The organism is Pedobacter sp. A2324, assembly GCF_059693705.1.
Genome location: NZ_JCASSK010000001.1, coordinates 1,028,666 through 1,086,336, shown reverse-complemented (window position 1 = coordinate 1,086,336; position 57,671 = coordinate 1,028,666). Strand labels below are relative to the sequence as shown.

The 57,671-nt window shown below is 39.9% G+C and carries 46 protein-coding genes (2 of these 46 running past the window's edge); 21 read left to right on the top strand and 25 right to left on the bottom strand.

Annotation, left to right across the window (positions count from 1 at the left end; all coding sequences use genetic code 11):
• Together AC570I_RS04465 and AC570I_RS04460 are read left to right on the top strand one after the other, a co-directional pair.
• Nucleotides 1-304, top strand: partial view of a hypothetical protein gene (locus AC570I_RS04465; RefSeq protein WP_497404532.1) — the 3' portion only. It extends 50 nt beyond the left edge of the window; 304 of the gene's 354 nt are visible here — the last part of the coding sequence; its start codon lies off the left edge, out of view; it ends in the stop codon at nucleotides 302-304.
• A 99-nt stretch (nucleotides 305-403) separates the two neighbouring features.
• Complete coding sequence (locus tag AC570I_RS04460) at nucleotides 404-1,543, top strand: M48 family metalloprotease (RefSeq protein ID WP_497404531.1); 1,140 nt, start codon at nucleotides 404-406, stop codon at nucleotides 1,541-1,543.
• Nucleotides 1,544-1,551: 8 nt separating this feature from the next.
• Here AC570I_RS04460 and AC570I_RS04455 read toward each other — a convergent pair whose 3' ends face one another.
• On the bottom strand, nucleotides 1,552-1,998 hold the full coding sequence (locus tag AC570I_RS04455) for a hypothetical protein (protein ID WP_497404530.1): 447 nt from the start codon (nucleotides 1,996-1,998) through the stop codon (nucleotides 1,552-1,554).
• Nucleotides 1,999-2,008: 10 nt separating this feature from the next.
• Nucleotides 2,009-2,788: a hypothetical protein gene (locus AC570I_RS04450; protein WP_497404529.1), complete on the bottom strand. Its 780-nt coding sequence runs from the start codon at nucleotides 2,786-2,788 to the stop codon at nucleotides 2,009-2,011.
• On the opposite strand from AC570I_RS04450, the gene AC570I_RS04445 reads away from it, so the two are divergent.
• Nucleotides 2,760-3,770, top strand: a complete 1,011-nt coding sequence (locus tag AC570I_RS04445; protein WP_497404528.1) for a phage exclusion protein Lit family protein — start codon at nucleotides 2,760-2,762, stop codon at nucleotides 3,768-3,770. The two genes, AC570I_RS04450 and AC570I_RS04445, sit on opposite strands and share 29 nt — an antisense overlap.
• A 10-nt stretch (nucleotides 3,771-3,780) precedes the next feature.
• Here AC570I_RS04445 and AC570I_RS04440 read toward each other — a convergent pair whose 3' ends face one another.
• Nucleotides 3,781-4,560 carry a hypothetical protein gene (locus AC570I_RS04440; protein WP_497404527.1) on the bottom strand — a complete coding sequence of 260 codons (780 nt, stop codon included), beginning with the start codon at nucleotides 4,558-4,560 and terminating at the stop codon, nucleotides 3,781-3,783.
• 354 nt (nucleotides 4,561-4,914) lie between these two features.
• Nucleotides 4,915-5,376 carry an Lrp/AsnC family transcriptional regulator gene (locus AC570I_RS04435; RefSeq protein WP_497404526.1) on the bottom strand — a complete coding sequence of 154 codons (462 nt, stop codon included), beginning with the start codon at nucleotides 5,374-5,376 and terminating at the stop codon, nucleotides 4,915-4,917.
• Between the two features lie 456 nt (nucleotides 5,377-5,832).
• Between AC570I_RS04435 and AC570I_RS04430 the strand changes: the two genes are divergently transcribed.
• From AC570I_RS04430 to AC570I_RS04365, 14 genes are all read left to right on the top strand, one after another.
• Nucleotides 5,833-6,282 carry a protein-disulfide reductase DsbD N-terminal domain-containing protein gene (locus AC570I_RS04430; protein ID WP_497404525.1) on the top strand — a complete coding sequence of 150 codons (450 nt, stop codon included), beginning with the start codon at nucleotides 5,833-5,835 and terminating at the stop codon, nucleotides 6,280-6,282.
• A 7-nt stretch (nucleotides 6,283-6,289) separates the two neighbouring features.
• Complete coding sequence (locus AC570I_RS04425) at nucleotides 6,290-7,951, top strand: protein-disulfide reductase DsbD family protein (protein WP_497404524.1); 1,662 nt, start codon at nucleotides 6,290-6,292, stop codon at nucleotides 7,949-7,951.
• Nucleotides 7,952-8,080: 129 nt separating this feature from the next.
• Nucleotides 8,081-9,235 (top strand): cysteine desulfurase family protein, encoded by a 1,155-nt coding sequence (locus tag AC570I_RS04420; protein WP_497404523.1) that lies wholly within the window; start codon nucleotides 8,081-8,083, stop codon nucleotides 9,233-9,235.
• A 2-nt stretch (nucleotides 9,236-9,237) separates the two neighbouring features.
• Nucleotides 9,238-10,041 carry a sulfite exporter TauE/SafE family protein gene (locus tag AC570I_RS04415; RefSeq protein WP_497404522.1) on the top strand — a complete coding sequence of 268 codons (804 nt, stop codon included), beginning with the start codon at nucleotides 9,238-9,240 and terminating at the stop codon, nucleotides 10,039-10,041.
• A gap of 23 nt (nucleotides 10,042-10,064) precedes the next feature.
• On the top strand, nucleotides 10,065-11,435 hold the full coding sequence (locus AC570I_RS04410) for an MBL fold metallo-hydrolase (protein WP_497404521.1): 1,371 nt from the start codon (nucleotides 10,065-10,067) through the stop codon (nucleotides 11,433-11,435).
• A 176-nt stretch (nucleotides 11,436-11,611) separates the two neighbouring features.
• Nucleotides 11,612-12,187: an RNA polymerase sigma factor gene (locus tag AC570I_RS04405; protein ID WP_497404520.1), complete on the top strand. Its 576-nt coding sequence runs from the start codon at nucleotides 11,612-11,614 to the stop codon at nucleotides 12,185-12,187.
• Nucleotides 12,188-12,809: 622 nt separating this feature from the next.
• Nucleotides 12,810-13,946, top strand: coding sequence for a FecR family protein (locus AC570I_RS04400; RefSeq protein WP_497404519.1), 1,137 nt, complete (start codon nucleotides 12,810-12,812; stop codon nucleotides 13,944-13,946).
• 147 nt (nucleotides 13,947-14,093) lie between these two features.
• Nucleotides 14,094-17,417: a SusC/RagA family TonB-linked outer membrane protein gene (locus AC570I_RS04395; RefSeq protein WP_497404518.1), complete on the top strand. Its 3,324-nt coding sequence runs from the start codon at nucleotides 14,094-14,096 to the stop codon at nucleotides 17,415-17,417.
• Between the two features lie 10 nt (nucleotides 17,418-17,427).
• Nucleotides 17,428-18,840 carry a RagB/SusD family nutrient uptake outer membrane protein gene (locus tag AC570I_RS04390; protein WP_497404517.1) on the top strand — a complete coding sequence of 471 codons (1,413 nt, stop codon included), beginning with the start codon at nucleotides 17,428-17,430 and terminating at the stop codon, nucleotides 18,838-18,840.
• Nucleotides 18,841-18,847: 7 nt separating this feature from the next.
• Nucleotides 18,848-19,555, top strand: coding sequence for a DUF4843 domain-containing protein (locus AC570I_RS04385; protein WP_497404516.1), 708 nt, complete (start codon nucleotides 18,848-18,850; stop codon nucleotides 19,553-19,555).
• A 5-nt stretch (nucleotides 19,556-19,560) separates the two neighbouring features.
• Nucleotides 19,561-20,976, top strand: a complete 1,416-nt coding sequence (locus tag AC570I_RS04380; RefSeq protein ID WP_497404515.1) for a PKD-like family lipoprotein — start codon at nucleotides 19,561-19,563, stop codon at nucleotides 20,974-20,976.
• Between the two features lie 30 nt (nucleotides 20,977-21,006).
• The gene (locus AC570I_RS04375) at nucleotides 21,007-22,410 is read left to right on the top strand and encodes a redoxin domain-containing protein (protein WP_497404514.1); all 1,404 of its coding nucleotides are present in this window, start codon (nucleotides 21,007-21,009) and stop codon (nucleotides 22,408-22,410) included.
• A gap of 240 nt (nucleotides 22,411-22,650) precedes the next feature.
• Nucleotides 22,651-24,327, top strand: a complete 1,677-nt coding sequence (locus tag AC570I_RS04370) for a trypsin-like peptidase domain-containing protein (protein WP_497404513.1) — start codon at nucleotides 22,651-22,653, stop codon at nucleotides 24,325-24,327.
• A 1,005-nt stretch (nucleotides 24,328-25,332) separates the two neighbouring features.
• On the top strand, nucleotides 25,333-25,731 hold the full coding sequence (locus tag AC570I_RS04365) for a hypothetical protein (protein WP_497404512.1): 399 nt from the start codon (nucleotides 25,333-25,335) through the stop codon (nucleotides 25,729-25,731).
• An 897-nt stretch (nucleotides 25,732-26,628) separates the two neighbouring features.
• On the opposite strand, the gene AC570I_RS04360 is transcribed toward AC570I_RS04365, so the two are convergent.
• From AC570I_RS04360 to AC570I_RS04320, 9 genes are all read right to left on the bottom strand, one after another.
• Complete coding sequence (locus tag AC570I_RS04360) at nucleotides 26,629-28,077, bottom strand: PKD-like family lipoprotein (RefSeq protein WP_497404511.1); 1,449 nt, start codon at nucleotides 28,075-28,077, stop codon at nucleotides 26,629-26,631.
• Between the two features lie 19 nt (nucleotides 28,078-28,096).
• Nucleotides 28,097-28,807 (bottom strand): DUF4843 domain-containing protein, encoded by a 711-nt coding sequence (locus tag AC570I_RS04355; RefSeq protein WP_497404510.1) that lies wholly within the window; start codon nucleotides 28,805-28,807, stop codon nucleotides 28,097-28,099.
• Between the two features lie 12 nt (nucleotides 28,808-28,819).
• Nucleotides 28,820-30,220 carry a RagB/SusD family nutrient uptake outer membrane protein gene (locus AC570I_RS04350; protein WP_497404509.1) on the bottom strand — a complete coding sequence of 467 codons (1,401 nt, stop codon included), beginning with the start codon at nucleotides 30,218-30,220 and terminating at the stop codon, nucleotides 28,820-28,822.
• A gap of 12 nt (nucleotides 30,221-30,232) precedes the next feature.
• On the bottom strand, nucleotides 30,233-33,562 hold the full coding sequence (locus AC570I_RS04345) for a SusC/RagA family TonB-linked outer membrane protein (RefSeq protein WP_497404508.1): 3,330 nt from the start codon (nucleotides 33,560-33,562) through the stop codon (nucleotides 30,233-30,235).
• 208 nt (nucleotides 33,563-33,770) lie between these two features.
• Nucleotides 33,771-34,940: a FecR family protein gene (locus tag AC570I_RS04340; RefSeq protein ID WP_497404507.1), complete on the bottom strand. Its 1,170-nt coding sequence runs from the start codon at nucleotides 34,938-34,940 to the stop codon at nucleotides 33,771-33,773.
• A gap of 209 nt (nucleotides 34,941-35,149) precedes the next feature.
• A complete protein-coding gene (locus tag AC570I_RS04335) occupies nucleotides 35,150-35,746 on the bottom strand; it encodes an RNA polymerase sigma factor (RefSeq protein ID WP_497404506.1) in 597 nt (198 codons plus the stop codon).
• A gap of 412 nt (nucleotides 35,747-36,158) precedes the next feature.
• On the bottom strand, nucleotides 36,159-37,226 hold the full coding sequence (locus AC570I_RS04330) for a redoxin domain-containing protein (protein ID WP_497404505.1): 1,068 nt from the start codon (nucleotides 37,224-37,226) through the stop codon (nucleotides 36,159-36,161).
• A gap of 534 nt (nucleotides 37,227-37,760) precedes the next feature.
• The gene (locus AC570I_RS04325; RefSeq protein ID WP_497404504.1) at nucleotides 37,761-38,597 is read right to left on the bottom strand and encodes a phytoene/squalene synthase family protein; all 837 of its coding nucleotides are present in this window, start codon (nucleotides 38,595-38,597) and stop codon (nucleotides 37,761-37,763) included.
• 251 nt (nucleotides 38,598-38,848) lie between these two features.
• Complete coding sequence (locus tag AC570I_RS04320) at nucleotides 38,849-39,541, bottom strand: MarR family winged helix-turn-helix transcriptional regulator (RefSeq protein WP_497404503.1); 693 nt, start codon at nucleotides 39,539-39,541, stop codon at nucleotides 38,849-38,851.
• Between the two features lie 134 nt (nucleotides 39,542-39,675).
• Here AC570I_RS04320 and AC570I_RS04315 point away from each other — a divergent pair, with 134 nt between their 5' ends.
• Complete coding sequence (locus AC570I_RS04315; protein WP_497404502.1) at nucleotides 39,676-40,773, top strand: catalase family protein; 1,098 nt, start codon at nucleotides 39,676-39,678, stop codon at nucleotides 40,771-40,773.
• Between the two features lie 445 nt (nucleotides 40,774-41,218).
• On the opposite strand, the gene AC570I_RS04310 is transcribed toward AC570I_RS04315, so the two are convergent.
• From AC570I_RS04310 to AC570I_RS04280, 7 genes are all read right to left on the bottom strand, one after another.
• Complete coding sequence (locus AC570I_RS04310; protein WP_497404501.1) at nucleotides 41,219-42,061, bottom strand: helix-turn-helix domain-containing protein; 843 nt, start codon at nucleotides 42,059-42,061, stop codon at nucleotides 41,219-41,221.
• Between the two features lie 147 nt (nucleotides 42,062-42,208).
• Nucleotides 42,209-42,577 (bottom strand): thioredoxin family protein, encoded by a 369-nt coding sequence (locus AC570I_RS04305; protein ID WP_497404500.1) that lies wholly within the window; start codon nucleotides 42,575-42,577, stop codon nucleotides 42,209-42,211.
• Between the two features lie 106 nt (nucleotides 42,578-42,683).
• Complete coding sequence (locus AC570I_RS04300) at nucleotides 42,684-43,385, bottom strand: peroxiredoxin-like family protein (RefSeq protein WP_497404499.1); 702 nt, start codon at nucleotides 43,383-43,385, stop codon at nucleotides 42,684-42,686.
• 29 nt (nucleotides 43,386-43,414) lie between these two features.
• A complete protein-coding gene (locus AC570I_RS04295; protein ID WP_497404498.1) occupies nucleotides 43,415-43,951 on the bottom strand; it encodes a carboxymuconolactone decarboxylase family protein in 537 nt (178 codons plus the stop codon).
• 8 nt (nucleotides 43,952-43,959) lie between these two features.
• Entirely contained in the window at nucleotides 43,960-45,267 is a 1,308-nt protein-coding gene (locus AC570I_RS04290; RefSeq protein WP_497404497.1) for a spondin domain-containing protein, read from the bottom strand.
• A 266-nt stretch (nucleotides 45,268-45,533) separates the two neighbouring features.
• Nucleotides 45,534-46,325 (bottom strand): molybdopterin-dependent oxidoreductase, encoded by a 792-nt coding sequence (locus AC570I_RS04285; protein ID WP_497404496.1) that lies wholly within the window; start codon nucleotides 46,323-46,325, stop codon nucleotides 45,534-45,536.
• The gene (locus AC570I_RS04280; protein ID WP_497404495.1) at nucleotides 46,297-47,010 is read right to left on the bottom strand and encodes a cytochrome b/b6 domain-containing protein; all 714 of its coding nucleotides are present in this window, start codon (nucleotides 47,008-47,010) and stop codon (nucleotides 46,297-46,299) included. The genes AC570I_RS04285 and AC570I_RS04280 overlap by 29 nt, the downstream gene beginning before the upstream one ends.
• A 260-nt stretch (nucleotides 47,011-47,270) precedes the next feature.
• Here AC570I_RS04280 and AC570I_RS04275 point away from each other — a divergent pair, with 260 nt between their 5' ends.
• Genes AC570I_RS04275 through AC570I_RS04265 form a run of 3 tightly spaced genes read left to right on the top strand, consistent with a single transcriptional unit; the run spans nucleotide 47,271 to nucleotide 48,402 of the window.
• Entirely contained in the window at nucleotides 47,271-47,858 is a 588-nt protein-coding gene (locus tag AC570I_RS04275) for a sigma-70 family RNA polymerase sigma factor (RefSeq protein ID WP_497404494.1), read from the top strand.
• Nucleotide 47,859: 1 nt separating this feature from the next.
• Nucleotides 47,860-48,126 carry a zf-HC2 domain-containing protein gene (locus AC570I_RS04270; protein WP_497404493.1) on the top strand — a complete coding sequence of 89 codons (267 nt, stop codon included), beginning with the start codon at nucleotides 47,860-47,862 and terminating at the stop codon, nucleotides 48,124-48,126.
• A 57-nt stretch (nucleotides 48,127-48,183) separates the two neighbouring features.
• On the top strand, nucleotides 48,184-48,402 hold the full coding sequence (locus AC570I_RS04265; protein ID WP_497404492.1) for a hypothetical protein: 219 nt from the start codon (nucleotides 48,184-48,186) through the stop codon (nucleotides 48,400-48,402).
• A 393-nt stretch (nucleotides 48,403-48,795) separates the two neighbouring features.
• Here AC570I_RS04265 and AC570I_RS04260 read toward each other — a convergent pair whose 3' ends face one another.
• From AC570I_RS04260 to AC570I_RS04240, 5 genes are all read right to left on the bottom strand, one after another.
• On the bottom strand, nucleotides 48,796-50,724 hold the full coding sequence (locus tag AC570I_RS04260; RefSeq protein ID WP_497404491.1) for a glycoside hydrolase family 127 protein: 1,929 nt from the start codon (nucleotides 50,722-50,724) through the stop codon (nucleotides 48,796-48,798).
• 500 nt (nucleotides 50,725-51,224) lie between these two features.
• Complete coding sequence (locus AC570I_RS04255; protein ID WP_497404490.1) at nucleotides 51,225-53,570, bottom strand: beta-L-arabinofuranosidase domain-containing protein; 2,346 nt, start codon at nucleotides 53,568-53,570, stop codon at nucleotides 51,225-51,227.
• A 114-nt stretch (nucleotides 53,571-53,684) separates the two neighbouring features.
• Nucleotides 53,685-55,610 (bottom strand): family 43 glycosylhydrolase, encoded by a 1,926-nt coding sequence (locus tag AC570I_RS04250; RefSeq protein ID WP_497404489.1) that lies wholly within the window; start codon nucleotides 55,608-55,610, stop codon nucleotides 53,685-53,687.
• Nucleotides 55,611-55,939: 329 nt separating this feature from the next.
• Entirely contained in the window at nucleotides 55,940-56,965 is a 1,026-nt protein-coding gene (locus AC570I_RS04245; RefSeq protein ID WP_497404488.1) for a LacI family DNA-binding transcriptional regulator, read from the bottom strand.
• 102 nt (nucleotides 56,966-57,067) lie between these two features.
• On the bottom strand, nucleotides 57,068-57,671 hold the final stretch of the coding sequence (locus tag AC570I_RS04240; RefSeq protein ID WP_497404487.1) for a hypothetical protein. The gene runs 1,007 nt beyond the window's last position; the window shows 604 of its 1,611 coding nt (coding positions 1,008-1,611); the start codon falls outside the window, past its right edge; the stop codon is at nucleotides 57,068-57,070.

The following is a 57,671-nucleotide window of genomic DNA, read 5'->3' as shown; positions in this document are numbered from 1 at the left end:
CTACCTGGAATTAAAATGTAATACCGAAACAACAATCTCAAAATTCGTCAATGCGGTCATTTGGGTAAGTATTGATATTGAGAATCAAAAACATATCACAAAACTGCATCTTCGTTCGCTTGACTCTTCCGGAGCAATTGAGGAACGTTACTTTGAAGAAGGTTATTTGAAATACAATGAACATGAGGGAATTTATATAGAAAAATTCAACTTTGCCCAGTACCAGTTGGCCAATCTAGCAGTTGAAGCCATTCCTACCAGTTGGTCAACTGAACTTGGATATTTTTTATCTGTATCAATCTGAAAAGATCACAAGGCTAAGGCTGAATTTCTTCAACTATTTCGTACATCATGATGCAGAATATCTATGTTTACAAATATTCGTGTATGTCAAACAGGAGTTATGGTAACCGAAGAGATTAAAAATATATTAAAACTAAATTTTCTTAAAGAATTTGATCTTTTGTCTATTGAACCTAATAGCAGAGGATTGATGGAAAATTATCTTAATAAGGCAAAACTACTTATGGATCATTTTGCCATTCAGAATGGTAACAAGATAGTCCCAAATATTACCATATGTGCAACTTCTAGCATATCCATCGAAGGCTTTGTATGCAGGCTACAGGAAAAAAACCACTACTTAATTGCTTTAAGTTATGGTTTATTTGCTAACCTATATGCCTGTTATGCAGGATTGCTGGCACATCCTGAAATTCTACCTGGTGTAGGAATTAATCCCCATAATACCAAATGCATTTATAACAGAGCAGATAATGGGCTAATAGACTTTACTTTTCATAATAAGGCTGTAAAAGCACATACACCTTTTGATCAGGGCTTCCCAATCTGGAATTATCCTAAAGACGAAGACAGGCTGTTATATGTAACAATGCTTTGCGACATCGCATTTGAATATATTCTCTATCATGAGTGGGGACATATATTAGGCGGCCATGTTGACTATATGCGCAGCACCTATGGTGTGGATGAAATTGCAGAGTTAGCCGATAAACCCACTGATCTAATTTCCGGAGAGCTGATCATGGGTGAGCCAATCCGTAAAGCCATGGAATTTGAAGCCGATTCAATCGCGGCCGCTCTGATATGCGGTTTGCCTACGGCGCTTAAGAAAGATAAAAGAACTTTTTTCCAGGCCTATCCGGAATCCTTTATTGAGAAATATGATAGCCGTGATGCTGTTTTATTTTCCATAATGACCCTTTTTCATCTTTTCCAGGAAATACGCAATCAAAATAATATGGGTCTGAGCAAAATATATCCCCTGCCTTATTTTCGTTTTTGCAGTCTGTTATGGGGCATGTATGAATCGGGTGATGCTGAGACACTGGAAATATGGGAAGAATATGGCTTTACAGGCGTTAGAGATTTCGCAAAAGTATCTCAAATACTAGATTTTGATTTACTCTTTAGCGAACATATTTACGATGGCGAACGATCCAGGCAAGAAATCATAAAACTGGATGAAATGCTTATCGCTTTAAAACAACATTTAAAAGCATTCAGACTGAATGAGCCATGAGCCACCCTTTAACTTTTAAATCGTATTGCCCATTGAAAACTACCAAATATTTGCTGGACAATTTGTTCGGCCCGCTGCAAATCTTTTACCACTAAAGGTAGGTCATCAATTGTATCCTGATGGCGGCCGGCACTGAAACCGATGCGTCCCCATGCAGCTTCTGCCATCTCTGCATATCTTTCCACTAAATCCCCTGCAAACTGAGCCGGATATTTATCCTGGTTTACCATAAGTGTTCCAAGAAATGCCATCAGGTAGGTGATTCTTGTAATGGCTGCCGGATGAGTACCTGCAGTTTTGATAATAAACTGTTGTTGCCCCAGCAAGAGAAACACCAGATAAACCGCATATAAAATTCTCCCATAGATTTCGGCTTTGTCCCTGCATTTAAAGTAATGCATAAACTTATCCCGCTGCTTTGGACTTCCAATTGCATAACTATATAAAAGAGCCATTCCAATTTTATCAGCCTGTATTTCCCAAGATTGACTTAACCAGCTCCCCGGAGTTCTCTTCCCATTCTGTGCTGCAAATCCAAGTTCTGAAAATTCTGAAAATGCTTTTTCCTATAATATCTGTATGCCCACTGACCAGATGTCCAATCTCGTGAGCAACGCAAAAAGCAATAGCCATTTCAGCCATTTTAGTAGACATTACCCGCTGCCAACGTTCAACAGGAATTGTATCTTTTAGGAGTTCGTTAATTTCATCGATCAACCTCGATCTGTTGAATTCACTTTTCATGAGCAGGTCCGGAAAAATGTATTCTGCCCCTTCGATATCACTTTCCTCATCGGCTTTATGGATATCTTGCAAACTTTGCGTTAAAGGGTTGGTTAACGAAAAAAGGTTCTGAAAAAGTGTCTGCAACAATGTTGGCAATGCAGCGGAAATACCGATAAAATAATAACCATCCTGTTGAACGGCAAAGGCCTGAAACTGATGGTGTGCTATGTATTCAATCACGCATTTTTCTGCCAGTTCGCTCTCTCCTATTTTTTTGCAATAACTTTTAAGCATTTCATAACCGATCTCATGCGGTACGAGGTAAAGCCCTCGTACAGATTCATCCAGCAGCTCATAATCAAAGATCTCATGCCCCTTGTTAAGACAATACCGCTCCAAAGCTTTTCCTGCTGCGATGCTGGTATATTTTGATGATATGGTATTCAGCCCTTTCATTGTCGTAATCCAAATATTATCATTTAATTCGTAAATGCAAGAAGAAGATATTATTGAAGCCATTGAAGAGCGGTTTAAAGCCATTGCTTCAGCAGTTGCCTACGCTGTGCCAAACGAAGCGAAGGGCTGGGCAAATTCCTTAAAATTAGAATGGCGGGAAGGGAACGATATAAATGCAGCGGCTTTGTTCACACAAGAGAATAGTGGCATTATCCTAACCAGGGGAATTGCAAATAAAATGTGGTATTGTTTTCAGGCAGTTATGTTAAATCCCCTTTTTGTTACAGACCTCCATCCTTTGACAAGTCAGGGCAGTGATAGCCTCAAGCACATCAACGGAATTATGAAATCTGTAATTGAACAGGACCAGAAAAGCAGAGTGTCCATTCAGCAACTAGAAAGTTTTAGCGAAAACAATCCTGAGCGGGCACTTCATGGGGTCAGCATGTTTTGCAAAGCCGTAGATTTTTTGTTCATGCACGAGATCCATCATTTTTGGTGTGGTCATATTTATTACTTCAAAAATGAAGTTGATCGTATGAAATCATCAATTTTGTATCCTCCAACGGATCTTCGCCGCAGTCTGGAAATTCACGCAGACAAATATGCCGTAAACCGTATTTTCAGTCTATATGAATTGATGCCGGGTGATGATCCCATTGTATTTTGCTGTGACTGGTTACTTTCTCTATCAGTTCTGTTTATTATACTCAGTCCTAGCCCACGCGATTATGAACTATGGAATGTTGTGGAGTATCCTCATCCCCATCTCCGCTTTAGTGCGCTGGCCATGACGACCTATCAGGTGTTTAGAAAAAATTTTAATATCACAGAAAATGATTGGGACCTTATACTAAAAAGGTGGATGCTGAACTTATCTTATATAGAAGTGTTGAGTAAAGGGTTCATCATTCCTCCTTTCGCTGATGCAATAGCCTTTGAAGAACTGGTCATTAAAGAGATTACCCGATATGAACAGATTATCGCTCACTATAATGAAGGTTTCGAATTAGCTAGAATGGAAATGTGTAAAAGCTTCAATTAGTAAGCTGGACTTATTCAATCTCGGCCAGTTCAAAGAAATCATCGAAAGCACCATCATTTTCTTTAACCTTCTGCTTCAACTGCTGCATACTTTCTGTATTTTCCGTAAACCCGAAACCAGGTCCGCTGAAAATTTTACGTCTGATTTTTGAAACTTTTAGTAATGGTACAAGCCCTTTTTCAGCGACTACCTGCAGGCCTAGAGATACCGCATTATGAACACCCAGCCTCAATTCCGCATTTGCCAGATCTATACTTTCGACATCAGTTTTTGCCTCGAGTTTTACGGAACTTTCAGAATCTATAGATCCTATGATGATGGATGAGTCAGCTTTGATGCACGAGGTAACCACAACCCAATTATCATCCCATTGATCATTCGCAAACAACTCAAGAATTCTTTTACTTAGTGAAATCTGATCTTCTATTTCTTCCACTTCAATTCCGGCAAGATTAAAAAAGAATGAATTACTGTGCTTAAAGGATATATCAATTCCAGCGTTGAGCAGATCAGACTCTCCCTTAGCCAACAGCTGAACAGTTGTATTTTTAGCTGTACTAAAGTTCATGTGATTACTGATGCTACCTACTGCACCAACTGCCCTGCTGGTTCTTTGCTTGAAAGTGATATTGAAAAGTGAATTTATAGAATCCTTTCGGTTAAAAATAAAATCTTGATCCAAAACACCGATGTCGCCTAATAAAATTTTATTGAACGGAGAATAATTGGCATAGAGTCTGAAATGTTTATAAACCTGTTTAGCGTAGCTTAATGCAAAATCACTCATCATAAGAGATATTTATAAGAAATTAGTCTGAATTACTTTCAGGAAAGTTAAGCATATTTATTTCAATCTATGGGCATTACCTTACTGGCTTTCAAAATTTTAATTTGTAGGTTTCTATTACCATATCCACCTGCTCGAGGCTGGCAGCAAAGGCCAGCCGGAATGCTAAAGCTAAAGTTTTTAGAGCTGTTCCGCTGTAAGTAGATTCAGTAGCGGAACAATTCGTTATCATTTGAAATTTTACCTTCCAAATTTATTTACCGAGCTAGACATCAGAATCTTCCATCATAGCCAATTTCAATTATGCTCATCAAAATCTTGCAAGTAATTTTTGGTCTCTATAGATATCGAAACATATTATATTGGATACGCTGTTTCGCTTTTCGTCTCGGAAAGTACAAAGAAACTCTGCACCGTTGTAATATTGGGAAGTCTTGCAAGTTTGTGCCTGTAAAAATCATGGTAGGCATCCATATCGCGGGTGGCAATACGCAATACAAAGTCAAAAGTGCCAGTCATCTGAAAACATTCCATCACCTCAGGAAACTTCACTACCTCCTCCTCAAATCCTCGCAGGGTATCAGCCGCGTGGTCATTGAGCAATACCTGACTGAAAGCGATCAGATTGCACTCAATTTTTCGCCTGTCCAGAATCATCACAGTCTTTTTGATATAGCCCAGCTTCTTCAGCCGGCGGATACGCTCATTTATAGTGGCAACAGACTTATACAATTGATCGGATAACTCCTTATGGGTGATGCTGGCATCCCGCTGTAACATTCTCAACAATTCTTTGTCCGTTTGGTCTAACTCAATCATCTGTAAATTCTTAAAGGATGTGGCCGAGTGCGGTAATCATCTCAGAAAATGACACCTATAAATGCAGTCAGTCAAAGGCCCAAAACTAAACATTTTCAACTGACAATTATCTTGCTTACATAAAACTTAACATTTTTTAGTATTTGAAATCCTAAGAGCTTAAGATATCGTCAAAACCCTACTGACTTTATAGACCACTAATATTCAAAATGTTAACAGGAATAATCAGAAAAAATAACATATGGATATAATCCATATCCTGTTTGTTATAAAAAATTAACCAACTGTAAATATCAAGACTAAAAAAAGAACAATGAGTCACGGCATTCTGGGCTAAATTCTGTAAAAAAAACACCTAAAACTTGCTTTGACCATAAAAGGAATTGAATAATGGCATACCATTGATTCAAAACGCGGTTTTGATGACATTTACACCAAAATCAACAAACAACCACAATGAAAAAATTACTGATCGCCATTGCTTTGCTAACCCTTTCCTATCAGGGCGCAAAAAGCCAGATTCTTAAACCAGTTACCTGGTCGTACGCGGCTAAAAAAACAAGCGCAACAACTGCAACGCTTTACATCAAAGCAACCGTTGATGAAGGCTGGCACCTGTACTCACAATTCGTTAAAGACGGCGGACCGGTAAAAACCACTTTCACTTTTCCTGCCGGAAAAGGATATTCGCTAACGGGAAAAACCATTGAACCAAAACCGATTACCAGGTTCGAATCTACATTCGGAATGGATGTAAGCTATTTTGAAAAATCGGTCATCTTTCAGCAAAAAGTGAAGCTGGTTGCAAAAAATGCGACGGTTAAAGGCAAAGTTGAATTTATGGTGTGTAACGATAAACAATGTCTTCCGCCTGAAGAAATTGAATTCAGCATCGCTGTAAAATAATAGCATCATGATGAACACATTTAAAGTCTTATTTTTAGGGCTACTGCTATCCTGTGCCCTATGCACAAGCGGATACGCGCAAGACAGCCCCGCAACGGATGATCTTGTTTTTACTGAAATCAGCCCTTTAGCTCAAGACACGGTTTCGAAAACAACAGATACTACGGCGGCCATAGTTAAAACTGCGGCAAAAGCAGATCAGGTTCAAAATACAGCGAAGCCACAGGAACAAACACTCTGGGGCATATTCTTAGCCGGATTTGTAGGCGGTCTTGCTGCCTTATTGATGCCCTGCATCTTCCCGATGTTACCCTTAACGGTTAGTTTTTTCACCAAAGGGGCAGAAAAAGGGAAAGCTTTTGGAAAGGCCGCCCTTTACGGCTTTTTTATTATTCTGATTTATGTGGTTCTCGGCCTGCTGGTAACCGTGGTTTTCGGTGCCGATGCGCTGAATAGTTTATCTACAAACGGAATATTCAACTTTTTCTTCTTCCTGCTACTGGTCACCTTTGCAGCTTCATTTTTCGGTGCCTTTGAATTGACGCTTCCATCCTCATGGGCCAATAAAATGGACAGCAATGCAGACAAAGGAGGGGTTGCCGGTTTATTTTTTATGGCAGGCACGCTTGCCCTGGTTTCATTCTCCTGCACAGGACCCATCATCGGAACCTTACTCGTTCAGGCGGCTACAACCGGAGCCCTTTTAGGCCCGGCCATCGGGATGTTCGGCTTTTCGTTTGCACTTGCTATTCCTTTTGCCTTATTCGCACTCTTTCCATCGGCGATGAATAAACTACCGAAATCTGGTGGCTGGCTAAACAGTGTAAAAGTGGTCCTGGGTTTTCTGGAACTGGCTTTTGCTTTAAAATTCCTAAGCAATGTCGACCTGGCTTATCATTGGGAATGGTTCGACAGGGAAATTTTCCTTGCACTGTGGATCATCATCTTCGGCATGATGGGCGCCTACCTGCTGGGTAAGCTTAAATTCTCACACGATAGTCCGGTCAACTATATATCTGTACCGCGGTTATTTATGGCTACCATTGTCCTTGCCTTTACCATGTACCTGATCCCTGGTTTATGGGGTGCGCCCTTGAAATCGGTGTCCGCCTTTCTGCCCCCTCAGGATACACAGGACTTTGATCTGTACACCAGCAGTTTAATTGGAGGATCACCTGCCCTGAAAACAGCATCAGGCGGCCAGCATAAATATGCAGACAAGTTTCATGCACCGCTAAAACTGGATGCGTACTTTGATTACAATGAGGCACTGGAAGCAGCGAAAAAACAACATAAACCACTGTTAGTCGATTTCACCGGACATGCCTGCGTGAACTGCCGGAAAATGGAAGCCAATGTATGGCCGGATAAGGAAGTCTATAAAATGATCAGTCAGGATTATATACTGGTACAGCTCTATGTAGATGATAAAAGCGAACTGGCACCTGAAGATGTGATGACCACACCTGAAGGAAAAACACTAAGCACCATCGGTAAAAAGTGGAGTGACTTACAGGCACGGAAATTCCAGTCGAACTCACAACCTTTTTATGTGTTGCTCGATCCGGCAACGGAAACTTTATTAACGCCTCCGCAAGGAGCAGACTATGAAGTAGCCAATTACAAAAAATTCCTGGAGACCGGCCTTACCGCCTTCCAAACAAGATAAAAGCAGGTGTTTAGAAGTATTCGCCTAGTTTTAGTTAGTGATGAACAGAGGGCATTGCTGGATGGCGTGCCCTTGTTTTTAATGTTTGCGCTATCCTGTTAAAAATTCAATATAAAACATCAAATTACAATGAACGAGATCGTATATTTAGATAATGCTGCTACCACATCACTTGATCCTGCGGTATTACAGGCGATGCTGCCTTTCCTGACGGAGCACTATGGCAACCCGTCTTCTTCTTACAGTATAGGAAGGCAAAGTAAAACGGCTATAGAGGCTTCCAGAAAAAAGGTGGCAGATCTGCTGGGTGTTAAAAGCACCTCCATCTATTTTACCAGTGGCGGTACCGAAAGCAACAACACTGCAATCGCAACGGCGGTAAAAACACTGGGCTGTACGCATATCATCACCTCTCCTATTGAGCACCATGCGGTATTGAATGCGGTAGAACATTATTGTTCAGACAGGGGAATCACCTCTTCATTCGTAAAACTGAATGAATATGGAGAAGTGGATTATAACGATCTTGAAATACAACTAAATAACAAAAAAAAAGCGGGTATTAAATGCCTGGTTAGCCTGATGCATGCCAACAACGAGATTGGCACCTTGCTTGATCTTAAACAGGCAGGTGAAATATGTAACCGTTATGGTGCCATCTTCCATTCAGATTGTGTGCAAACCATCGGCCATTACCCCTTACAACTGGCAGAATATGGTGTTCATTTCGCTTCAGCCTCAGGACATAAATTTCACGGACCAAAAGGCACGGGGATATTATACGTAAGCGCCGGCACCAAAGTAACCCCACTCATCCATGGCGGTGGGCAGGAAAGAAAAGTACGGGCAGGAACGGAAAACGTTCATGGTATGATCGGTTTCGCTAAAGCACTTGAGCTGGCACATGAAAACTACCTGGCCGATCAGCTATACATCAGCACCCTTAACAAAACGATGCGGGATGGCTTACTGCAGTTATCTTCGGATATTAGCTTTAATAACAATGACAATGCACTATATACCGTGCTGAGCGTTAACTTTCCGGGCAATATGGACACCGATTTATTGCTGGCGATGTTAGACCAGGCGGGCATATGCGCCTCTGGTAGAAGTGCCTGCAGCAGTGGCGATGATCACGGCAGCCATGTGATGAGTGCATTGGGTAAAAAGCACGCCGGCGCAACACTGCGTTTTTCTTTCAGTAAACAAACGCGGATGGAAGATATCGATATTGCGCTGAGCACACTGGCGGGCATCCTTAAATATCCCCTATCACTGGCATAAGCATGCAGGTAATCGGATATTTATCCACTTTATTAATCGGATTGTCGCTGGGGCTGATGGGTGCCGGGGGCAGTATCCTTACCGTTCCGGTGCTGGTGTATTTTTTCAGACTGGAGCCCGCCTCTGCTGTAAGGTACTCGCTCTTTATCGTGGGCTCCACCAGTTCCATATCCAGCATCGCGAAGTTTAAGCAAGGAGAAGTATTGTTTAAAAAGGGGATTATTTTTGCGTCCATATCTACCTCGATGGTCTGGCTGATCAGAAGCTTTATTATCCCTAAAATACCAGCAGTACTTTTCAACCGGCAAGGAATCACCTTAACTTTTGGAACACTGAGCATGATCATTTTCTCCCTGCTCATGATGATGGCCGCCAGAACGATGATGCAGGTAAGGAATGAATGTGATGACAGGCGCGTAGAAAAAACGAATTCATTAACAGTCTTAACCGGATGTGCTGTGGCAACGGGTATCCTCACAGGCTTTCTCGGTGCAGGTGGAGGCTTTCTGATTGTACCGGCTTTAACCCTGTTTTTTGATCTTGACATCAAAAAGGCGGTAGGCACCTCATTGTTTATCATCTCCCTGAATACCTTATCAGGTTTTTTAACCGATCTTGGTTTGCAGGAAATGAACTGGACATTCCTTTTCTTAACTACCGCGCTGGCCATTACTGGTGCTGTGGCGGGGCAGCGAATTTCCCATTTGTTCAATACCAGGCAGCTCAGGCTTTGCTTCGGCTGGTTTATACTGATACTGGCCATTGTCATTCTTGCCGTGCAGGCCGGCGAGCTCAGCAATCTATAATTTTATTCCAATAAAAAAACCACATGAAAATAAAACAGCTTTACGAGAAATGTCTTTCACAAGCCTCCTATTATATCGAACATCATGGTGAAGCTGTGGTGATTGATCCGCTCAGGGATATCGATGCTTATCTTGAGCTGGCGCAGCAGGATCAGGCGCGCATTACTTTCATTATGGAAACGCATTTCCATGCTGATTTCGTGAGCGGACATCTGGAACTTGCGGCAAAAACCGGTGCCACCATTGTATTGGGACCGGGTGCAAAAACAGCCTACCCAAGCTATAACGGCGCAGATGGCGAAAACTTTTCCATTGGCGGAGCAACGCTGAAACTTTTACATACCCCTGGGCATACCCTGGAAAGTTCCTGTTTCCTGCTCCTGGATGAGCAAGGAATGGAACAGGCCATCTTTACCGGAGACACTTTATTTCTCGGCGACGTAGGCAGACCCGACCTTGCGCAGTCGCCTGACCTGGATATCAGTCAGGAAGACCTGGCAGGCATGCTTTACGATTCCCTTAGAAATAAAATACTTCCATTACCCGATCATACCGTTATTTACCCCGGCCACGGCGCAGGGAGTGCCTGCGGCAAAAACATGAGTAGCGAGACCGTTGGCGACCTGGGCACACAGCGCCTGAGCAATTATGCCCTGGCTGCAGATCTTTCACGTAAAGATTTCATCAGCGGACTATGTGGCAACCTTGCGGCCCCGCCCGCCTATTTTCCCATGAATGTTGAATTGAATATCAAAGGCTATCCCCTGCTTGATCATGTGCTTCACCAGGCCGTAAAGGGATTTAGTGCATTATCTTTCAAAACACGTCTAAGAGTACCGGGAACCCTGGTGCTGGATACCAGAAAAGCTGATCTGTTTGCTTCGGCACATATACCCGGATCAGTGAATATCGGCATTGACGGCAGTTTTGCCCCATGGGTAGGCGCACTGATCCCCATCCATCAGGAACGTATACTGATTATTGCTGAAGCCGGTCGGGAAACTGAGGTCATCAGGCGGTTGGCCAGAATTGGCTATCATCAGTGTGAGGGCTTTTTATTGGGTGGTTTTGAGGAGTGGGTATATAGTGGAAATTCGATAGAAACGGTTGAAAATATCAACGCAGAAGCCTTTAATCATTTAATTCCGGGGGGCAGGCATCAGATAATTGATGTACGTGCAAAATCAGAATATGACCAGGGACATGCTCCCGGCGCATTGAACCTTCCGCTTGACCAGATTGCTCAGGCGGCGGAAGCACTTGAGAAAAACACAGAATACCTGGTGTATTGTGCAGGCGGTTATCGCTCAATGATCTTTATCTCCATGCTTAAAGCAAAAGGGATCATTAAACTAAGTAATGTATCAGGTGGTTACAATGCTATGCTTTGCTGACGATGCACCGGAATAATAAATCAACAATACAAATGATGCTCCATGTTCATCATCCTAGTCAACAGCAACTTCAGGCTGAATTGCATATTGGGGAGATTAGTTATATCGAACTTCGACAAAATCCTATATTTTGCTTACATTGGCGATATTAATTCAAGGTGATCCCCAAATATCAAATGTCAGTACCGTTTAATATGCATGATGATGATCTTTTAGCTGCTTTTCAAGCCGGTGATCATCGCGCCTATCAACATATTTACGAGCGGTACTGGCAGGTGTTGTTCAGGTTTTCCCGAAAAATGCTCCAGGACGAAACTTTTGCCAAAGATGTGGTACAAGAAGTTTTTACGGCATTATGGGCAAAAAAAGGTAGCCGTAATATTTCTCCACCATTAGCGGCTTATCTATTTACTTTGACCAGGAGCCGAATACTTGATTTGGTCAAAAGATCGAAGGTAAGTAATAAATATCTGGAATCTTTACACCATTTTATTCAAATCAACGAAAATATTCCTGACAGTCTATATATACAAAAAGAACTTTACGACCAAATAGAAAAAGAAATCCAGCATTTGCCCGAGAAAATGCGAATTGTTTTTGAGATGAGCCGAAAGCAATATAAATCTAACCAGGAAATCGCCGACGAGCTTTCTATTTCCAACAAAACGGTAAAAAATCAGTTAAGTACCGCTTTAAAGATTCTTCGAAACAGACTCGGAGACTCAATTAAAATATACCTGATCATCTTTTAAATTTCCCATATCGATGCGCTCTCCTTTCGGTCTTTAGGGTAGATTTTCTCTGAACATGACAATCGAGGGGTTGGCAACAAAACAGCGCAATATTTTTTTAATCGGACGGAAAGGCTAGGCAGTTGAAATAACCATTGCCAACAACTCCAGCATAAAGCCTTAGCGATCAAAAAGGATATAACTTCATATTTCAAAATTGTATTTAAATCGCAGAAATTTCACCAATAGAATCTTTTATGCTTTTAAATCTTAAAATCACTACGCATATATACCAATAGGCAAGATTTCTTAATGCTAGTTCATTGATAATAAAACCACGACTGCGCCTTATCATCAGAATGTTGATTAATAAAATCTCCGAAACTAACGTATTATACTAATCGATCTCCAAAAGAACCAACAAAAGGAACCTAGTAGACTATCCATTCGAGTGAAAACCTATAAATCGATGATATTTTTAGTCAAAATCACGGAAAAGAAGCTTATAGCCCAAAAAAAAGGCGAGTTACACAAGAAGAGCACAATAGTTTTCAATACTGAAATATTTTTTTCAGTTTTTTTTCAGTTACATCTGGGACTTTCGGTCCACTTAGTCGTTATGCCTATATAAATCAAACAGGATATGGAAGAAAAGTCATTCGAATACGCAAAGAATCTGCTCGACCGATATAATGAAGGGAACTGTACAGACGAAGAAATACGTTTGGTTGAAGCTTGGTTTAATTATCAAGCGCAAGCGAATGAAGATCTTGATGAGCCAGAAGAGCTTGATCTGATTGGCCAGGAAATATGGGCATCAGTTCAGGACACAGTCAAAATTAAAAAGCGTAGTATTTGGCCACGTGTAGCAGCGGCAGCCGCTGTGATATTTGCTTTAGCATTTATTTTCAAATTCTACAATCATCCAGCATCAATACAGCCACAATTAACCAAAAGTAAAACCGAAACAATTTCGCCCGGAACTTTTGGTGCAACACTGACTTTAGCCAGTGGTAAAAAGGTCAACTTGAGTGAGCTTGACAAAGGTATTTTCGCACAGGAAGCTGGTTTAACAATTAGCAAGACTGCACAAGGGGAATTGGTTTATCAAGTAAAGAATGAGCCTTCGAATACTGTTGCAAACAATACACTGTCTACAGCTAAGGGTGAAACATTTAAAGTAAACCTTCCTGATGGTTCATCTGTCTGGCTTAACGCAGCCTCGAGTTTAACTTATTCAACGAATCTCGCTAATGAATCTATACGGTCTGTGACCCTTAATGGGGAAGCTTATTTCAAGGTATCACATGATGTTAAACATCCCTTTGTGGTCAAAACTGCCGGACAGGAGATACGGGTGTTGGGGACGGAGTTTAACGTGAGCTCTTACTCAAACGATGCTGCTGAAACCACCACACTCTTAAATGGAAAAATCATGATGAAAACAGATGCTCAACAGATCATACTGGCACCGGGAGAAAAAGGTGTAGTAAGTAATGGGGCGATTCAAAAATCATTGGCGGATACAGATGTGGCCACTGGCTGGAAGAACAACGAATTTGTTTTTAGAAGCCAGGATATCAAGTCTATTTTTAAATTAATTGCCAGATGGTATGATGTCGATATTTCTTACCAAGGAGAAATCCCTCAGGAGCAAATCAGCGGCAGCATTTCCCGGTTCGCAGACATCCGCAGCGTAATAAATATCCTTCAGGCGACTGGCGCAGTTAAGATCAAGATTGAAGGCAACAAGATTATCGTCTCTGACAACCACAAATAGCGCAAACAAACGATTAAAAAGAATAAATCAACTAAACAAACTTATATATGACTACAAACAGACCTAACCGGCGTGAAGGATTTTCTATGGATTGCAAAAAAGCAATAGTATCAGATAATCAAAAAGCTTTCCAAAAAAACTAACGCTATGAATTTCAACAGACCAAAAGGGCTCAAAAAATTATGCCCTAGAATTTTAACGGTAGTACGACTATCTAAAATCTTTTTAACAATTTTCTTCCTTCACCTCAGCATCAAGAGCTTTGCTCAAGAGATCACTTTGAGCGTATCAGCCAAACCGCTGGAAGAGGTGTTCAAAATGATCAAACAACAAACTGGCTACAACTTTGTCTATTCAGATAGAGTGCTTTCTAAGGCAATTCCAGTTACAATCAACATCAAATCACAGTCCATTGAACAAACTTTAAATACTATTTTAAGCGCTCAGGGAATAGGCTACACCATTCAAAATAAAACAATCGTACTCACTGCTGTGAAACAAGTTAACGATCAATTAATCGAAGGGGTAGTGTTAGATGGAAGGACAGGAAGCCCAATCCCCGCCGTTACCGTTTTAGCCAAGGGCAGCAAAGCCCGAACGCAAACCGATAAAGACGGACGTTTCAAAATCCAGGTGCCGGAAAATGTAAAAACACTGGAATTTAGATTTGTGGGTTATAAAACAACAGAGGCAGAAGTAAAAAGCTCAGGATTACTTAAAATTTTCCTTCAGGAAGAAGCCCTGGCACTGAATGAGACTGTGGTTAATGGTATTTTCTCCCAAAGAAAAGAGAATTTCACCGGAGCGGCCAGTACATTGACGATAGCAGAATTGAAGAAAGTGAGTTCAAATAACCTATTCGCTGCTATCACTGCACTTGATCCTTCATTTAGAATTGTAGCAAATAACGTCACTGGCGGTAACATTAACCAATTACCTAATATCCAGCTTCGCGGGGAGAATTCCTTTCCAAATCTCTCGGGCCAGCTTGCCACCAGCCCTACCCTTCCACTACTCATTCTGGATGGCTTTGAAGTAAGTTTGCAACGCATCGTCGACCTTGATATGAACTTGGTTAAAAGCGTGACAATCCTTAAAGATGCCTCTGCAACCTCTCTTTACGGTTCCAGAGGAGCAAATGGTGTAATTGTCATTACCTCAGTTACTCCGGCTGCAGGAAAATTACAGTTCAATGTTACCAACGATTTCAGAATTACCACCCCTGATCTCTCGGTATACAATCTGCTCAATTCTGAGCAAAAACTGGATTTCGAAAAACGTGTTGGATTGTACGATTCACAGTCCAGCCTTCTTCAAACTAGCTTGGATATGCTATATAATGAACGTTACAAGGCATCTGTAAAGGGCGTAAACACCGATTGGTTATCCATTCCTGTACAAAACGGGTATAGTAACAGGACCTCACTCTATGCACAAGGTGGTGATACAGTAATCAGGTATGCTTTACAGGTTTCAAGTGATTTTCAGTCGGGTGTGATGAAAGGCCAAGATCGAACCAATTATTCTGGACAATTTGATTTAAATTATTTTAAACGAAAGTTCGAATTCAGGAACTCCCTTCGAGTATTCCAAAATAAATCCAACGAATCTCCGTATGGCGACTTTAGTAACTACGTAGCTATGAATCCCTATTGGGCACCCTACAATAGTAGTGGACAGGCAAACAAACTACTGGAAGACCTTAATTTTTTGGGCTACACTTATCAGACGGCGAACCCAATTTACGATGCAACCTTGCATTCGATTAATAGTTCGAATTATTTTGGGATCTCCAATAATTTTAGTGCTAGATATAAGCCCACCCAGTCGATTTATATTGAAACTAGTTTAAGCATCAACAAGCAAACCGGCGGCAGTGATCTATTCTATTCAGCTGAAAGTTCAAGATTCAATAACGTTACTGACTTAAATCTAAAAGGGAGCTACCAGCTGACCACGAATAGTGTGACGGGTTACGAGAGTTTGACGACTGCAAACTGGAACCAAATGTTCGGAAAGCATCAGATATTTTCCAATTTTGGCTTAAATATATCAGAGGGAAAAAGCATATATAATACTTTTTCTGCATCGGGCTTGCTAACTGATAAGCTGGATAACATTTTATTCGCTACACAATATACAGGCCTACCGACTGGTGATGAAAATACGACCAGAAGGGTCGGAATCCTTTATAATGGAAACTATATATATGACGATCGCTATCTAGCCAGTTTCTCCATCAGGAAAGATGGTTCCTCACAATATGGCAATGAAAAACGTTTTGGAACCTTCTGGTCAGTAGGCGCCGCATGGAACATCCATAACGAATCCTTCTTTCAAAAAAGTGATGTTGTAAATCGCTTGAAAATCAGGGCAAGTTATGGATCAACCGGGTCACTTAATGTTCCCTCTTATGCCTCCCAATTCAGGTATAACGTAAACGCAGGAACTGCAAACTATGGCGCAGTCGGTGCGGTACTTTCGGGTTTAGGCAATCCATCGCTAAGCTGGCAGGACGTGTTTAAGGCTAATATCGGCTTAGATGCACAACTGTTCAAAGAAAAACTCGATCTGAGAGTAGAATTTTACCGGGAAAACACCAAAAATGCGGTTACACAGATTACGCTAGCCCCCTCTGCAGGCTTTTCACAGTATACAGAAAACTTTGGGGAATTGCTTAATAGAGGATTTGAGTTCAGTGCAAGATATACCATTTTACAGGAACCGATTAGCAGGACACTCTGGACTGTTAACTTTAATGCCTTTACCAATAAGAATACGGTACGAAAGATTTCAAATGCACTAAAATCGTCCAATAATTTATTAAATGACGGTAATCCAAATCAGGTTACCCCCAACCTTCAATTAGAGGAGGGTCAGTCAATCAACACCATATTTGCCGTGCGCTCTTTAGGCATCGATGCCACTACAGGCTCAGAGGTTTTCCTGACAAAGTCCGGAGAGACTACATTGGATTGGAATGTAGCCGATAAAGTTGCTGTCGGAGTAGCTCAACCTAAATGGAACGGAAACTTCGGAACCAATCTATCGCACCGCGGTTTTGAGCTCGGATTGATCTTCAACTATCAGTTTGGTGGCCAGCTTTACAATCAAACGCTGGTTGAAAGGGTTGAATCTGTAGACGCAAGGTTAAACGTGGATGAAAGAGCTTACAATTTGGGATGGAGTCAACCTGGCGATGTTAGCCAGTTTAGGAGGATTACAGCCAACCCAACGGCCACCAAACTGACCTCCAGATTTGTACAGGACGATGACAACCTCATTTTGAGTTCTGCATCCTTGGGCTATACCTTTTTCAATAAACAATTCCTTAAAGATATTGGCGTAAGGACTTTGCAACTGACGGCTATTACCAATGATCTTTTCCGCTTCAGTTCTATACAGATAGAGCGTGGTACAAGCAATCCATTTGCAAGAACATATTCTTTAACCCTAAGAGCAGGCTTCTAAAACTTACAACATGAACTACAAAACACTTTTAGCGATATTGGTTTGCCTAGCTACTATGCAAATCTCGTGTAAAAAATACCTTGATGTAAATCCTAAATCATCTGTTTCTGAAGATCAGTTATTCAGTTCTGAACTTGGTTTTCAACAGTCATTGGATGGCGTTTATTCCCTTTTGGCATCCCAAAGTCTTTATGGCGATAACCTCTCCATGGGCTTTACCTCTGCTCTTGCACAAAATTATGATCTTTCCTCAACAGCGAGGTTTTACGCAAGTTCAAAATTCATCTATACCTCTGAAGAAGTAGTTGGCATAGGCAGTTCGATATGGGGTAGTGGCTATAATGCCATAGCCGGGATCAATAAAATTATTCAGAATACAGAAAAGCAGCGGAGCGTACTAAGCGATCAATCATACAATAGGGTCCGTGGGGAAGCATTAGCTTTGCGCGCTTACGTGCACTTCGATCTTTTAAGACTTTATGGCCCGGAATATCAGAACGGTTTGGATAAGAAGGCAATTCCCTATAAGAAAGAAGTAAACCAGAATACCGTTGTGCCGTCGACCACTAAAAATACGGTTGTCAGCATTCTAGCGGACCTTTCTGAGGCCGAACAGTTGTTGTCAGCTAGTGACCCGGTCCTAACTGGGCAATTGACGCGCAGAACTACAATGAACTATTATGCAGTGAAAGGACTGCAGGCTAGAGTTTATCTCTATACAGGAGAGAAGAACAAAGCTTTTACAGCTGCGAAATTGGTGGTGGATTCAGGCAAATTTCCTTTCGTAACCTTTAATGCAGCCACGACCGTGGCGACTGCGAGAGACCGTGTTTATCTTACTGAACAAGTCTTTGGTTTACGGGCAGCAAATCTGAAAAACTGGGCTGATCCCGGATACTTCCGTGGAGCCTCATCAATGAGGCGTTCGGTAAACAACTACCAAACCCTTTATGAGACTGCCTCCGGAGGAGGAACGGATATCCGCTATCTTGGAAGGATAGAAACCGATAATAGCAGCACTACCGGAGGCTTTGTATTCCCGTCTAAATTCTGGCAGACCTATCCTGGCACAGCCGCTACCGTGGACAGACTTGACCAGTTGGTTCCCATGATACGCTTATCGGAAATGTATTATATTCTTGCAGAATGTGCACCGACGGCTAGCGAAGGAGTTGGCTATCTAAATGTGGTGAGGGCAAACAGAAACATCAATGCATTAGCAAACAACTTGACTCAAGCCAATTTGATTAATGAGATTACCAAGGAATATCAGAAAGAATTTTATGCAGAAGGCCAGCTTTTCTTTTATTACAAAAGGAAACAAACGGTAAGGATGCAGTTTAGCTCAACTGATATTTCATCAGCTCAATATATCCTACCGGTTCCAGACAGCGAACTAGAATTTAATCCAAACTATAACTAAAATAAACATGAAATATTTAACTTTTTTATTCTTGTTAATTTTTGCCTTGGGATGCAAAAGAGACGAAATTCCAACTTACGAAGGTAAAGATGGGGTCAGCTTTTTCAAAAGCGATTTTTCCGAACCTGATAGTGTGAACTACACTTTTGCCTTATCGCTAAGCCCAAAATCTAAGGATACAATATTCATCCCGATGCGGCTAGTGGGTAAGCCTTCGGCAACGGACCGAGGTATTAAGCTTAAAGCATTGGAAGGATCAACCGCCAGGGCTAATGTGGACTATATACTTCCGGAAATAAAACTCCTGGCTAATCAGCTTACCGTTAACTATCCCCTGGTCCTGTTAAACTCAGCTGAAATGAAGACCAAAACCTTCAGGTTGGTGGTTGCTGTAGATCCTAACAGTGAACTCGTACCTGGTGCGCCGGGTACTGCTGCTGACTTTTCGGTTAACTTTAAACAGATGACGGTAAACATCACCAATCAGCTGATTGAACCTAGTTATTGGTCATCGGTTAGCGGCGCTTTTGGGGAGTTCAGCGTGGTTAAGTTCCAGTTCATGGTTAAGGTAACCGGTTTAACTGACTTTGATCCAAATAAACTTGGTTCGAGTGCACTATTTAGGATCCTAATCCAACTGAGAAATGCATTGACGGAATATGAAGCATTAAATGGTCCACTTATCGATGAAAATAATAAACGAATTAATTTTTAAAGACGATGTTAAAGCTAAAAATATACATAGGCGTTTTATTGATTTGCTGCGCCGGCATGTGGTCTTGCAAGAAAAACACTCAAGACTTCAATTATAAAGAAATCAACGAATTAAAAATCGATGGACAGACATCCTTTGCCATCACGCAATTTGATACATTAAAGATCGATCCCCAGATCACCCAGTCTCAACCGGCGGGTGAAAGCTTCAGCTACCAATGGAAGATCTATCCCACATCTGCTGTAGATGGAGTTGATGCTCAAGTTATATCTACAGATAAAGCACTTAGGGCAGTCATCAGCGTTCCTCCGCTCAGCGCCAGCTATATCCTGGAGTATAAGGTCACCAATACGACTAACGGGGTATCTGCTTTCAGGGTCTATAACATACAGGTTTCGAGTGTTTTCAGCAAGGGATGGCTAGTGAGTAACAACGCCAACGGCAAAGCGCAGCTCGGGTTTATCCGTTCAGATTATCGGGTTTTTTATACACCTGCCGAATCTGTGAATCAAACAAGTTTTCAAGGAAATGCGGTTGGAGCGTATACTTCAACGAATTTTAGCGGAAGCCAATTTACGGTAGATTTCTTTACTGATAACGGGAGTTACCGCTTCAATGCCAACGATTTTCTCAGCTCAGGTAAATCGACGACAACTTTTAAACCAGAAAAAGACAAGTTCGCTTTTGGTCTGTCGAAGTTTTTGGCAGAAGAATTTCTTATCAATAATGGCAACTTGTACGCCGCTACACTTTTCGATGAACCTACCGATGTGGTCTACACAGAAAGGCTTCCGGGGGATTATCAGCTTTTCCCAAAAGTCATCTCTAGCGAATCTTTCTCAACATATTTTTACGATAATAAAAACAAGAGATTCATGTCATCTGTCTTCGCTACATTAACCCTGACTCCATCTTTCGGCTCCTCTACTGCCTCCTTTAATATGGGAGATACTAAGATGCTCATGATAGCCGCCGCAGACGGCGCGAAGACAACCAGTTCGGATGAATTTTTCTTTCTGATGCAGGATGCCAACAATGACAGGTATTTATATTCCCTTGTGGGAAGTAGACCTGTTCTGAATCAGAAGATGCTAAACAGTCCGGAGATTTCAGGAGCCAAGTCCATTGCAGCATCGCTAATCCTCAGACAGCTCTATTATGCTACTGACAATAAAATTTATCTCTATGATATCCTTGCCAACACTTCCACTTTGCTATACAGTTTTGCAACAGGGGTAAAGATCAAACAAATGGAAATTGACCGCACTGATAGTAAAACATTGGTAGTTGCTGCCAATAACGGCGCATCGGGCGAGGTTTACTTCTTCAAATTGAACAATGTGGGCAATTTATCTGGAGGAAACTATGACAAGAAAATTGATGGCTTTGGCGAAATCGCAAACATATTTTACAGGAAGTAAAATTAATTATTAATAAAATTTAAATACACAATGTTAAAAAGAACTGTCCTTTACCTGATTCTATTCCTGCTCTCTTTTACTGAATTATTTGCTCAGGATACTCAGAGTTTCCAGCAGAAGGTTGAAAACTTAAAAAGTATAAAAGACACCCTGGTGTTAAACAAAAAGATCGAGGCCATGAAAGCTGGTTCTGAAGAAGACCTTAAAGCCGTAGCGCAATATAGATATGAGAAGAACATGGATTACCGCCCACTTGTTGCACTTGCCGTCAAAAGGTTTCCAAATGGAGATTTGGCTTTTACTGAGGAAGTGCAAAAATTCTCTCAGGAGCAGGATTTAAAGAAAAAGCTCAACAAGCTGAAGCAGCTTAAAGTTAGGTTTCCAAAGAAGGAATTTAGTTACGTCTATTCTTTATTGGTCGGAGATTACGCCAAAGCGGGAAAACTTGATCAGGCCATGTCTTATCTGGAGAAGACTACGGGAAGAGATCGCGCTATTGCCTGGTCGCAACTTTCGTATGTTAAGGATCCAAAATTAACTGGGGAGGTGGAAAAAATCATTGATCAGGCGCTTAGCCAAAAACCTCTACCAAAGGATCAGGAAAACACCTTAGTTAATTTGAAGCTATTTCTTTTAGAGAGTAAAAAGGACTATAAAATGGCTGCTGTTTTTGCAAAAAAAATGATGCAAATTAATCCCTACAATTCGGATAAGACGCTAGACCATTATAACTATTTGCTGAGTAAGAGTGGCGAATACACCGCAGCATTACCAGGCCTGGAAAAAGCTATATACAGGGAAACGGCTGATCAGGACATTAAGAATGAATACATAAAAGCCTACCAATTTGTCCATCCTGGTAAGGATGTAAAATTGCATATGGATTCTATCCAGAAATCATTGGAGAACAGGTTTGAGGGCGAGTACAAAAACGGACTGGCAGATAAGCTAATCAAAGAAAAAGCACCGCAGTTTGAATTGCTAGACGTGAATGGTAAGGCCGTAACCTATCAGGATTTCAAAGACAAAATTCTTGTGCTCGATTTTTGGGCGACCTGGTGCGGTCCATGTAAAGCCTCACTTCCAGGCATGCAAGAGGTAGTGAAGAAATATGAGAAGGATCCAAATGTCAAATTTTTATTCATCCACACCTCAGAAGTTGCCGGCAGTACCTTTGAGAATGTAAGAGACAAATCGCTAGCTTATTTCAAAGAAAATAATTATTCACTTCCATTGTATGTCGATTTGAAAACAAAGGATAAAGGTGATAACAAGGTAGCCAATAGCTTTGGGGTGCGTGGCATACCACATAAAACTATTATTGATGCAAATGGATTTATTCGATTCAACAGCATTGGTTTTAGCGGATCTAACATACAACTTTCAGCGGAGATGAGTGCAATAATTGAAACGCTGAAGAAAGTAAAAGGATAGCCCACTGTGGATAGATACTGGAAACACTTTTAAAAAATTGGGCCTGCGTCAATTCTAAAAGATGCAGGCTCAGTTTATTTATTAGCCCGCATTACGGTTTCACCTGGGGTTCCCCTATTTGATAAAAACCAAGCTTAACACGGTAGCATTTTATGCAGTCGAGAGAAGCTAGAAACATAACAGGGAAAAGTGATACTTCCATAGTTTATTTCCAAAAATAAAACTCACACTATAAATAGAATGAAAAACATTAATCGTGCAGCGCTTCTGTTGTTACTGCTTTGTCTGGGATTACAATATGCCCAGGCTCAGAACAAAATCAAATCGCCGAAGAAAATCGAACGTTTATTATCGCAAACTTACGCAAAGGTAGCTAATGCCTGCGTTAAGCTGATAGTAAGAGATACACTTGGCAACCGGGATCTAGGTGGCTTCAGCGGCGTCATTGTCACTCAAGATGGGTTGTTATTAACTGCGGCACATTCGGTGAAACCTGGTTTTCGTTACCGCGCGGAATATCCCAATGGTAAAAAAGGTATAGCGGTTGCCCTTGGAAAAATTGCCTTGGAGGAGAATTCGCGAAAATATGATATGGCCATACTGAAATTAGAAGGTACAGGCAAATGGCCCTTTGCAGTAATGTCCGACAGCAGAAATCTTGTCCTTGACGAGGCATGTGTTGGCATATCCTATCCTGGAAGTTTCTTCCAAACTAAACCTAATCTCCGCTTCGGACGTATCACCCGTTTAGATGACGGCCACGGCTTTTTAGAGTCCACCTGTACGATGGAGCCTGGAGATTCAGGAGGCGGATTATTCAATTTACATGGAGAGCTCATAGGCATCAGGGATGCGATCAACATCAGCGAAAAAGAGAACTTCGACTTACCGGTCAATTCATTTAAAAAGTACTGGACTGCTTTACAAAAAACCATAAATTATAAAACATTGCCGGCTGAAGAAGCTATTCCGCAAACAAAAAAACCGCTCCCCCCTCTACTGGTACCGGCCTCTCCTGAGTTAGTAAGGTTGAGCAAATTAAGATTCCCTGATGCTATTACCCTCCATTCGTTTAAAGACAGCCTTCCACTAAACATATTAGCCACACCTGTGCTAATAGCTTATAAAGGTCAGAAGCGAACCTTAATATTAAGTAAAAGCTCAATGGTGGGCAATCAGATCTGGATGGAGGACAAGGGGGAAAAAGTCTTGCTCAATGTAGTTGGTCGAGATAGGGATAATGACCTAGTTTTACTGCAGATACCGGACGGAAGAGTCGCTATTACGGGGCTTGATATATCAAAATCCAATTATCATTCATTTAATTCAGGTGAGCTGGGGAAATTTTTAATTTCTCCACTGGAAAGCCAAAAACGAAAGGTTGGTGTCTTGAGTACCTTAGAGATTGAACTACCTTTACTATTTAGCCGAGCGGAACTTGGGGTACTGGTAATGGAGGAAGCTGGCAAAATGATAGTAAAAGACATTGCCCCTTCGTACCCAGCAGAAACATTTTTAAAAAAGGGTGATCAAATTACTGATATAAATAACCAAAGCGTTGTTGATGCTGGGAGTTACTTTGCCAAAATTAACGCGCTGATATATGGCGAGGATATCAAATTTGGCATCATGCGGGCAGGGAAAAAGATGAGCATGAACATAACAGTTAAAGAACGGTTCTTTATGGGGGTATCAAACAATTATCAAGGCAGACGCAGCCTAAGATCCGATGGATTTAAAAAGGTCTTTGTACAAGATGCTGCAATTCGGTCAGATGAATGTGGAGGACCGGTATATGATAAGGCTGGAAATTTCTTGGGAATCAATATTGCCAGGCACAGCAGGACCAGTACAATCGTTCTGCCACTGGACGAAGTAGAAAAATCAATAGTCGACATGATAATTGAGGTAAGTTAAATCCAGAAATAAAAAGCAAATACGATAGTTATTTTATGCCTTGAGGAAAGAAGCATTATAGACCGGATCAAACAGAAAGAGCCTAGATTGAAGTCAGGAAATTATCGCTACCATCAATTGACTTGAGCATACTTGATCTGATCGGAAAAACTATCAAATTGTATGAACTCAAAGAATAAACAGTCATAATCGATTTTTGAGCGGACTGACGTTGCTATTTTAAAAGAATGCCCTGAAATGCATAAAGTGATCGATGAATAGGCGCTGGTGATGGGCCAGTTAATGAAACGCAAATATATTTTGCATATAAAGGTAATCAGCGTTTTAGTAGTCGCTGAGGTTTAATTTTAGTTAGTAAGAAAAGGAGCATCGCTGGATGGCATGCTCCTTTTGTATTGCCAAAAAACATTAATAAAAATGGATGACATACTTTGATAAAATAGTGAAGCTTTATTTGCACTACAGCAAAACTTTCCAGCCTTTAAATGAAAGAAATCTCTGTAAAGATTGACAGGACTTATGCAAAAGCATCCAGTTATTAAATCGAATGATTCCGATAAAATGATGAAATCAAGCGGTAGCGATCAAATCAATGCCTACGCATCAGTCGGTGAAAAGGTATACAAGGAAGGCGTACCTTAAAATGCGATAGGCAATTTTTTAATCCGTTCAGGCTGAACGTTCATAGCCTCTTGTTTTTCGCCTTTTCATACAGAACTTCAAGCCTTATGTGAAGAAAAAATATTGAAATGGATGTTGACCAGAGAAAAATGTATGAGAAAATGCTACGTGCCCTTTTCAAACACATAATTTTTACCTAACAATATGGCATGGTCAACTCAGGTAAAAATATTCATGATGAAAGGATCAGAAAGTTTAAGTAAAAATGCTCTTACTTGGTTCCTGCCCCACTTAATTTATATAATCCTGTTTTCAAGTAACAATGTTTCAGTATCCATTTTTCACCGAATCATGCAATAATTCACCTTTGAATATTATAATACAATGAAATTCTTTATACTAATTTTTCTCCTGTCTATTCAGCTAAATCAGCTCCAGGCTCAAACGACTGCATGTCTTTCCCCGGGTGGTTGGTTATACACAGATATGCAGGGAACTTTTGGTCCTACATCCGTTCCAAATTTTCTTGTAGACCAGGAAAGTGATAGAAACCTTAGACTTGAAAATGTCTATTGTGCTCATAGATCGACAATAGGGACTTGTTATGTCACCTACTCCGCAATACCCGGAGCTCCGGTTACTAATGCAGCCAGTACTTACGGAGAATTGGTGACATTCAGCCTAACCAATTGCCCGCTAGATGATGGTATCCCGTTATTGCTCTTGACCATTGGAGTTACAGGAGTTTTCTTTTTGAGGAGAAGCTATTTATTACTTCCTTAGCCACAAGTATTTAACAATTTCAGGCAGTAATTTGCGGTAGCGTCTATTTGAATTGTAATGTATAGCATTAATAATCAACATCCCATTACTATAAAGTTCTGTGGGAATAAGGAGTTATTGCAAGTTTAGAGCAAAAGCTTTCGATCAAGCAAATGAAATATTTTTACTTACACCTGGAAACATAAAACGCTATTGCCCGAAACAGATTGTGCGGGCTAAGCCTTGAAGCCATAGAAATTTCTGCTTATTGGCATTCTGCTAGTTGATAAAGAAAATCGGTGGTTTCAGAACTCATCCAGATTTAATTTATTATTAGGCTTGATTCAAGCAAGGCAGTACCTCTGATGAGGTCTGAATTATATTACGCTCATCGATTTCATATACAGGCCTAAGTTAAAACATGAAAATAAAATAGGGAATCATCCAAGTGCTTATATCTTCGAAAATCAGGCATATAAGAAATCCCAACAACAGCTTATTATAAGTTCAATTCTGGACTCGCAAGAAGTAGATATATTCGGCCTGCAAGTTCATAACTGAGCAGCAGAACTTTAATAGGCATCATCAATTGGACGGATTTCAGTTTGGACGCACCCTTCGTTATGAATTAATCTTAATGGATGATCTTCAGGGCAACCAGGCAATTGTTAAGTAGCCAATAGATAAATATAAAGTTCTTCAGTACAACTGGAACGGTAGAGAATAAATGAATTTTTTAGGTTCAACGCTAAGCCTGCCTCTAAATCCACTTTAAGATCTAGTATTCTAGGAACTAATTTTAAGATATAATTATCGAAATCCACATAAATACCTGTGGAATAATTATAAAAGTGAAGCAATGGATATATCCATTGCTTCACTAAGTGGGGTAGCCTTAACTTATTTGACTTTTTAGGGTTATTGCTCTGAACGACCTCTGGCGGCAGAAAGCTGAACTATTTCGCCAAACCCGGTATATTTTTTATCAAAAGTACTATTAACAAATTTACCTGTACCATCGATCTGGAAATAATATACTTCGCCATTATCGCCGTTGTTTACACCTACGACAAATTTTTTACTCGTGTTACGTAACATTTCGATATCCTTAATGAGATAACCGGAAGGAAAGGAATAAATTAGGGTTGAAGAATTGGCTAACATATCATAAAGATAAATCTCATTATCAACAGAATAATACATCTGCTTTAAAATGGTCGAGGTTGCAAACTGAGTTGCATTGTCGATTTTAGGACTATTCAATATTTGCTGGGAGATACCTGGATTAGTTACGGAAGAAGTCGAAACAGTAGATAGTAGATACTTTTTCTTCGATGCATCTTCCATAATATAATAGTAGTTTGTACTTGATCCGCTGAAAGCACCAATATCGTAAGCAATCATCTTTTTGCCCACGTTAGCCATATTAAATGCTGCAGTTGGTGTGCTTGCGGCTACGACAGCATCTCTGCCATAGGTGGCAACTCTCATAAACTTCATGCCCTTCATATCGTAGAAAAAGGTAAAGTTTGCATCAGTTCCAAAGATACCCGGAAAAAGATCATAATCTCCAGGTAATCGCTCGGTAAATGAGGTGGCAACCAAAGTGGGGAAAAGTGCAGCACCCGGCCCAGCATAAATTCCTCCGTTGGCAACGATGAACTGATCCTGGTAACCCGATCCGTACATTGGTGTTGTGCTGAACGGAGGCTTACTGGTTAAAGAAGGAATTGTTGTGGTCAAGTCGCAAATTTCCAGCCAGTCATTCATATCAAAACGATAAAACCCCTGGTCGGTAAATACATTTAATAAACCGGTGCCGGCGGTTGTAGAAACTCCGTAATAATAAACGCTTATTGCCTTTCCCAAATAACTCTTTTTATTTGCTACCTCCATGGGGTTGTCAAAGATGACGCCGTCGGTACGGATAAGGGACACTTTTGCCTTACCATCCTTGTTGTTCACCACATACCACCCCCCATAAAAAGCGCCATAAACGGTAACCGTATACCTGGCTAGGGCTGAAATACCTGTGCTACCACTAGTTACCTTGACCTTTACTTTGTAAATCCCGGGTGAGTAGGTTGCTAAAATCCTCAAATCTTTCTTAGTAGAAACCACCTGAGTGCCTATGTTGGCGGCTTCAATTGTCCATAAATAGGTATATGGTTCACTAGTTGGCAAGGTTTCAACCAATTTTGGCGCAATTATTAAGGAGTCTTGTCCCTGTACAGTATATGCCGTTGTTGATGTTTCCAGGTCAATATCATTTATTGGATTGATTTCAAAACTCTGCTCCTCCTTTGCACATGAAGATGCAAACGCCAGCACCCCGATAATCAAAATATTTTTTATATAACTATGCATAAAATTTTGTTTATTTAAATTAGAAAGTCACTCTTATTCCGTTCTCGTCAAGCAATGGTCCATTTGCCAGCTCGTACTGGGCCAAAGCGTTTTTTAACTTTACAGGTAGGTTAAAAAAACCTTCATATCCTATAGCAGTTTGAGAAAAGTCAGTGAGTCCGGTAACCTTTACCATAAATCTGAATTTTACAGCGCTGAAGGTGCCAAAGAGGTAGGTACTCCAACTTGATGGTTTCACCAGTTGGTTAGTAATTGATAAATTAAAGTATCGAAAATAGTCTTCAAGGGTATTTGTACTGCCAACTGCCCCTAACACTAAATCCGCTGTTTCAGCGGGTTCCAACACAATTTTTAGCGTGTTTGTTAGCAAACCGGGTGAGTTAATAACTATAAAGGGAACATCTACCGTATAGGCACCAGCGGGAAGGGTAGTTTCCATAAGTTCATAATCAATACCTTGTTTTGCCGTAGTACCCTCAGCAACCTTTAATGCTACTTTTCGCGGATAGTCTGCAAGTCTACCAGAGAGTTTCATGGTTATGTAAATGGTATCCCTTTGCTTTGGCGTGAAGTCATAAGCAAAAGAATAGTTTTTGATCCCGTCTTTACGAAAATCCTCAAAAGAATATGCGTAAAAAACAATCCCATCCCTACCACTATAGGTAGGAATCTCATCCTTTTTACAAGAGATTAGGGAAGATAAGATGAAAAGATAAAATAGATATTTCATAATTTTTATCAATTAGTAAGTAGGGTTAAATTGTAGTTCTCCATCGGGAATTGGCAATACATAGAGCGCAGGAGTCATTGCAATTGTCCTGAACTGCATGGATGACGCATTAATGCGTTTATAGTAAAAGAAAAGCTGACCTTCAGCATAGAATTCTTTTTGATATTCTTTTGTGATCTCATTTGTTAAAGCGGTCGCAGTTGTCGCGATGAGAGGATTGAGGCCTCTGTTTTGGCGAACGATATTTAAAAACGCAACGCCTTCGGCAGTTGTTGTCGCTGTCTCGGCCAGGATGTAGTACATTTCAGATAGACGAATGCCAGGCACATACTGGTCTAGTCTTGAATCGCTGATGACACTATTTGAGGACTGCCAGAACTTCGATGGAAACAGACCACCTCCATCTTCTTCAATTCCAAAGAGATATCTTATATCAGTAGCTCCACCGGAAGCTGTTTCATATAATGTATTAAAATTGGCCTGAGTACGTGTAAGCTTTTCCACAGTACTGCCATTATATCTGAAATAAATTTCAGTCCAGCTTGCCATATCCCTTACCCTGATCATAAATATCTGCTCGTTAAAATACAACCGATCTCTGGAGGAAGTCGAAGACGCTGCTGCCTGGGTAACCCAGGTGTATTTTTTTGAGTCGATGACAAACTTTGCTGCAGCTGCCGCTCCAGACTTGTCACCAGAATAGAGTTTTATCCTTGCCTCCAATGCCTTTAGTCCATAGTAATTCAATTTAATTCTCCTGGTCTGCTCATTGCTAATTACGATAGGATCCGTTTTCAATAGTAAATCTTCAGCTTCCTTTAAATCTGCAAGCGCAAATTTGACTACATCACCGGTGAGGGCAGGTTCATCTGCAATTTGACTAACTTTGGTAACATATGGAATCGATTTCAAGCTCACACCTGTAGTAGTATATCTGGGGCCAAATAAACGAAGCAGATCAAAATGAAGAAATGCCCGCAGTGCCAAAGCCTCCCCCCTTATCCTTCCATAGTCAGCATCGGAGAGCACGCTTCTATTAACTTCAGAATTTATTATGATTTTGTTTAAACCAGCTATTGCAGCATACGCATTTGACCAGATTACTGCAGTATGCGCTTTAACTTGGTCTGCAGTATAATTCAAGGCAATGACATCCGTGATGCCAATATAGGTATTCACAGTTGTCGCATAGTTTTGTTGCAAGGCAGAAACAAAACCCATAGAAAGCTCATCACCATAAAGACTACGACTGGCAATCCTTGAATATACACCAGTCAAAGCCTGCTGAAAGCCTGCTTCAGAAGTAAACAACTGGTCCTCGGAAACACTCGATTTCGGGATGACCTCTAAAAATTTCTTGCATCCCGAAAATGAGGTAGCAATCATCATAAGGATTAATATTTTATATTTCATGATATCAGATGTTTAAAAACGGGAAGTAAAATTGACTGTATATTGCCGCACAAATGGATTATTTGTGCCTCTTTCGATATCGATCGAACTGAAGGTATAAGTGTTGTTAGAGGTTAATCCAATATTCAGGGATTTTAGTCTAAATCTTTTAATTATTGACATAGGAAGCTGGTAATTGAGATTGACCGCTCCGATTTGAATACTGTTATTATTTTGCACAAAACGCGAAGTAACCTTAGTTGCAGTTGGGTTAGCAGTAATTCTTCTAAATTGACTAACGCTGCCTGGTCCGGTCCATCCAAGATCGTATGCCCTTCTGTCAACATTATAGAATGCATTCACGCCTTCGACCTTGGTTGCAAGTGTAGAGTTGTATAGTTGACCACCATAATTATAAGTTAAGCTAAGATTAAGGCTGAACCCTGCATACAGAAAATTTGAATTAACAGCCCCTGTCCATTTTGGTCGGGTATCCCCTACGTAAATTTTGTCATTGACATCCCAAATTAAGGTCGTACTTCCATCCTTCTTTATAAACACTTCCAGTCCCGTGATAGGATCTATACCTAAAGATGGAACAGCATATAGTGCTGTTGTTGATTGTCCTTCGATAAATTGGGGATTTACAGCCGTTTGGGCAGAGTTATTTCGATTGAGGGCCTCATTGAATGCTTTGAGTTTATCAGAAAGTTTTTTCAAAACGGAACTGTTGGTTGCGGCATTAAAGGACACATTCCATTTCAACCCTTTTGATGGATTATTTAGAATCAAATATCCTAAGTCCATCTGCATGCCCCTATTTTCGATCATTCCCAAATTTTCGACATATGATGAAAATCCTGTTGATGGCGCCACAGAAACGGAGGTCAGGGCGTTCTGTGTTACCTCCCGATAAAATTCGGCATTGAAATTCAACCTATTGTTAAAAAAGACGGCGGCAATTCCAATATTTGTTTTTAATACACTTTGCCAGCTCAAATTGGGATTGCCCAGCGATGCAAGTGTAGTTCCCAATTCGCCATAATAGCCTGTAGCAGAATTGAAGTTATACCTAAACTGAGATGCATAGGGATCCTGAACAGATGTTCCGGTGGCACCGTAACTGCCCCTTATGCGCAACAGATTGACATAACTGTTGTTTTTCAAGAATGACTCATTACTTAGGTTCCAACCAAGTCCTGCGGACCAAAAATTACCATATTTATTATTGACCGCATAGGCAGAAGATCCCTCTCTGGTGTAGGTAAAATCGGTAAAATACCTATTGTCATATGAATAGTTGGCACTTGCTGTATAAGATATCCTATTAGTGGTTGCCTCATTCCCAGTTGGCCTCCCAGACTGATACTGTGTGGCAAAAAGGATATTATCCAACCGATCAAATGGAAAACCTTCTGTAGCTAGTAGGTAATTGTCTCGCTCAGTAGAGCTAAGGTTGATAAGGGCATTAGCTGAAATGCCATGAGGACCAAAATTCCTGTAATAGTTCACAGACGCATTTCCCTCTATGGAAAAAGAATTAGTTGTATTAATTGTATAAGTACCTCTTTTAGCCAGATCGGTCTGATTGGCAAATCGACTATCAAGACCCGAATAAAAATCATCTACGGTACCATTGTATTTAGACAGACCGAAACCTGCATTTACATATAGATATTTACTGGCATCATAGCGAACAACAGTATTATTGCGTATGGTGAAGTTTTTGTTTCTGCTATTGATTGTATTATAATTAAGATCTAACAAGGGATTAAGTACTAATGAGCTCTCATAAGAATCACCGTTCGGAACGACGATGTTTTCCAGGTACTTCGCTGTTACCAAACCATTTGCATCATAAGGATTCCAATAAGGATTATAAGACAAATAGTCGCTAAAGGCGCCATAAGGCGAAGCATTGGAGATTACTTGTGTACCTGTGGTATTATTCTGGAACAGGAATTTACTTGTTTTATAATTTAGCGAAAAGGTTCCATTGTAATTTTTCCTGTCCTGTTTTTTCATTACACCCTCCAAAAGGTTTCCACTGAAATTTAAATTGAAGGTAAGCGACCTGTCCCCGCCCCTCAGAGATAAAGAGGTTCTATTGTTATATCCGTTCTGAACGGGTATTGACTTCCAATCTGTATTGACCCCACTTCGCATCGCCTTGAACCTTTCGTTCCAGATATAGTCCTCGTAATAAAATCTGATTAAGCCGGCACGCTTTTCAAAATCCAGTTTTTCCTCTGAATTAAGCAAATTGTAAACGGATAAATCTGGCGTGGAGAGGGTAAAGTTATTAGTCAGTGAAAACTCAATGGTGCCTTTTGGCGGGATTACCGTGGTGACTACCATTACCCCATTTCCTCCTCTTGACCCGTATGTGGCAGTAGCTGCTGCATCCTTCAGCAATGTCACTGATGCAATCTGGTTCATATCCAGGTCTTGAATCACTTGTAGGGTAACCTGAAATCCGTCTAATATAAATAGTGGCAAATTGGGATTACCAGTTAATTGAGACCCTAAAGTAGGAAAAGAACTCTGACCTCTCATTTGTATTTCGGGTAGTGTATTGATATCTCCACCGATCGTATTATCAGCTACGATTCTAAATGAAGGATCGAGGGCAGCAACAGCGGTGAATACATCAGTAGGACTTATCTTTTTCAGCTCATCTATTGTCATGATCTTTGCTGCACCGGTATAGGTAGAGATTTTACGCTCAATATTCCCTGCCATTACCGTGGCTTGCAATACCTGGAGATTTTCTTCAAGATATACCCTGTAAACAGCATTCGGTTTGATCGCGATCTCCTGAGTTTTGTATCCGATATACCTGAATTCAAGGATTTCAGAATTAATCTCTGCACGGATCGTGAATTTACCCTCTGCATTTGTCTGAGTGGATATTTTTGTCCCCTTTACCCTTACGGTCACATTTGATAGCGGTTTTTGGGTTTCTTTGTCACCGACGAAGCCATTGATAACTACCTGTTTGGTAATTTCTGAGGCTTTAACAATTACCGTATTGTCCTGAACCTGGTAATCGAGGTTCTGTTGGGCGAAAATTAGGTTTAGAACATCCTTTATATCCCGATCACTAACTGTAATGTTAACGGGTTTGGCAAGTTTCAGTAGGTTATCTGTGTAAAAAAAGTTATATCCAGTCTGTGATTTAAGCGATGAGAAAACAGCTCTCAGCTCGGCATTAGTTTCATTAAGGGTTACCTTCTGCGCAAGACAGGAAGCGCTTACCTGCAGAAAACCTGCTACAATTATTACGATGGTTAAACGCATGGATAGCAAAAGTTTATGGTACAGCCGTCTAGGCATACCGATTTTGAAGAAATTTCGATACATTAGTGTTTAGTTTGGTTCATATCAGTAGTCCTCGCTTTGGACAGTATGGAATACTGATTTTATTAGCAGTTGATAATTTTGTTCGGTTGTGCCAAACGCGATCCAGGTTCCGATGTGAGGTCGGGATCTGGTTAATTTGAGTGATTTTAAAGTACCTGTTCTTCCATCTGTTTTCTAAGTTTAAGTTTGTTGTTTATATTTCTGTTATTTATTTTGATACGAATATCTTTTTCCCCTGGATTCTGAAATGAGCTGCTCCAGTTGTCTCTACAATAGCGAGCACCTTTGAGATATCGTCAAAGCGCGATACACCGCCGCTGAAACGTTCATCTGTCTGCTTTCCTATATAAATAATCTCTACATCATACCATCTCGATACCATCTTCATAAAAGTTTCAATAGTTTCGCTCTGCACAACAAATTCGTTGTTCTTCCAGGCAATACTGGCCTTACCATCACTCTTGGAAACATGAATTTTATCATTTTCCAATTTTCCCTGCTCACCGGCCTTTAGTATACGGGAATCAACTGAGGTACTCATTTTTATACTCCCCTCTAGAAGTGTTGTTTTCTCATTTGAATCATCAGGATAACTGGAAACATTGAAATGAGTGCCCAGCACCTCTATCTCCTGTTTATCGGTTTGTACAATGAAAGGGTGATTTCGATCCTTTGCAACCTCAAAATAAGCTTCACCAATTAGCTTGACCACCCTTTTTCCCGAGATCATTAAATTTGATGGGTAGCTCAGTTTAGAGGCCGCATTAAGATATACCGTCGTCCCATCAGATAGTAGCACGCGGTAAGTCTGTCCTTTAGAAGTAGTTAGGGTATTTAATAAAGATGAACCTGAGACTGAGGCCAGGTTGTCATAAGTAAGCTTTCCATCGGCCGTGTTTGATATTTTTACACCATCCTCATTAGCCAGGATACCTCTAGGTTTGTTTGAAAGGGCGAGATTCTTTCCGTTAGCCAGCGTTAATACTGCGCCATAGCTACCAGGCGAGATCTGCCTGTCAACTGTTTTTTTTACGATGTGAGTGGGCTGATTGTAAATATTGATCAAATGATAAGCTATAACGAAAATGGCAAGGCTGGCAGCAACCATAAGCCATACTGGAATGAGTTTAACAGGCACAGAAGTCTTAGGCGTTTCATTGCAGTCTACTCCGATAATGGCGTTTTTTATCTGCATGGAGATTGCCTTGTCAACCGGTACACCTACTTTGTTTTCCATAAAGGCTATGTCAAGCATCTTTTTTGTCTGTGTCTCATTATCCGGTTTCACCATCAAGATAAGCAGCTCCTCTCGGTCTTCAGGACTCACCTGGTCGAGAAGCGCAAGATTAAATAAATAGGAAAGACGCTCGTTGTTCATTTGTATGTTTAGTTTTACTGACAAATTTGTCAGGTTTTCAATATTTTTCACTTCAACTCTTCTGGAACTTTATCCAAAAACCTGAGTCGCAACTTATATTCACCGTTTCCGGAAATGTATAATCCAAAAAAATAAGGTCGTTTTTTTTCTAGTTGAAAACCTTCTTTAATACTATAGACGACAAGAAGTGGTATGTTGGGGGTAAAAATTTAAAAATATTTTGAGAAAAAGTGTAAAACGATTACTAATGGCAGTGGCTTTAGTTTCGCAACACAATATGCACGTATACTTCTCATTGCGTGATCCAGGTTTGACTTGACTGTTTCCGTGCCAACGCCCATTTGCTCGGCAACTTGTTCACGCTTTAGATTTTGCTCTTTTATCAATTGGTAGGTCTTTCTTTGCTTCTCGGGCAAACGTGCTATTGCCTGAGTGAGTATCGCATCAAATTCTTTTTCCTGAAGGTAAAAGTCCGCTTCCGGATAAAACAAAGTAATGGATTCCTGTGCAATTTGCAGCGCTTTTTCTTTTTCCCTTTTTGAAGCACGCATCACATCGTATGTGACATTTCTTGCCACAACATGTAACCAAGATTGAAAATGGCTAATCTCCGGCAATCTAGAACGGTTTACCCATATTTTAACAAAAACATCTTGTAAAACTTCTTGCGCAATCCACTCGTCACCCGTGATACGAAGGATAGTAGCATTGATATTTGGACTAAAGAGATCAAACATCCTACAAAATTCTCGTTCATTACCATTGGCAACATTAAATAATAACTCTTCTAGATTTTCTTTTTGCACCGTAAGCGGAGTGTTAGGGAATTGTTAACAGTAAAGTTACAATTAATCCCGGAATTTTGTCACTTAACCATTTCATCTGAATAATCAGAACAATATATCGCCTTACATGAAATCTCAAAAGATCAGGAAATGAGGTGACAATCAGTTTATTCATTTCCATTCAGCAACATCGTCAAAAATGGCTGAAGAACAAGCGATTTCATTATCAGTTATTTGGGCATTTTGCGAGTTGAACGAAACTGGCTAACGAAATTGCAAACACACTATAACCATCATTTTTTCTTGACGATTATCAATAATATCTTGAAAAACTAATTGGGTTTCGAAAAATTTTTCTTGCCATTTATCATTCGACCGCCTTCCGCTCTGCAGCGTCACCTAAAGACAAAACAAAACCGTAAAAACCGAATACCTAACGACTTTTTTTAGGTCCAATTACTTCTGCTAGCTTGGCATTTAGTTCATCTCCGCGAAGATCCCTGCCAATAATTCTACCCGCAGGATCCAACAAAAATGAACTGGGTATGCCTATTATCCCATAATGTTCCAAGATTTCACTTTTCATGTCCTTGCGATCTCTAAGCTGTGTCCATGGTAATGCATCTTGCTGTATTGCCTGTTTCCAAGCTACATCATGGTCATCGACCGAAATACCAATAACGGTAAACCCTTGCGATTTATAGTTGTTGAAAGCTTTGAGCACGTTTGGATTTTCCGCCCTGCAGGGTTTACACCAGCTTGCCCAAATGTCGATAAAAACATACTGACCTTTAAAATCATCTAGCTCAACTTTTTTTCCATGAATATCAGGAAAGGAAAAATTCTCCATTTTATCTCCCAATGCTCCTGTTCGCAAAATAGCAATCCTCTGGGCGATAGCATCCTTGATAGCCTTATTTGGCTTTTCTTTTGTAAGCTTAGCGGCCAATATTTTTATATTTTCAAGACTTCTCCTTTTTAAAATACCTTTAATTAGATCCAAGGTTACCACACTGTTAGGATTAGCCAGAACGAAATCATCCTCAACCATTTCTGATGTACGTATGCGGTCTTTGGGATTATGTCCATTTTTCATTTGGTCACGCTCGCTTTTGAATGCTGTTATCATGTCATTTTTGTATGTCTGGTATGCTTCATTTGCTTTAGATCCGGACAACTTTATCGCATTTATCTCTATTGCTGAAGAGGCATTGCCAGATAAATGCATTAGACCAGGTTCCGCATAAAAAAAATAGCGAAATCCACCCGTGAAATTTATGGTAACGGCCACTGGATTGTCCAGATGCTCTGCCCACAGGAACTTACCATCATGCACTGCTATCGCTATTTTTTTATTATCTCCAAGGTATTTATAGGCAAAATACAAGCTATCTGTTTGAAGTCCGGTCAAATCCCCCTTTAATATGGTGTTCTGTGCAAAAGCTCCGCAACTTAACGCAGTAAGTAGGCATACATACAAAAATTTCAGGTTCTTAATCATAATATTTAATTTTATACCATACTAGACGATAAATAACCGGCCCAGGGGGTAACGAAAAATCATTTTCTGAATCAAATATATGCCAAGCGACTACTTCTCATCTTTTACATCACCAATAAACATGCTTATTCTGCTTAAAATTAGCACCAAACAGTCGATTTAGCCCATTTTTATCTATTTTGAAAGAACTAACATAAGCAAAAGGGATCTTTTATGGACTTTGTAAAACCAAGTTACCACTTATTTGGGATCCAAATACATATTACTTGGACATGCTAGACTAATTTGCCAGCGCAAAGGGCGCTCTCTCATAGAATTAGCACAGATTCGGGCATTATCTCTAATTAATCCTTCAGAAAGAGGAATTTAATTTAATTAGAGTGCTTTTTTTTATACCAGCTGCATAGGACAAGGGTATGTTTTCAGAAGTGGATACAAACAAAGGAGATAGTGGGGATTTATATTTTTTTTAATAATTTACTTCAGTCATGGTACCCCTACCCTCCATCGTTTTGCATTATATCACTGGAGTTATTAAATTGAACCTGTGCTATTACGAATTATAGCGTAAAATATTAAGCCAAATTTGTGGATATTGGAAATTCGAACCCTTCTCTTCAATACCTCTTCTGCAGGAGTGGCTTTAATTTTCTTAAACAAGCTAAAGTAATAGTTATAAGCTAGGTAAACTCCAGCTCTGGCGTTTTTAGGTAACTTTCTGATTCCTTTAAGGGCCAATCTGAAATCTTCCTGGATATCTAACTCAATGAGAGATTTATCGTGTTCCGAAAACTTGGACAAATCTACATTTGGAAAGTAGCTTCTGTTTAATATTAAGTAATCTGCCTTTATATCACGGAGAAAATTGATCTTTTGAAAAGCAGATCCTAGATTCATCGCTGAAGATTTTAAGTAATCATAGCTCTGTTTATCACCACCGGTGAAAACCTGAAGGCACATCAGTCCCACAACCTGTGCAGACCCCAATATATACTGATTATAGAGCTCATCCGTATAATGTTCTTTTTGAAGATCCATTTCCATACTTTTCATAAAAAGTTCAATAAGTTCTTTATCAATATTATACTTATTTACAACCAGTTGAAATGCATGTAGCACCGGATTTAAACTTATTTTATCTTCGATGGCCTCATCGCAATCTTTCTTGAATTTAGACAGGAGCTGCTCTTTGTTAAAATCATGAAAACTATCAACGATTTCATCAGCCAATCGAACGAAACCATAAATTGAAAAAATAGGCTGCCGAATTTTCCTGTCCAGTAAAATAATTCCAAGATAAAAACTGGTGCTGTAACGCCTTGTAACTAATTTACTGATATCCTCACACAAGACGTCAAATGTTCCTTTCATAGTAAATACTATTTTTTACCTGATAAAAAATTCGTCGTAATTTTGAAGAGCGAGGAGGCATAGCGAGGTGGGTTGGTTACTTTCTTTACTTATCATATTTGCAGATTTTAGTAGCAGGCAAAAGCCTTGAATATTTATTTTTCCTAGGCTTAAAATACGTTTGCAAAAATGTCCCTACCAGATAGCTTAATCATGGAGCAAATATATAAATAAAATACGATAACGTACTATAATTCATTTTAGAGATGAAACTATCTATTGATACTATCTATAACCTCCTTAATTCCCGTAGTCCTGGAAATGGTACGCTGTTCACGATGATGAGTTTCTATTTTTCTTAATAATAGAACAAGATCCATTCGTTCAACGGGAGAAAGATTAAAAACGACCAATTCAGAAACACTACCCATGTTAAAGCGGATGGAATCCAAAAGGCTGCGACCTTTATCAGTCAGGCAAAGTCTTTTACTTCTTTTGTCCCTGCTATCATCAAATTGACTGACCAACCCAGCATTAATTAAACGCTTGATGACTTCAGTACCTGTGGTCTTCTCTTGAAAGTTCATATTTATCAATTCACTTTTGGTGATATCTTCAAACTTTAATAGTATAGCAAGGTAGGAGAATTCCTCTATTGTCTGCAGGGAAGTGCCTTCTAATCCCCGTTTGGCCATAGTCCTAATAAACCTTGCGATCAGTACGAATAATTTATTGACCTCATTTGCGATTCCCTGTGAATCTTGATCCACAATGCCATGATGATAACTCCCATCGGTTGATACTATCTGATTGATGTCTTCCGTTTTTATTCCCCCTTGGTGGGAATTGATGGACAAAAGATAACGGGTAAACTCTTCAATAGACAGAGGGCTATCAAGCTCTCGTTTGTTTTCAATATCCTCAATTAATCCAATGAGCTCTATTATCAGACCGTAGTTTTTCATATCATGGGAATTATAACTGCGAACATACTATGATTTAATGTGATTACAATAAATTCATCACTAATTAATCAATACCTCAGAACAATATTGACTTTAGTACGTTATAGTACTACTAGACTTAAGAATCATAAAGGATGAAATCAAATACTTTGGTAAAATACAGTGACGATCTGGAAATCATTTCAAGCAATGAAAATGAAATATTCAATAATATCAACCACATGATGGTCGGTATGTCCGACACGGTAAGTAAACAGCAGGGAAAGGCAATGCGTGCGACCCATTCAAAGGGTATTGCATATCTTAAAGGGCAGTTGAACGTCCATAGCGACCTACCGCCTGAACTTAGCCAGGGAATGTTTTCATCTCCAAACAACTTCGATGTACTCCTTAGATTTTCTTCAGGTCCAAGTGCCCCTATTTCAGATAAAGCATCCGGGCAGCGCGGAATGGCTATGAAAGTTTTGGGTGTACATGGACCACACATACCGGAAAGTCAAGAAATATCAACTCAGGATTTTGTGTTAGCAGTGGATCCAGTTTTCGTGAATCCCAATGCGGAGAAATTTTTCAAGAGTTTTAGCCGAATAGCATCACATACGCCAGATATCCCAGAAAAGTTAATCGTAGCTGGTTCTCAGATTGCGCAAAAGATTGAATCCGTTCTTGAAACTGTCGGGGGTGGTAGCGGGCAAATAAGATTCTTTGGAAGACCTCCACGCCATCCAGTTAGTGACGTTTATTATAGTCAGGCAGCAATTCGTTATGGTGAATATGTTTGCAAGATGGCAGTGATACCAACGCTCGCAACTCTGGAAAAGATCGGCGAGGCCAAGGTAGACAATAGCATTGATGACGATATATTTCAACATGTGACTGCTGACTACTTTGAAAAACATGGAGCAGTATTTGAAATAGGTATCCAACTCTGTAGGGACCTCATCAATATGCCTGTTGAGGATGCCAGTGTGGAATGGCCTGAAGAAATTAGTCCCTACAGAATAGTGGCGACATTGAGCATTCCAAAACAAAATTCTTATTCAATAAATCGTATATCCTATTTCGAGGATCGACTGGCTTTCAATCCAGCTCACTCGCTAGCAGCACATCGACCTTTAGGGTCAATCATGCGTGCCAGGATGTCGGCATATTTGGCTGCACAGCAATTTCGTGAACAGCGCAACCGAGTAAAGGCATTTGAACCGGCCGGAAATTCAGAAGTACCAGATTAGATTATCTTTATCGCTCATAATTTAACTAAAAGTAAATATTCAGCATAGCCAGCAGGACAGTGGATCAGCATTGATCCACTGTCCGATAAGCGTTTTGGCACAGGCAGGCAGCAACTTTTTAATCAACAATTTTACAGCTATTTTTTTTCAGGCCAACGCAAGATTAAAACCGCATTGATCCGATCGCAACTTTTAAATACCATTAGCAAGACCCTCATTTACCATCACTGGTGATTATTTTTAAAAGACTGTAAATAACAATAATTTCATACCTTAACCCATGATGTTGTCTAAGGACCAGCTTTGAGCGCAAGTTGGTTTGAATAACAAAACTAGCTAAACCAATTGTCTTTAGGTTCTTCATAACAGTTCAGCTAACTCCTTGCGTGAAACCTCGGTTGAACATTTTTTTGCTACCTCAATAGAGTTTATGAGCATATTATAACTACAAATTCTTGTATTCAGAGACATTTGCCCCAGCATACATTTTAAAAAAACGGCTGAAATGAGCAGGACTTTCGAATCCAAGCTCAAAAGCAATTTCCTTAGAAGATTTATCTGTATAATGAAGATAACGTTTCGCCTCTAATATAATCCGATTTTGGATAAGCTTGGAAGGTGCCTGTTGCTTGAGCAATGCAAAAATATTGCTTAGAGTTTTTGGAGACTTGTTGAGCATCTCAGCATAGAAACTTACCCCATGTTCCTTTTTGAAAGACCCTTCTAGAATTAGAGAAAATTTCCTTACCAAATCCATTTTTTCGTCCGAAAAATGTTTGTAGCTCTCGCTTTGTTGCTTTGCAATGCGAGTAGTCTTTATAATTAGGTGCTTTAACAATGTCCGCAACATTTCTCCCTGAAAACTATCCTGTGACTGCCATTCATCTGCAAAGACCTTTTTAAGTTGGATCATGGCTTCCTTTTCGGCCACAGACAGTTTGATAAACATCGGGTGTTCGATCCCATAGAACAAAAAGCCTACACAGCCCACTTCTGCATCATGGTCAACTATACAGTAAAACTCCCGATTAAACTGCCATGCTATAAGTTCATCTGGACGCTGAAATACAAAATTTTGATTGGAGACCAAAGGAAGGATGGACCCTGCGGGAATTACGTAAACGATTTCATCAATGGTCACTTGCTGCGCCTCACCCTTATTGTATATAAAGGTATTGATGGGTACTGGTGATACACCAGTACCAAGGCCAGCTCCAGCGAGTTCCCCATTGTTGACATGCATGACAAAACGGCCCAAGTTGGACTTATCCCTATATTCCTTGACCATAATACTTTTTAATGCGACTTAGAATTTAACAGCACACGTGAAACGAACTATTCAATGCTGTTTTGTCTTTATTTATAATACTTGTTTATCAAGGCTTTAGCAAGCCGTATTGACTAACAAATATTTTTTTTACAACTATACAAGACATTATTTAATTATAAGATCCTTGGCAAATTCCAGCAGTTTTACAGCATCCAAATAACCGACCTGCTTAAAAACCATCTTGCCCTCTGGATTAAAAAAAAGTAATGTTGGATAAGCGGCAATATCCCAGCTGTCAGCCAAATCAATACCTTCCCCCTTTTCCATATCAGCACTATAATTGATAAAGTGTTCATTGAAATATGCTGCTACATTTTTATCTTTAAATGTCGTCGATTTTAATAATTTGCAAGGGCCACACCAGGAAGCATAGGCATCGACAAAGACATACTTACCACTTTGTTTGGCAGCCTTTATCACTTCCTTCCATTTGCTGGTTGTAAATACAATCTCGCTGCCTGGGGAATCTTTCAATGATGTAGCTTTATTCTGGGCGAAAACACTGTCTGAGGTGAAGATTAATACCGATAAGATAACAAGTAAGCTTCTTCTGCGCTTTATTGGGGACATGTTGTGAATATTAAAGGTCATTTTTTATACTCTCAGCGACAGCGTTTAATAGTTTTGGACTAAGACGCTGTTTAAAATCAGGGTTAATGAACTCAAAATGAATAATACCTTTTCTATCTAGAATAAATACCGAGGGTACAGGCAACAACAGATCTGCATCCATTCCCCCAGTAGTTTTGGGAAGCATTTCCCAATATGCTTTAGGTGCTTTAAATGCGATACCAAACTGCTTTGATAGTTTTAGGTCTGCATCAGACAATAGCGTGTAGCTGAGCTTTTGCTTTGCAGCCGACTGCACCAAGCCGTCCGGTTTATCGGTACTGATGGCAATGATTTGATATCCTTGTTTTTGCAATTCTGGAGCTAATTCCTGTAATCCTGAAAGCTGTCTTGAGCAAAACGGACACCATCCACCTCTATAAAATATGAGAATGGTTGGCTTCACTGCAACAGCCGTGTTTAGATCAAAGCTTTTTCCTGATGCATCCAATAAGCTGGCCGTGGGAATTTTCTCGCCAATCAATAACGGGCTAATATCTTGGGGCAGTTGTGGGAAAGCACCCATATTTCCTTGCGAATTATCTTCCATCACTTTACTGTCCTTGATCACATTTACCTGCTGAGCGACCGCTTTTGGAGCAAAAAATATACCGCTAGAAAATAACGCCAGTGACAGAGTAAAGACGCCTTTAAATTTAATTGATTTTTTCATTTTTTTTGTTGATAATGGATTATGTATTATTATAATTTTGTTTGGGCAAGTGGAAACTCCACAGGGATATCAGTGAGACCATGTATTAGATTTGTGATACTTTTATCTCCGATGGGCAAAACATCGATGAGATTTTCTTTGGAGTAACTGGCAGAAAAAAATAAATTCAGCATCACAGAAAGAGCCCAACTCTTGATTTTGGCAGTATTTCTGGTCAATATTGCCCAGACAGTGAACCGCTGATCAAGAAATGCGGAGGCAGGCCTGTTCTGAACTATTTCTTCCACGCTTAGACCAATTTTTATCTCTGGTTGTGAATGTGCAATCAGAAAATAAAGGCGATCATCGACCTTACTTGAAACAAGATTAATCATTCCCCGCTCTTTAGCTGAGCGGGAAATGGGCGCTTGTTGAATTTTGATGTATGTTGTCAATGCGTTTTCAGAATAGGCCGGAATAGCATAAATGTTAGGTACTTTTTCAAATGCAGATTTTACCGAATTGCAAATCTCCTTGTTCGCGGTAGATACCTCTTCCATTTTAGAAATATTAAATGCTATTTTCATCTTTCGAGCTATTGGAGTGTAACCTTGATGATGTTTGCAATGGCGGGTAAAGTTGTAAATGCGTTGGGGTTTGGGACCTCTTCGATTACTTTACTTTCACCCAGTGGTGTACCCGCAAGATTGAACTGCGTTATGCCTGCACCGGGAAACTGATTAAGCGCTGTGCCGTTATCATAAAGACCAATTGATGAAGAGATATCGCCTTTTTGTGCCGCATCAACACCATTATCTCTAGTCGTGAAGAACCAGTCGTTGGAAAAACCATACATCGAAGCAATAGCAATCCTGTCCCCAGCCTGCAGATTGAGCTGTTGTGAGACTGAACTGCCTTTCTGGGCGCCAATTTTAGGTAAAAGTACATTTGTCCCAGAGGCGGACAGTATATAAACATTTTTCACTCCTGTCAGTGTTTTAAGGTAGGTAGCAAGGACATTGGCATCACCTTTTTGAGCCAATTCCTTAAGCCCTCTACCCCTGTCAATTTCACCAACCTTATAAATGGGATTGTCGATTCCGTTAAAGACCACCACCAATACTGGTGAAAGCGGTGTAAAAATCCCTGTTTGTCCCTGAGTATAAGTTGCAAGAACACTATTGTCTCCCATTTCAGCGACATTAGCAAGCCCATTTGCAGTTATTGCACCGCTTTGGTAAAGTGCTGCCGAATTTAATAAATTACCTCCAACGATGTAAGATATCGCCCACACTCCAGGACTGAATGGCGTAGGATTAGAAGTCGTTCCGGAGGTATTATTAATGGTCAAGGTAAAGTTAGAATTTCCATCATAATGCAGGGAAGCGTTCATTAAAGAAGAGGCCTGAGGATATGAATTACCTTGTGCATCTTTTCCATTAACTTCAGTTACGTTTTTGGTAAGCGCCTCAGCTGCTCCGGGATGGTTGACGGAAGATCCGGGCAACTGATTAATACGAGTACCATTATCCCATAGCTTGATTTGGGATGAGACATCTCCTTCAATTGGGGTGCCATCTTCTTTATACAATTTGATTCCAGGGTTGGTGGGTGCAAAGAAAAGATCATTAGACCAACCGTACATTGTTGCGAAGGTTAATGCCTGTCCCTTTGCAGCAGAAAACTTAAAAGAAACTGACTCTCCGGGCATGATTAACGGTGATGAACCTACGTGCTTGAAAGTTCCTGACTCTACTAAAGACCTGGAGTCCAAAACGTTTTCCACGGTTATCGTAGCTGAAGTTGTCGGGATCTGAGGATCGTCATTTTTTTTGCATGAAAAAAAGAATAATAGGATAGCACCTAACGCTATCCATTTCAATTTGGCTTGATAAAAATTCATTTGATGTAGTGTTTTAAAGTATGGAGTAAAGGTATCTGTGTCGAATGGGTATATGCATATCTCTATTTCCCGATGTGTTGACTATATTTCCCGAGAACAACATTTAATATTACTTTGCATGTCATTGATTTTTCAGTATTGTGAAACCTATAACTTTCGAATTTTAACTGTCTGAAAATGCACCAGCACTTGAATCACCTGTAGATGTAAACAAAATATTCCATTTAAAATCCTTTGCCAATGGCCGAGAGTAAAGAATTACCATATTATAATCCAGAATAATAATCATAACCCTGTTCAGCCCAGTAATCCCTTGGACGGGTATTGCTAAAGGTCATCAAGCCTATTCGCTTGAGATTTTTAATCCCATACTTAACTGGAATGATCAATCTTAGTGGTGCGCCATGTTCATTAGTAATGGGCTGACCATTCATCTCATAGGCCAGAATCGTTTGGGGGTGCAGCACACTAGCCCTATCCAGGCCCACATAATAAGCTCCATTAGGGGTTTCCAAGCCCATATAGTCATAATCTGCAAGGGTTTCGATTTTGAAATGTGATAGAAAATCAGTTAACTTAACTCCAGCCCAATATTGAATCTGATCCCAGCCTTCCACACACTTAAAGTCAAAAACAATTTCGGTCTTGGGCAGAGACTTTATCTGTTCAATACTAAAATACAAAGAACTTAGCGCAGAAATTTTCACCTCGAGTCGCCAATTCCTTTCATTGAAACTACTGTCATCCTCTATTCCAATCAAGCTGTTCATGCGAACGGTCTTCGCTGCCATCTCTTTTGGATAGGTCTGCACCAGATGATTATTGCGAAAAATGTTGCGAAAAAAGAGCTCTGTCTTATTTAAAGCTCTCCTTAGTGGCACCCTTGCCCCTCCAGTTACGCCAGTAGACTCTTCCGGGGCATCAAACAGCCATTTTACGCCAGCCAGTGTCACGCCACCCATTAAAAAAAAACCTCCAAATGACAGGAAATTTCTTCTATTTATTTTCTGTTCAATGGTCCGTGGAATTTTATTTTTTTTCTTTTTCTCCAGTTTCATTTTTTGCTGAATTGTTTTGCCTGTCCTTTGTATCCATCGATATTATTTCAAAACCGGATACCATCGAACGGAAATTGTTCCATCCGGCAAGAATAACCTGAATGATGTGTATAATAAAAAAAAGAATGTAGCCGATGGTAAGTGCGAAGTGGATTATTCTAGCGATGTGATATCCGCCAAATAGCCAGCAGATCCAATAAAGCTGAACTGGTTTATATATGGCTAAGCCAGACAGGACAGATCCTGCACCCATGAGTATTACTGCTGAGTAAGCGACGCGTTGTGCGGCATTATACTTATCCTGTAAAGGCTTGGCTTTTCTCAAATGGAGATCATGCAATATGACCTGCCAAGAATCTCTGAGGGAATTTTTCTTAGGGATCAAGTCTCTCCAGGCACCCGAAAAGATGGTATATGATATGTAAAACAAGCCGTTTAAAAAAAACAGCCACATAAAAAGAAAATGGAAAGCCATCCCTTCAGCGAGTCGCTGTGGAATATGCAGGTAGCTGTAGAACCAGTCAGGAAAAAATCTGACTATCTCAAACCCAAATATCCAAATACCATATACGTCATTTGCCCAATATATTAGTAAACCACTCCATATCATCAAAGCCAAAACGGGAAAATTTACCCAGTGCGTCCATCGCATCAAAAAGTCATGCTTTTCTTTTATTTCTCTCATCGGGTTATGCACTTAAGAAGATTTAACTGACATCGCCATAAAGCTCTTATTTGGATGAGTGGCCGTCGCACATACAAAGACAGGCTTGAAGTTAAAATTATGACGATATAGAATGCCATCTCTTGATTACAATATTTGAATTTATTGTAGTAGTCGGTAAAAAGCCATTTCCCTTACAAAAAAAATAAAAATAATATTGATGCGATAAATATGACCACTAACCCGGTTAAGCAGTATCTTTACAGCATGTTTGAGAAGATATGAATACAGAAAAGCATGTTATACCAATAGAAAACTCTAGTGACCCATCAACTTGGGTAGACAGATATGCTGATGACCTATATCGATTCGCAATTACCAGATTGAGAGATGAAGAGATAGCCAGAGATCTGGTTCAAGATGTTTTCCTTGCTGCATTACAGCAGTCATCGAGCTTCAAGGGCAAGAGTAGTGAGAAGACGTGGATGGTCGCAATTCTCAAAAATAAAATTGTTGATTACTACCGTAAACAGAATACAGCGGGACTGCGGGAGATCAAATCGTCTGAAGATGCACAGGAATCATTCTTCGAGACAGAAAACGGCCATTGGCGATCACCGCACTTGCCACAAGAATTTAGCCAGGATGGAGATTACCCATTGTTGATAAAAGAATTGGGAAGTATGCTTAACCTATGTCTCAAAAAACTACCAGCTTTATGGTTCAGTATATTTTCGATGAAGCACATGGATGATCTGGATTCAGCCAAAATCTGCTTTGAGCTAAAAGTTACCGAAGCTAACTTTTGGGTGATTATGCACCGGACGAAGGTTAACCTTAGGGCTTGCCTACAGAAATACGTTAATTAATATGGCAGGAACGATAAAAAAAATCAGGTACAACTGCCGACTGGCAACTTTTCTTATTGAAAAGAACCTATCCGGTGAAATTACTGCCACTGAACGACTAAAGCTCAAAATCCATTTGGCTGGCTGCTCGGTATGCAGAATTTACCAGAGGCAGAGCTTATTGATTAATCAGTTGTTTACCAAACTCATAGATAACAAAATTACACTTGATGAACACTTTAAAATAGGCTTAAAAAAAAGAATAGAAAAAGAAATAAATAAAAAGTGATTTTCATTGTAAGGTCTTTCAGAAGACAACGACTAATGGGTAAATAATTTTAAACACATGAAAAATCAATTTTTAAAATCAGCAGCTAAACTAGCGCTTACCACTGTCGTTGCTTTAGTACTTTCATTACCAAGCTTTGCTAATGTACCAAGACAGGAGCAAGAGAAAATGTCCAAAATGAAACAGGATAAAATGGCAACAAAAAAGACCGGCAAAATGGAAAAAGCCAAAATGTCAAAGATGAAAGCCGACTCAATGAAAAAGTCGAAAATGTAGAAATCAGCGATGTCTAAAAGCAAAATGTAACAGCTGCTATAAATTTAGTACTAAGCTTTTGCGTTTCTTCTATGTCCCTTTTTAGTTAAATAGCTAAAAAGGGATTTTTTTGTGCTCCCAGTTTTTAGGTGAAGATATTCCCGATTCTTTTTTTATCTTGCTTAATGCCATTATTATTTGGAAAACAAGCGTTACCTACTAATTAATGTAGTTAAAAACTTGATCTTTTAGGTAGCTGCACAAAACAATTGCTACATAAAGGCTTGTCATCACGTCAAGGCTTTTTTGTTAATAGAAAAAAGGAAGGGCAAGCTATCCCGCTTACCCTATCCTTCATCATTAACTAACCTATAGTTTTTTAAACCTTTTTCAAGGTGCAATTAAATAATTGAATTAATAAGCATCCCAATAGACTATATATCTTTGCTGATGGATGTCATATAAAGGCCTAAGTATAATTTTTTCCTTCTTGATAAGAAAGGTAAGCGATTTTCCCGGTACAGATACGATTGATGCTGATAAGTTTTTCGGATCTAAATTGACAGCTGTTTTTACATCAGTCGGAACTTTGTAGTCGTAGGTATAATAATCATTATAGCGTGTAGGATCTGAATAAGCCCCCCGTGAACCCATATTTTTTTCTCCCATTTCACCAGCAAGAACAATCGGGCCGTAAGCTATAGCCACTTTTGATGGATCATCATTTGCGGGTATAGTATGCAGGCTCATATTGTAAATGATTTCGATCTTATCGCCCTGTCTCCATTTTCTTTTGATGGAGATGAAGCTTCCTGGTTTCTGCGTAATTTTTACCGTTTGACCATTTATTTTCAGACTCACACCATCTGTAGCCCATGAAGGATACCTAAGCATAAGCCCCTTTATTTGATCTGAGGTTTTTTCGATCGTTAGTTCTACTTTACCATTTTCGGGAAATTTAGTCTCCTGTTTCATTCTGAAACCTTTGTCTTTCCAGTCGAGTATTGAGGGGATGAAGAGATTTACATACACATCTGATTCGGTATGATTATAGATGCTCTCACCGTATTTCGCCTGATTCTCAAATCCACTGCCGACACAACACCAGAATGAACTGTCGGGAGTACTGTAAACTTTATGTGCACCTGGCAACATTGGTAAAAAATAAGCAACCATTCCTGTAGCTGGATCCTGTTGTCCAAGGATGTGATTGAAGAGCGCCTTTTCATAATAGTCAGCATATTTCACTTCAGCAGTATGTGAAAAAAGGTGCTTGGTGAGCTTTAGCATATTATAAACGTTACAACTCTCACCGGTGTATCCGCTTAGGTGTTCAGAAATTGCATCTGGTTTAAAAAATTTTTCCTTATCACTGTTACTTCCTGTGGCAAAACTGTGGTGCTCGGTCACAGTCTTCCAGAAAAAGGCCGCAATATTGTCCTGATTCCCCTTTCCTTCTATCTCATAGTCACGCGTGAGACCAAGTAATTTTGGAATGTAAGTATTGGCATGCTTCTTCTCCAAAATATCTTTGCCCTCGATTAAAGGATCTAACGAACTATTATCGTAAAAGTATTCTGCCAACCACTTATCTTTTGGATTTCCAGTGATCGCATACAAGTTATAAAAGGATTCATTTATTCCGCCGAACTCGTTCCTTAGCATTAATTTTCGCTGGTCAGCGTTTAACGGTGACAATTTTTGATATGCCCATTCAGACATTCCCTTAGCAATTCCCAGGGCCTGTTTATTATTGCAATAAAGATATTGATCTATTAAACCACTATAAATTTTATGAAGGGTATACCAAGGTGCCCAGACCTTTTTTCCCTGGATATTTCTGTTAATGAGTTCCTGGGGATAGGCACTTAGATATCCTCCTTGGTTTAGTGTCTTTTGAACCTCTGCCAAACCCGACACGATACTGTCTGCCTTAATTTTATACTTATCATCACCAGTGGATGCATATAACAAAGCGAGTCCAGACAAGATGTGACCGGTACTGTGACCTCTCAATTCACAATCCAAAGATTCCCACCCAGCCAGTTTTTTGACCTCAAAATAGCCACCCTCGTTGGCATCGTATATGCCAGCATTTGTCCGGAAGCTATGCAAAAGCCTTTTTACCTCGATCGATAATAGCCATCTCTCCTCCCGCTCCATATTATCTTTAAAACGGCTCGGTAATAACCGAACATCATTTAAGTCAAAATTAGAGACTGCAGGCCGCAGCTTGTCATTAATAACAAATTTACCTGCGTGCTGACCAGGATAATGAGACTGTGCAATGGCAGCTGATGGCAAAAAGATTATCCAGAGAGCCACCGATTTAAAAATATTCATTTGTGTGTATAATTTTAATACCTTGATTAATAGCGCAAATTTGGTAAACGAAGCTGAACTCTAATTAAATATTGCTGAGTCGACTTTCCCCATACTGGCTATCACGAATGAGGACAACATTTTTAATCAGGCATACTCATGTAACATATGATTTAAGCGCAACAAAAGCGTTACATAAACTTATTCTTTACTTGCCATGTCCATTACTAGAGATATGGTATCAACTCAAAATCTTCCTTATGCAAAAGGCTATCCACTATTTCCCTAATTAAGTGACTCAGCCATTGATCAACATTCATTTTTTATTTTTCCCTGGAAACGCAATGGAAATGCTGATAGTTTGATGAAAACCTCCGGACCAGCTTTTATAGAATATGCAAGTTATGTGCTTTGATTTAACGAATCTACCAAAAGGTAAATGCTAAAAAGGAAATTAGATTGTAAAAATCACCGAATGCAGATCGTTTTACAATCTAATTGACAATGTGAATTAAATTAGGCTACTTAAGCAATCTCACTTCATAAATATTCCCCATAGCTGATGTGGGATCTGCAACAAACTTGATTTCCATTTCACTTGCTTGCAGATTACTAGGAACATCAATGAATAAGTTGTAAAAATTCTGCCCCTTAGTTGACTCTGATTGTATTGAGCGCAAAAGTTTGCCATTGATCAAAATAGAAAAAGATTTGTTCTTTTCTCCCCCGAATAAAGTGATTGATAGTTTTTTTGCAACTTGCTTATCATTCTTCATACTATAGGAGAACCATTTCCTCGCCGTTCTGAAATGACGTTCCCGAAAGATCCCACTTTCACTTTCCATCCCTTTGAACTGGTGATCAGTTTCAGGTTGTTGCTCGCCCACATTGACAACATCAATTGTTGTTGCTTCGATCTGGGATTTCTCTGTCTGGGCAATGCGTATTTTTTTTACATGTTCAGTAAGTTTTTCCTGACTGGTGTAAGGCCAATAGAGTATATATCTCTTTTCACTCAGTCGGTAGAAAGGTACAAGCTGGAGTGATTTATACTTAGGCTGATAAATTATTTCCGCGGCGTTAAAAGACATCGAATCTAAAGGATTCTGGCGAAGTTTTGTGGACAAATCCGACTTATTTCCTGTCAAAAATGGTGCCTGGTCCAAGGGAAGCAAAGGTCCATTTGCAATATGGCCCATTCTTGAATTATCTGCAAATAGATTTGGTTGCTTTAAGGTATCAATCGCTGCTGCTAAGACAATAGGCCCTTTTGAAAAGGCAACCCACTGGGAACCATCCGGCAGAAACTCCGCTGTTGTATGCATTGGCATTTTAAGCTCAATAACATCTCCTGACTTCCAGATTCGATTAAGACTGACATATCCGCTAACAGGCTGACTAATTTCTTGTTCTATTCCATTAACGAAACATTTCATCTTGCCTTTTTCCACCCAAGAAGGGTAACGCAGCTTAATATCAAAACGGCTTTTCTTTTTTACTTTCAGAACAAATTTCGTATGATCTTCATCCGGAAATCGGGTAGTCTGTTTCAATTCTAGCCCCTGTTCTTTCCACTTAAGAATGGAAGGAACATACAGATTCACAAAAAGAGAGCTCCCAGAATGGCTGTAAATCAATTCGCCATATTTACCATGATTTTCCAGTCCGGAACCTACACAACACCAAAAGCTTTCTTGAGGCGAAGAATAAGTTCTGTAATGACCCGGTCTCATCGGAGTGAAGTATACAAATCCACCGTCAGGATTTTGAGAAGTCAGGATATGGTTATAAAGCGTTTTCTCATAAAAATCGATATATGAGCTGGATCCTGAAGACAAAAAAAGCTGCTTGGTAAGTTTGAGCATATTGTATGAGTTACAGGTCTCCGGACCCTCTCTTGATTCAATCATCGAAGAAAAATCATTAGCAGGGTTAAAATGTTCCCTGACACTATTGCCTCCGATAGCCGTGCTTCTATTATTTACAACAGTATTCCAGAAAAACTTTGCTGCATTTGCCCATGCGGTATCGCCATCAATAATTGCGATTTCTTCAACACCAATGATTTTTGGAATTTGGGTATTAGCATGCAGGCCATTTAGCTTGTCCTGATTTTTCAATAATGGTGTCAGTATCGATCTGTCCGAGAATTTCTTTGCCAGCACGAGATATTTCTTATCACCTGTAATCTGGAAAACATGGGCAAATACTTCGTTCAAACCTCCATGCTCACTGATAAGCATTTTCTGTATTTGCGCATCAGATAAGTTCGAAACCAGGTCCAAACACCAATTGGTCAAATTGATGAGTATGGTCTTAGCTTTGGGGAAGCCTGCAACGGCATAGGCATCATAAAGTCCTGCATAAATCTTGTGTATATTGTACAGAGGTACCCATTTATCATTCAATGAAAAAGAAGATACTCTGATATTGCCTGATTTGATTTCAGACCACATTTTTTTACCGCCTGGAATGCCAGAAAGATAACCTGTTTTACTAGCAAGCTGACATTTCTCAAGGACTGAAAGCATGTAATCTATTTTTTTTTTCAATTCTTGGTTTCCTGTCGAGGCATACATCATCGCCATTGCAGAAAGATAATGCCCAGCCATGTGCCCATCAAGACCCGTATTTTCCCAGTTACCATAAGAAATTGACTTTGTTGCTAGCCCTGCTTCCCGTAAATAGGGTGCCAACAACCTATCGGCATCAAGTTCTAGCATATATTTTAAATCTGCCTGCTGAGCATCCTTAAACAGTCCATCGAGCAGAACAACTTGATTTAGCTTGAAAGGCTCCAACTTTTCCTGTGCTGATATCCTTGTGGCTGTAAAAATAATTAAAAGGGTATAAAAGATTTTTTTCATAAGAAGCTATTTTGTATTTGCATTATAATTTGAGAATAAGGAGATATTTACTCCTGCAACACCACCACGGGGCTTTCGTCAACCCAGCCGTTTAATTTGAGATCCAAACAGGTCTCATTGCACTCCTTTTGTTGTCATTGTGATGGGCTTTATTGTTCCGTCATTATTGTATTGCAGTTCATCGATGCAGACCGATCTGCTAAAGCTTCCACCATCAGGTTGAATAGCTCCGTTGTGATAAATGAAATAGTTTTTTTTTCCAAACTCTACAATGGATTGGTGATTGGTATTGCTGTTACCTGCAATTTCGTTGATTACTCCCCGATAAGTCCATGGACCATTAATACTTCGAGCTGTTGCGTATGCAATTTTCTCCGGAAAACCAGTGGCATATGAAAGGTAGTAGGTATCGTTTTTTTTATGAACCCATGGGGCTTCCGTGAATTCAAAGCCTTTGAAGTCTATGCGTTTGATCTCTCCATCAATGCTTATCATGTCCGGCCCCAGCTTTGCATAATAACATTCCCGATTTCCCCAGAAAATCCAGCCTTGACCACCCTGATCTATAAAAACTGTGGGATCAATACAAGCCCAAGCATGCTTGGATTCCTTACAATCCTTATTCGTCAATAGTGGTTTCCCCAAAGCATCCCTATATGGACCTTCTGGACGGTCTGCAACGGCAACACCTATACCCGACCAGTTTGTACTGATGTACCAGAAGTATTGATTTCCTTTTCTGATAACCTGCCCAGCATAAGCATCACCACTCTTTGCCCAATTGAAATCTGAAATTTTCAAGGGTACAGGATATTCAGTCCAGGTTTTCAAGTTCTTAGTGGAAAAGACTAACCAATCTTTCATAGTATACCTGCTTTGCCCCCCTTTATAGTCATGTCCGGCAAATATCCAAAGTGTTTCATTGTCAACAAGTGCGGCAGGGTCTGCTGTATAGTGAGGGGAAAACAGTGGATTACCACTGCTCTCAAATTGGTATCGATCTCCGGCAAGAAGAGGCTGAAGCAATTCTTCCTGGACTCCTCCCCAATGACTATTCAAAGTCCTGGCCTCACCTTTTGTGATACCGATGATGCTCCCGTGACGGGGATTAAAATTCTTGGTGAATGACTTGGTCGAGGTCGAAAAACTGAATAGGTCCACACTGGTCTGATACTCATATTTTCCCTGGGTATACAAGTCATACATCAGAACATACTGATCTGAATTATTGAGTTTAAAAACGCTAGACCCTTCCACAGAAATATTTTTATTGGAATAAAAATCAAGATATTTAAAATTCTCTATCCAAGGCCCTTGAAGCGATTTAGATGTTGCCTGCTGTATGCCATTTTTAACTTCTTTTCCGTCGACCTTCGTATTACCTTTGAAGAAGAAATGATAAGTATCCCCTTTGAGTACTATATCTCCATCGATTGCACCATATTTTGGACTAAAGAGTAATTTTGGCGCCTGTTCAAAACCTGAAAAATCCTTATTTGCGTATGCGGCATAAAAATCCAGTTTGGGGCTATCCTTGAATTTGACCGTAAAGTAGACCATATATTTGTGCTTCAGCGGGTCATAAATTGTCTGGGGAGCCCAAACCCATTGCACATTGGAAAATAACTTAGGGTAAGTCTTAGTGAAGTCAATCGCACTTTTACCCCAGCTGATTAAATCCTTTGATTTTAGCATTACGATACCGTTATTTTGTCCCCAACCATTTTTAACTGTATTCATATCCGTAGCGGTTAGCAGAAAAGTATTGTTATCTTCAGTCCTTAGGATGTGCGGATCCCGGATCCCCCCTGAAAATGATATTTCTGAAGAATTAAGCACAGGTCTGTTCTTATTGAGGGCAGACCAGTTGATCCCATCACTGCTTGTTGCAAAACGGAGTTGTTCTTGCTGAGAACCTTGGCCTGATCCTTCAAAATAGGCGAATAGATATCCATCATAATTTGGATTCAGAACTTTTTTTTGAGCATAGCCATTAGCGGCCACTAGAAGGATAGCGACAAATATTTTCCAGTTTAACATTGAGTATTATTTTTTAAAAAATAGATTTTATTTCCACGGTAAAAATGCATATTGTATCTCCATCTATAGTTTTAACTTCGGTTGGAATAAAAATCATTAACTCTTTTTATTTTAAACATTCCAAGTTCAAATGATAAAATCAGGAAAGTCAAATATAAAAGATAAACGTCGAATAAACGTTTATAAAAAAGTAATTATTTTTATAGTGGCAATTTTATTGTTTTGAACGAATGGTCCTGTATCTCGGCGGTAAACGTTATATCATATATCCATGGGATTCAATCGAGGCTAACATTCATATCTTGGGGGGGAACAGTGCAATACAGGAGCTAGCTAGTGGAGCTTCTTATGATAAATTGTGCAGGTACGATTACCTTTTGAAGAAAACGTTCATCTTTGGGCTTGTCAAGCATATTAAGTAGCACCCGGATAGACTGCTTTGCGAGTTCGGATATGGGTTGCGCTACGGCGGTTATTGTTGGAGAATAAATATCAAAGACCTGGTGATCATCGAAAGCAACGATTGCCATATCCTTGGGTATCGAATATCCAAGCTCGTTGAGCGCCTTGATCCCGCTAAAAGCCAGATAATTCGTTGCGAAATACATTGCGGTAATCTTTTTATTATTCTTTAAAAACTTGATCAGTAATTTAACTGTTTGGGCAGAATTATTTTTGTACGGTACCTTTACATTAAATATGGCTAACTCATTTTCCTTCATTGCCTGTTCATAACCTAGCCTTCGGTCCTCCATTTGGCTTTGCTCATTTTCAAGTTCTATAAATGCAATGTCTTTGTGTCCCGCTTCTGCAAGGTATGCAGAGGCGTTATAACTCGCCCTAAAGTTATCAAGAACAACATAACTGGTATCAACATCCTTATAGAATCTATCAAAGAGTACCACTGGTACGCCAGTATCAACTAATGATTGTATCTCTGTTTCCATGCCTGCCGGAGGGGTAATGATGTAGCCATCCACATGCCTGTCTCTGAAGAGTTGAATAAGATCTGCAGCCTTTTCTGGATCATTGTCCGTACTGCAATAGAGAATCTTATAACCATTCTGATAAGCAAGCTCTTCAATGTGATAGGCCATCTGCGCAAAGAAATAATCCGAAATCTTTTCTACCATTAGGCCAATGGTCATTGTCTTTCCTGTACTCAAACTCTGGGCAAGTGAGCTGGGCTTATAGTCATTTTCCTGAATATATTTTAAAACCTTTGCCGTGAGCTCATCTGATATCCGCTTTTCTTTTGCCCTACCGTTTATTATAAAAGAGATAGTGGTTTTGGAAATCCCAAGTGCTTTGGCGATGTCACTTATGGAAATCTTTTTATCCTGGTTCTTGCTCATTAATTGATGCTACTAATTAAATATTCCCCATTATGGCACTATGGAGATTAAAATCGGCTTGCCGAATAACAAATATAATAAATTATTCCCCTTATCCTTTCGTTAAGGGGTTTTGTCAATAAAAATGGTACGTTCTACAGGAATTGCAGATTTTAGGGAATTATTGATATCAGAATTTCCATACTGCCAGGCAACTACGATCACTTTTATAGGGTATTTCGCTTTTGGTGGTGGACTCGTGAAGACCAATCTGTCTGCGATGATTTCGGCTGGGCCGGTTTTCACATAATAGCTTACCTTTCCCCCTGAGGTGGCGCTTGCTGTCAAATGAATGCTTTTTTGTTCTTTGTTGACAACAGCAGGCAAATCAAAATTTATCGACTGGTCTTTGCCAATAACATTGAAAAGCGGTATTCTCATTTCTGCCTGCTGTACAGCAGATTTATACCTGGAATCAGCTTTAAGCGATGCCATGAACCAAAGTACATTTGAACGTTTGATATTGTCAAAGCCAAGCCGGTCAAATGATATCTTAAATGTCGTGTCATTAAGTTTTATAAAAGGGCCACAAATTCGACTGATTTTTATTGCTGTACTTTTCACCAGCTTACCTGTGGTTCCCTGGGATAAATTCCCTGCCGAAAGGTTGAATGTTAACCCATCTGAAAGCGGTCTAAATATTGGCTTGTAACCAGCAAAACCGGCA

Coding starts and splice junctions, on each gene's coding strand:
- AC570I_RS04460 (WP_497404531.1), top strand. CDS start 404: ATGGTAACCGAAGAGATTAAAAATATATTAAAACTAAATTTTCTTAAA.
- AC570I_RS04455 (WP_497404530.1), bottom strand. CDS start 1,998: ATGGCTCTTTTATATAGTTATGCAATTGGAAGTCCAAAGCAGCGGGAT.
- AC570I_RS04445 (WP_497404528.1), top strand. CDS start 2,760: ATGCAAGAAGAAGATATTATTGAAGCCATTGAAGAGCGGTTTAAAGCC.
- AC570I_RS04450 (WP_497404529.1), bottom strand. CDS start 2,788: ATGGCTTCAATAATATCTTCTTCTTGCATTTACGAATTAAATGATAAT.
- AC570I_RS04440 (WP_497404527.1), bottom strand. CDS start 4,560: ATGATGAGTGATTTTGCATTAAGCTACGCTAAACAGGTTTATAAACAT.
- AC570I_RS04435 (WP_497404526.1), bottom strand. CDS start 5,376: ATGATTGAGTTAGACCAAACGGACAAAGAATTGTTGAGAATGTTACAG.
- AC570I_RS04430 (WP_497404525.1), top strand. CDS start 5,833: ATGAAAAAATTACTGATCGCCATTGCTTTGCTAACCCTTTCCTATCAG.
- AC570I_RS04425 (WP_497404524.1), top strand. CDS start 6,290: ATGATGAACACATTTAAAGTCTTATTTTTAGGGCTACTGCTATCCTGT.
- AC570I_RS04420 (WP_497404523.1), top strand. CDS start 8,081: ATGAACGAGATCGTATATTTAGATAATGCTGCTACCACATCACTTGAT.
- AC570I_RS04415 (WP_497404522.1), top strand. CDS start 9,238: ATGCAGGTAATCGGATATTTATCCACTTTATTAATCGGATTGTCGCTG.
- AC570I_RS04410 (WP_497404521.1), top strand. CDS start 10,065: ATGAAAATAAAACAGCTTTACGAGAAATGTCTTTCACAAGCCTCCTAT.
- AC570I_RS04405 (WP_497404520.1), top strand. CDS start 11,612: ATGTCAGTACCGTTTAATATGCATGATGATGATCTTTTAGCTGCTTTT.
- AC570I_RS04400 (WP_497404519.1), top strand. CDS start 12,810: ATGGAAGAAAAGTCATTCGAATACGCAAAGAATCTGCTCGACCGATAT.
- AC570I_RS04395 (WP_497404518.1), top strand. CDS start 14,094: ATGAATTTCAACAGACCAAAAGGGCTCAAAAAATTATGCCCTAGAATT.
- AC570I_RS04390 (WP_497404517.1), top strand. CDS start 17,428: ATGAACTACAAAACACTTTTAGCGATATTGGTTTGCCTAGCTACTATG.
- AC570I_RS04385 (WP_497404516.1), top strand. CDS start 18,848: ATGAAATATTTAACTTTTTTATTCTTGTTAATTTTTGCCTTGGGATGC.
- AC570I_RS04380 (WP_497404515.1), top strand. CDS start 19,561: ATGTTAAAGCTAAAAATATACATAGGCGTTTTATTGATTTGCTGCGCC.
- AC570I_RS04375 (WP_497404514.1), top strand. CDS start 21,007: ATGTTAAAAAGAACTGTCCTTTACCTGATTCTATTCCTGCTCTCTTTT.
- AC570I_RS04370 (WP_497404513.1), top strand. CDS start 22,651: ATGAAAAACATTAATCGTGCAGCGCTTCTGTTGTTACTGCTTTGTCTG.
- AC570I_RS04365 (WP_497404512.1), top strand. CDS start 25,333: ATGAAATTCTTTATACTAATTTTTCTCCTGTCTATTCAGCTAAATCAG.
- AC570I_RS04360 (WP_497404511.1), bottom strand. CDS start 28,077: ATGCATAGTTATATAAAAAATATTTTGATTATCGGGGTGCTGGCGTTT.
- AC570I_RS04355 (WP_497404510.1), bottom strand. CDS start 28,807: ATGAAATATCTATTTTATCTTTTCATCTTATCTTCCCTAATCTCTTGT.
- AC570I_RS04350 (WP_497404509.1), bottom strand. CDS start 30,220: ATGAAATATAAAATATTAATCCTTATGATGATTGCTACCTCATTTTCG.
- AC570I_RS04345 (WP_497404508.1), bottom strand. CDS start 33,562: ATGTATCGAAATTTCTTCAAAATCGGTATGCCTAGACGGCTGTACCAT.
- AC570I_RS04340 (WP_497404507.1), bottom strand. CDS start 34,940: ATGAACAACGAGCGTCTTTCCTATTTATTTAATCTTGCGCTTCTCGAC.
- AC570I_RS04330 (WP_497404505.1), bottom strand. CDS start 37,226: ATGATTAAGAACCTGAAATTTTTGTATGTATGCCTACTTACTGCGTTA.
- AC570I_RS04325 (WP_497404504.1), bottom strand. CDS start 38,597: ATGAAAGGAACATTTGACGTCTTGTGTGAGGATATCAGTAAATTAGTT.
- AC570I_RS04320 (WP_497404503.1), bottom strand. CDS start 39,541: ATGAAAAACTACGGTCTGATAATAGAGCTCATTGGATTAATTGAGGAT.
- AC570I_RS04315 (WP_497404502.1), top strand. CDS start 39,676: ATGAAATCAAATACTTTGGTAAAATACAGTGACGATCTGGAAATCATT.
- AC570I_RS04310 (WP_497404501.1), bottom strand. CDS start 42,061: ATGGTCAAGGAATATAGGGATAAGTCCAACTTGGGCCGTTTTGTCATG.
- AC570I_RS04300 (WP_497404499.1), bottom strand. CDS start 43,385: ATGAAAAAATCAATTAAATTTAAAGGCGTCTTTACTCTGTCACTGGCG.
- AC570I_RS04295 (WP_497404498.1), bottom strand. CDS start 43,951: ATGAAAATAGCATTTAATATTTCTAAAATGGAAGAGGTATCTACCGCG.
- AC570I_RS04290 (WP_497404497.1), bottom strand. CDS start 45,267: ATGAATTTTTATCAAGCCAAATTGAAATGGATAGCGTTAGGTGCTATC.
- AC570I_RS04285 (WP_497404496.1), bottom strand. CDS start 46,325: ATGAAACTGGAGAAAAAGAAAAAAAATAAAATTCCACGGACCATTGAA.
- AC570I_RS04280 (WP_497404495.1), bottom strand. CDS start 47,010: ATGAGAGAAATAAAAGAAAAGCATGACTTTTTGATGCGATGGACGCAC.
- AC570I_RS04275 (WP_497404494.1), top strand. CDS start 47,271: ATGAATACAGAAAAGCATGTTATACCAATAGAAAACTCTAGTGACCCA.
- AC570I_RS04270 (WP_497404493.1), top strand. CDS start 47,860: ATGGCAGGAACGATAAAAAAAATCAGGTACAACTGCCGACTGGCAACT.
- AC570I_RS04265 (WP_497404492.1), top strand. CDS start 48,184: ATGAAAAATCAATTTTTAAAATCAGCAGCTAAACTAGCGCTTACCACT.
- AC570I_RS04260 (WP_497404491.1), bottom strand. CDS start 50,724: ATGAATATTTTTAAATCGGTGGCTCTCTGGATAATCTTTTTGCCATCA.
- AC570I_RS04255 (WP_497404490.1), bottom strand. CDS start 53,570: ATGAAAAAAATCTTTTATACCCTTTTAATTATTTTTACAGCCACAAGG.
- AC570I_RS04250 (WP_497404489.1), bottom strand. CDS start 55,610: ATGTTAAACTGGAAAATATTTGTCGCTATCCTTCTAGTGGCCGCTAAT.
- AC570I_RS04245 (WP_497404488.1), bottom strand. CDS start 56,965: ATGAGCAAGAACCAGGATAAAAAGATTTCCATAAGTGACATCGCCAAA.